General features: G+C 49.0%; 63 protein-coding genes and 1 other annotated feature (1 of these 64 running past the window's edge). Of the genes, 55 read left to right on the top strand and 8 right to left on the bottom strand.

Going from position 1 to position 56,792, the window contains the following annotated elements:
- Positions 1-144: the beginning of a pyridoxamine 5'-phosphate oxidase family protein gene (locus BM101_RS06545; RefSeq protein WP_177194417.1), read on the bottom strand. It extends 282 nt beyond the left edge of the window; only the first 144 of its 426 coding nucleotides appear in the window; it begins with the start codon at positions 142-144; its stop codon lies beyond the left edge, outside the window.
- Between the two features lie 211 nt (positions 145-355).
- On the opposite strand from BM101_RS06545, the gene heR reads away from it, so the two are divergent.
- The 5 genes from heR to BM101_RS06520 all read left to right on the top strand — a co-directional run bounded on the left by heR (position 356) and on the right by BM101_RS06520 (position 3,250).
- Positions 356-1,147, top strand: coding sequence for a heliorhodopsin HeR (heR, locus tag BM101_RS06540; protein WP_177194416.1), 792 nt, complete (start codon positions 356-358; stop codon positions 1,145-1,147).
- A gap of 50 nt (positions 1,148-1,197) precedes the next feature.
- On the top strand, positions 1,198-1,806 hold the full coding sequence (locus BM101_RS06535; protein WP_087033930.1) for a DUF6448 family protein: 609 nt from the start codon (positions 1,198-1,200) through the stop codon (positions 1,804-1,806).
- 95 nt (positions 1,807-1,901) lie between these two features.
- Positions 1,902-2,399, top strand: a complete 498-nt coding sequence (gene lepB / locus BM101_RS06530) for a signal peptidase I (RefSeq protein ID WP_087033931.1) — start codon at positions 1,902-1,904, stop codon at positions 2,397-2,399.
- Between the two features lie 27 nt (positions 2,400-2,426).
- Positions 2,427-2,930, top strand: coding sequence for a hypothetical protein (locus BM101_RS06525; RefSeq protein ID WP_087033932.1), 504 nt, complete (start codon positions 2,427-2,429; stop codon positions 2,928-2,930).
- A gap of 14 nt (positions 2,931-2,944) precedes the next feature.
- Positions 2,945-3,250: a helix-hairpin-helix domain-containing protein gene (locus BM101_RS06520; protein ID WP_087033933.1), complete on the top strand. Its 306-nt coding sequence runs from the start codon at positions 2,945-2,947 to the stop codon at positions 3,248-3,250.
- Between the two features lie 67 nt (positions 3,251-3,317).
- Here BM101_RS06520 and BM101_RS14360 read toward each other — a convergent pair whose 3' ends face one another.
- Positions 3,318-3,446: a hypothetical protein gene (locus BM101_RS14360; protein ID WP_256212149.1), complete on the bottom strand. Its 129-nt coding sequence runs from the start codon at positions 3,444-3,446 to the stop codon at positions 3,318-3,320.
- Positions 3,447-3,500: 54 nt separating this feature from the next.
- On the opposite strand from BM101_RS14360, the gene BM101_RS06515 reads away from it, so the two are divergent.
- The 17 genes from BM101_RS06515 (at position 3,501) to BM101_RS06435 (ending at position 18,611) form a co-directional block, all read left to right on the top strand.
- Positions 3,501-4,310 carry a lantibiotic ABC transporter permease gene (locus BM101_RS06515; protein WP_087033934.1) on the top strand — a complete coding sequence of 270 codons (810 nt, stop codon included), beginning with the start codon at positions 3,501-3,503 and terminating at the stop codon, positions 4,308-4,310.
- A 73-nt stretch (positions 4,311-4,383) separates the two neighbouring features.
- Positions 4,384-6,234, top strand: coding sequence for an FAD-dependent oxidoreductase (locus tag BM101_RS06510; protein WP_087033935.1), 1,851 nt, complete (start codon positions 4,384-4,386; stop codon positions 6,232-6,234).
- A gap of 10 nt (positions 6,235-6,244) precedes the next feature.
- Complete coding sequence (locus BM101_RS06505) at positions 6,245-7,873, top strand: phytoene desaturase family protein (protein ID WP_087034007.1); 1,629 nt, start codon at positions 6,245-6,247, stop codon at positions 7,871-7,873.
- A 240-nt stretch (positions 7,874-8,113) separates the two neighbouring features.
- Complete coding sequence (locus BM101_RS06500; protein ID WP_087033936.1) at positions 8,114-8,572, top strand: GyrI-like domain-containing protein; 459 nt, start codon at positions 8,114-8,116, stop codon at positions 8,570-8,572.
- A gap of 45 nt (positions 8,573-8,617) precedes the next feature.
- A complete protein-coding gene (locus tag BM101_RS06495) occupies positions 8,618-9,013 on the top strand; it encodes a DUF5655 domain-containing protein (protein WP_087033937.1) in 396 nt (131 codons plus the stop codon).
- Positions 9,014-9,071: 58 nt separating this feature from the next.
- Complete coding sequence (locus BM101_RS06490; RefSeq protein ID WP_087033938.1) at positions 9,072-10,457, top strand: uridine kinase family protein; 1,386 nt, start codon at positions 9,072-9,074, stop codon at positions 10,455-10,457.
- A gap of 502 nt (positions 10,458-10,959) precedes the next feature.
- Complete coding sequence (locus BM101_RS06485) at positions 10,960-11,892, top strand: prenyltransferase/squalene oxidase repeat-containing protein (RefSeq protein WP_087033939.1); 933 nt, start codon at positions 10,960-10,962, stop codon at positions 11,890-11,892.
- A gap of 27 nt (positions 11,893-11,919) precedes the next feature.
- Positions 11,920-12,582, top strand: a complete 663-nt coding sequence (locus BM101_RS06480) for a hypothetical protein (RefSeq protein ID WP_087033940.1) — start codon at positions 11,920-11,922, stop codon at positions 12,580-12,582.
- Positions 12,583-12,613: 31 nt separating this feature from the next.
- Positions 12,614-13,198 carry a YdeI/OmpD-associated family protein gene (locus tag BM101_RS06475; protein ID WP_087033941.1) on the top strand — a complete coding sequence of 195 codons (585 nt, stop codon included), beginning with the start codon at positions 12,614-12,616 and terminating at the stop codon, positions 13,196-13,198.
- A gap of 56 nt (positions 13,199-13,254) precedes the next feature.
- Positions 13,255-13,755 (top strand): alpha/beta fold hydrolase, encoded by a 501-nt coding sequence (locus BM101_RS06470; protein WP_087033942.1) that lies wholly within the window; start codon positions 13,255-13,257, stop codon positions 13,753-13,755.
- A 15-nt stretch (positions 13,756-13,770) separates the two neighbouring features.
- Positions 13,771-14,067 (top strand): hypothetical protein, encoded by a 297-nt coding sequence (locus tag BM101_RS06465; protein ID WP_087033943.1) that lies wholly within the window; start codon positions 13,771-13,773, stop codon positions 14,065-14,067.
- A gap of 18 nt (positions 14,068-14,085) precedes the next feature.
- The gene (locus BM101_RS06460; RefSeq protein ID WP_087033944.1) at positions 14,086-14,475 is read left to right on the top strand and encodes a hypothetical protein; all 390 of its coding nucleotides are present in this window, start codon (positions 14,086-14,088) and stop codon (positions 14,473-14,475) included.
- Between the two features lie 43 nt (positions 14,476-14,518).
- On the top strand, positions 14,519-15,091 hold the full coding sequence (locus BM101_RS06455) for a DNA-3-methyladenine glycosylase I (protein ID WP_087033945.1): 573 nt from the start codon (positions 14,519-14,521) through the stop codon (positions 15,089-15,091).
- 103 nt (positions 15,092-15,194) lie between these two features.
- Positions 15,195-15,683 carry a flavodoxin family protein gene (locus BM101_RS06450; RefSeq protein WP_087033946.1) on the top strand — a complete coding sequence of 163 codons (489 nt, stop codon included), beginning with the start codon at positions 15,195-15,197 and terminating at the stop codon, positions 15,681-15,683.
- A 177-nt stretch (positions 15,684-15,860) separates the two neighbouring features.
- Complete coding sequence (locus BM101_RS06445) at positions 15,861-17,108, top strand: RtcB family protein (protein WP_087033947.1); 1,248 nt, start codon at positions 15,861-15,863, stop codon at positions 17,106-17,108.
- A 20-nt stretch (positions 17,109-17,128) separates the two neighbouring features.
- Positions 17,129-18,109: a hypothetical protein gene (locus BM101_RS06440; RefSeq protein ID WP_087033948.1), complete on the top strand. Its 981-nt coding sequence runs from the start codon at positions 17,129-17,131 to the stop codon at positions 18,107-18,109.
- Between the two features lie 73 nt (positions 18,110-18,182).
- The gene (locus BM101_RS06435; protein ID WP_143596847.1) at positions 18,183-18,611 is read left to right on the top strand and encodes a hypothetical protein; all 429 of its coding nucleotides are present in this window, start codon (positions 18,183-18,185) and stop codon (positions 18,609-18,611) included.
- Positions 18,612-18,852: 241 nt separating this feature from the next.
- Here the strand turns inward: BM101_RS06435 and BM101_RS06430 are convergent, their stop codons facing one another.
- Positions 18,853-19,452, bottom strand: a complete 600-nt coding sequence (locus tag BM101_RS06430; RefSeq protein WP_087033950.1) for an acetate uptake transporter — start codon at positions 19,450-19,452, stop codon at positions 18,853-18,855.
- A 731-nt stretch (positions 19,453-20,183) separates the two neighbouring features.
- On the opposite strand from BM101_RS06430, the gene BM101_RS06425 reads away from it, so the two are divergent.
- From BM101_RS06425 to BM101_RS06410, 5 genes are all read left to right on the top strand, one after another.
- Positions 20,184-20,708: an SOUL family heme-binding protein gene (locus tag BM101_RS06425; RefSeq protein ID WP_177194414.1), complete on the top strand. Its 525-nt coding sequence runs from the start codon at positions 20,184-20,186 to the stop codon at positions 20,706-20,708.
- Positions 20,709-20,768: 60 nt separating this feature from the next.
- Positions 20,769-21,170, top strand: coding sequence for a hypothetical protein (locus BM101_RS06420; RefSeq protein ID WP_087033952.1), 402 nt, complete (start codon positions 20,769-20,771; stop codon positions 21,168-21,170).
- A 90-nt stretch (positions 21,171-21,260) separates the two neighbouring features.
- Positions 21,261-21,404 carry a lmo0937 family membrane protein gene (locus BM101_RS13895; RefSeq protein WP_143084437.1) on the top strand — a complete coding sequence of 48 codons (144 nt, stop codon included), beginning with the start codon at positions 21,261-21,263 and terminating at the stop codon, positions 21,402-21,404.
- A 151-nt stretch (positions 21,405-21,555) separates the two neighbouring features.
- Positions 21,556-21,939 carry a helix-turn-helix domain-containing protein gene (locus BM101_RS06415; protein WP_087033953.1) on the top strand — a complete coding sequence of 128 codons (384 nt, stop codon included), beginning with the start codon at positions 21,556-21,558 and terminating at the stop codon, positions 21,937-21,939.
- A 431-nt stretch (positions 21,940-22,370) separates the two neighbouring features.
- Positions 22,371-22,940, top strand: a complete 570-nt coding sequence (locus BM101_RS06410; protein ID WP_087033954.1) for a dihydrofolate reductase family protein — start codon at positions 22,371-22,373, stop codon at positions 22,938-22,940.
- Here BM101_RS06410 and BM101_RS06405 read toward each other — a convergent pair.
- Positions 22,924-23,577: a DNA alkylation repair protein gene (locus BM101_RS06405; RefSeq protein ID WP_087033955.1), complete on the bottom strand. Its 654-nt coding sequence runs from the start codon at positions 23,575-23,577 to the stop codon at positions 22,924-22,926. The genes BM101_RS06410 and BM101_RS06405 overlap by 17 nt on opposite strands.
- Before the next feature lie 92 nt (positions 23,578-23,669).
- Here BM101_RS06405 and BM101_RS06400 point away from each other — a divergent pair, with 92 nt between their 5' ends.
- From BM101_RS06400 to BM101_RS06370, 6 genes are all read left to right on the top strand, one after another.
- Positions 23,670-24,434, top strand: a complete 765-nt coding sequence (locus tag BM101_RS06400; protein ID WP_087033956.1) for an alpha/beta fold hydrolase — start codon at positions 23,670-23,672, stop codon at positions 24,432-24,434.
- A gap of 250 nt (positions 24,435-24,684) precedes the next feature.
- Complete coding sequence (locus tag BM101_RS06390) at positions 24,685-25,281, top strand: GNAT family N-acetyltransferase (RefSeq protein ID WP_087033957.1); 597 nt, start codon at positions 24,685-24,687, stop codon at positions 25,279-25,281.
- A 178-nt stretch (positions 25,282-25,459) separates the two neighbouring features.
- Positions 25,460-25,725: a binding site (T-box leader), on the top strand.
- Between the two features lie 77 nt (positions 25,726-25,802).
- Positions 25,803-27,494 (top strand): arginine--tRNA ligase, encoded by a 1,692-nt coding sequence (gene argS / locus BM101_RS06385; RefSeq protein ID WP_087033958.1) that lies wholly within the window; start codon positions 25,803-25,805, stop codon positions 27,492-27,494.
- Between the two features lie 549 nt (positions 27,495-28,043).
- Positions 28,044-29,585 carry a ClC family H(+)/Cl(-) exchange transporter gene (locus tag BM101_RS06380; RefSeq protein ID WP_087034008.1) on the top strand — a complete coding sequence of 514 codons (1,542 nt, stop codon included), beginning with the start codon at positions 28,044-28,046 and terminating at the stop codon, positions 29,583-29,585.
- 15 nt (positions 29,586-29,600) lie between these two features.
- A complete protein-coding gene (locus BM101_RS06375) occupies positions 29,601-30,179 on the top strand; it encodes a GyrI-like domain-containing protein (protein ID WP_087033959.1) in 579 nt (192 codons plus the stop codon).
- Between the two features lie 64 nt (positions 30,180-30,243).
- Positions 30,244-31,641: an MATE family efflux transporter gene (locus tag BM101_RS06370; RefSeq protein WP_087033960.1), complete on the top strand. Its 1,398-nt coding sequence runs from the start codon at positions 30,244-30,246 to the stop codon at positions 31,639-31,641.
- 204 nt (positions 31,642-31,845) lie between these two features.
- On the opposite strand, the gene tnpB is transcribed toward BM101_RS06370, so the two are convergent.
- Positions 31,846-33,012, bottom strand: a complete 1,167-nt coding sequence (gene tnpB, locus BM101_RS06365; RefSeq protein WP_093399842.1) for an IS200/IS605 family element RNA-guided endonuclease TnpB — start codon at positions 33,010-33,012, stop codon at positions 31,846-31,848.
- Positions 33,013-33,250: 238 nt separating this feature from the next.
- Here tnpB and BM101_RS06360 point away from each other — a divergent pair, with 238 nt between their 5' ends.
- The 8 genes from BM101_RS06360 to BM101_RS06330 all read left to right on the top strand — a co-directional run bounded on the left by BM101_RS06360 (position 33,251) and on the right by BM101_RS06330 (position 42,810).
- Positions 33,251-33,889: an NAD(P)-dependent oxidoreductase gene (locus BM101_RS06360; protein WP_087033961.1), complete on the top strand. Its 639-nt coding sequence runs from the start codon at positions 33,251-33,253 to the stop codon at positions 33,887-33,889.
- A gap of 101 nt (positions 33,890-33,990) precedes the next feature.
- The gene (locus BM101_RS06355; protein WP_177194413.1) at positions 33,991-34,737 is read left to right on the top strand and encodes a class I SAM-dependent methyltransferase; all 747 of its coding nucleotides are present in this window, start codon (positions 33,991-33,993) and stop codon (positions 34,735-34,737) included.
- Between the two features lie 196 nt (positions 34,738-34,933).
- Positions 34,934-35,032: a potassium-transporting ATPase subunit F gene (locus BM101_RS14560; RefSeq protein WP_409373495.1), complete on the top strand. Its 99-nt coding sequence runs from the start codon at positions 34,934-34,936 to the stop codon at positions 35,030-35,032.
- A complete protein-coding gene (kdpA, locus tag BM101_RS06350; RefSeq protein WP_087033963.1) occupies positions 35,029-36,714 on the top strand; it encodes a potassium-transporting ATPase subunit KdpA in 1,686 nt (561 codons plus the stop codon). The genes BM101_RS14560 and kdpA overlap by 4 nt, the downstream gene beginning before the upstream one ends.
- Before the next feature lie 16 nt (positions 36,715-36,730).
- On the top strand, positions 36,731-38,788 hold the full coding sequence (kdpB, locus tag BM101_RS06345) for a potassium-transporting ATPase subunit KdpB (protein WP_087033964.1): 2,058 nt from the start codon (positions 36,731-36,733) through the stop codon (positions 38,786-38,788).
- 9 nt (positions 38,789-38,797) lie between these two features.
- A complete protein-coding gene (kdpC, locus tag BM101_RS06340) occupies positions 38,798-39,352 on the top strand; it encodes a K(+)-transporting ATPase subunit C (protein WP_087033965.1) in 555 nt (184 codons plus the stop codon).
- 26 nt (positions 39,353-39,378) lie between these two features.
- On the top strand, positions 39,379-42,093 hold the full coding sequence (locus tag BM101_RS06335) for a sensor histidine kinase (protein WP_087033966.1): 2,715 nt from the start codon (positions 39,379-39,381) through the stop codon (positions 42,091-42,093).
- Between the two features lie 6 nt (positions 42,094-42,099).
- Positions 42,100-42,810, top strand: coding sequence for a response regulator transcription factor (locus BM101_RS06330; RefSeq protein ID WP_087033967.1), 711 nt, complete (start codon positions 42,100-42,102; stop codon positions 42,808-42,810).
- Positions 42,811-42,863: 53 nt separating this feature from the next.
- Here BM101_RS06330 and BM101_RS06325 read toward each other — a convergent pair whose 3' ends face one another.
- Positions 42,864-44,060, bottom strand: coding sequence for a cation:proton antiporter domain-containing protein (locus BM101_RS06325; RefSeq protein ID WP_245825820.1), 1,197 nt, complete (start codon positions 44,058-44,060; stop codon positions 42,864-42,866).
- Positions 44,061-44,454: 394 nt separating this feature from the next.
- On the opposite strand from BM101_RS06325, the gene BM101_RS06320 reads away from it, so the two are divergent.
- The 8 genes from BM101_RS06320 to BM101_RS06285 all read left to right on the top strand — a co-directional run bounded on the left by BM101_RS06320 (position 44,455) and on the right by BM101_RS06285 (position 50,067).
- Entirely contained in the window at positions 44,455-45,309 is an 855-nt protein-coding gene (locus BM101_RS06320) for a nucleotidyltransferase domain-containing protein (protein WP_177194412.1), read from the top strand.
- Between the two features lies 1 nt (position 45,310).
- The gene (locus BM101_RS06315) at positions 45,311-45,943 is read left to right on the top strand and encodes a GyrI-like domain-containing protein (RefSeq protein WP_087033970.1); all 633 of its coding nucleotides are present in this window, start codon (positions 45,311-45,313) and stop codon (positions 45,941-45,943) included.
- Between the two features lie 182 nt (positions 45,944-46,125).
- Positions 46,126-46,791 (top strand): SIMPL domain-containing protein, encoded by a 666-nt coding sequence (locus BM101_RS06310; RefSeq protein WP_087033971.1) that lies wholly within the window; start codon positions 46,126-46,128, stop codon positions 46,789-46,791.
- 131 nt (positions 46,792-46,922) lie between these two features.
- Positions 46,923-47,765: a substrate-binding periplasmic protein gene (locus BM101_RS06305; RefSeq protein WP_087033972.1), complete on the top strand. Its 843-nt coding sequence runs from the start codon at positions 46,923-46,925 to the stop codon at positions 47,763-47,765.
- Between the two features lie 29 nt (positions 47,766-47,794).
- A complete protein-coding gene (locus tag BM101_RS06300) occupies positions 47,795-48,439 on the top strand; it encodes an amino acid ABC transporter permease (protein WP_087033973.1) in 645 nt (214 codons plus the stop codon).
- A gap of 15 nt (positions 48,440-48,454) precedes the next feature.
- Entirely contained in the window at positions 48,455-49,213 is a 759-nt protein-coding gene (locus BM101_RS06295) for an amino acid ABC transporter ATP-binding protein (RefSeq protein ID WP_087033974.1), read from the top strand.
- Between the two features lie 15 nt (positions 49,214-49,228).
- Positions 49,229-49,651 carry an OsmC family protein gene (locus BM101_RS06290; RefSeq protein ID WP_087033975.1) on the top strand — a complete coding sequence of 141 codons (423 nt, stop codon included), beginning with the start codon at positions 49,229-49,231 and terminating at the stop codon, positions 49,649-49,651.
- Between the two features lie 203 nt (positions 49,652-49,854).
- Positions 49,855-50,067, top strand: a complete 213-nt coding sequence (locus BM101_RS06285; protein ID WP_087033976.1) for a YdbC family protein — start codon at positions 49,855-49,857, stop codon at positions 50,065-50,067.
- Between the two features lie 111 nt (positions 50,068-50,178).
- Here BM101_RS06285 and BM101_RS06280 read toward each other — a convergent pair whose 3' ends face one another.
- Entirely contained in the window at positions 50,179-51,378 is a 1,200-nt protein-coding gene (locus BM101_RS06280) for an MFS transporter (RefSeq protein ID WP_087033977.1), read from the bottom strand.
- Positions 51,379-51,599: 221 nt separating this feature from the next.
- Between BM101_RS06280 and BM101_RS06275 the strand changes: the two genes are divergently transcribed.
- From BM101_RS06275 to BM101_RS06260, 4 genes are all read left to right on the top strand, one after another.
- Entirely contained in the window at positions 51,600-52,151 is a 552-nt protein-coding gene (locus BM101_RS06275; RefSeq protein WP_087033978.1) for an O-acetyl-ADP-ribose deacetylase, read from the top strand.
- Complete coding sequence (locus tag BM101_RS06270) at positions 52,151-52,522, top strand: zinc ribbon domain-containing protein (RefSeq protein WP_177194411.1); 372 nt, start codon at positions 52,151-52,153, stop codon at positions 52,520-52,522. Before BM101_RS06275 ends, BM101_RS06270 begins: the two co-directional genes overlap by 1 nt.
- A gap of 144 nt (positions 52,523-52,666) precedes the next feature.
- Positions 52,667-53,485 carry a DUF975 family protein gene (locus tag BM101_RS06265; protein WP_087033980.1) on the top strand — a complete coding sequence of 273 codons (819 nt, stop codon included), beginning with the start codon at positions 52,667-52,669 and terminating at the stop codon, positions 53,483-53,485.
- 151 nt (positions 53,486-53,636) lie between these two features.
- Positions 53,637-54,386, top strand: coding sequence for a beta/alpha barrel domain-containing protein (locus BM101_RS06260; RefSeq protein WP_087033981.1), 750 nt, complete (start codon positions 53,637-53,639; stop codon positions 54,384-54,386).
- Positions 54,387-54,765: 379 nt separating this feature from the next.
- Here the strand turns inward: BM101_RS06260 and BM101_RS06255 are convergent, their stop codons facing one another.
- Positions 54,766-55,509, bottom strand: a complete 744-nt coding sequence (locus BM101_RS06255) for a glucose 1-dehydrogenase (protein WP_087033982.1) — start codon at positions 55,507-55,509, stop codon at positions 54,766-54,768.
- Positions 55,510-55,890: 381 nt separating this feature from the next.
- Between BM101_RS06255 and BM101_RS06250 the strand changes: the two genes are divergently transcribed.
- Both BM101_RS06250 and BM101_RS06245 read left to right on the top strand, forming a co-directional pair.
- Entirely contained in the window at positions 55,891-56,427 is a 537-nt protein-coding gene (locus BM101_RS06250; protein WP_087033983.1) for a neutral zinc metallopeptidase, read from the top strand.
- Positions 56,428-56,544: 117 nt separating this feature from the next.
- On the top strand, positions 56,545-56,792 hold a 248-nt coding region (locus BM101_RS06245; RefSeq protein WP_218149892.1), incomplete at its 3' end, for a helix-turn-helix domain-containing protein.

Genomic DNA, 56,792 nt, shown 5'->3' with positions numbered 1-56,792 from the left:
GCCTTTGAGGGTCAGCATAAATAACTGGGTGCAACTTTCGTCGCATATGTACTGCATCAGGGAGCTGTTGGGCAGATAATTGCTGCAGGTGGCGAGCACACAAAAATTATTTTCTGCAATCATTTTTTTCTCAATCGTCGGCATGGGAAGATCACCATCCATTTCTTATGATGATCTCATTATAACAAACCAACCGGGCGGTGGATATCGATTGCACTTAACGGTCAGGAGCTCCGGTTGGCTTTCACCAGCCCGTTGGAATATAATAAAATTGAGCAGCAGATTAGGGGCTCAAGCTTCGAGTAGAGGCCGGTTCACGTTGCAAAAGATGGCAAAGAAAGGGAGCGTGAAAAAAATGAGAGAGATTACATATGCCAAGCTACGGAAATTCAACCTGATTATGGGAGGTCTACATCTGTTGCAGGGGATTGCGATGCTTTTCCTGGCCACGAACGTCATCCAAAAAATCGGCGAATTTGCGCCGCAGATCACTCAAAATTATTTGGCTTTCAACCAAGAGACAAGGTCGCTCGAATTGTCATCGAAAGTACTGTTCGAGTTGCCGTTCGGTGTTTTGGTGGCTTCATTTTTATTCATATCCGCCTGTGCGCATGCGCTCATTTCAATACCGAAGAAGCTGAATGACATCTACAATGCCGATTTGGATCGAGGCATCAACAAATTCCGTTGGTTCGAATACGCGCTTAGTTCCTCCATCATGATCGTTTTGATTGCCACTTTGTTCGGCATCTATGATATCGCATCACTTGTATTGATATTCATCGTCAATGCGTCGATGAACTTGTTCGGTTTGGTCATGGAACAATTGAATGCCGGGAAAGCGAAAGAGGACATCAATTGGGGGCCGTTCATCTGGGGGGCTCTTGCCGGAATCGCACCTTGGATAGCCATCCTGTTGTACATGTTCGGCAACGGCAATTTTGATCAGGTTCCTTGGTTTGTTTGGGCTATCGTCGGGACGTATTTTGTAGCATTCAACACTTTCCCTGTCAACATGGTTCTGCAGTACAAGAAGATCGGAAAATGGCAAGACTATATCTATGGCGAAAGAGTTTACATCATCTTAAGTCTGGTCGCCAAATCCATCTTGGCCTGGTTGGTCCTTTTCGGAGCGATGCAACCGTAACCGTATCCTATCTAATGACGACTGAATTATAAAAAAGGAGCGAGAAGAAAATGGAAATGCTGCTGATGATGGGAATGATCGCCACTTTTGTCATGGTCCTGTTGATTCCGGTAAAAGCACGCGCCCATTGCGATACCATGGATGGCCCCACCGCCGCCGACGGAAAGAAGGCACTCGAAACAAACAACATCAACTATGCCCTGAAGTGGATATTGCCGGAACATGAAGAAGAGCTAAAAGAAATATTCGCGTTGAGCATGAAAGTCAGGGGATTGAGCCCTGAAGCGCAGAAATTAGCGGATAAATATTTCCTTGAGAATCTGGTCAGAATCCACCGGGCGGGGGAAGGAGCTCCGTACGAAGGGCTGAAACCAGCGGGAACGCCCATCGATGAAAAGATTTTGGCGGCGGATAGAGCCATAGCAGCGGGGAACCTATCGCCGCTGGAAGGCTTGGTCACACAAGAAGAAATACATGAATTGGAGGAGAAGTTCAGCAAAGCCATGGCCCTGAAGGATTTTGCCGTCGATGATGTCGAAGCGGGACGGGCGTACATCGAAGCCTACGTCAGCTTCTTTAAACTGGCGGAAGGCGAAAGCCAGGAGCATGGCCATGAACACCATCATCATGAAGATGGGCACACGGCGCATCCCCACTAAGCGGAGCATGCACAATCGGTTTTCGAGCGCATACCTTCTCCGCATCAGCGGGGAAGGTATGCGTTTAAATTTTTTGTTGAAAGGTTTGCCTTACTATGGAACAGACTCTTATCTATCAATACGTTCTTTTCATCGGCATCGCCATCGGGACGGCCTCCTTGATCAGGAAGCACATTTTCTTTTTGACGAGGGTGTCTTCCTATTCTATGGTCCCGACCCTGCAGCCGAAGGATTTGCTCTTCACGCTGCGCATCCATGATTTCCAAACCATCAGAAGAGGGGATATCCTCGTCTTCTATTCCGACGAACTCCAGGATACTTTGGTGAAACGGGTCATCGGACTGCCGGAGGATGTCGTCTCAATCGATGACGACGGCGCCGTGTCTGTCAACCAAACAGAACTGGATGAACCGTATGTGGACTATCCGAGCAGATCAGACGGCCGTTTCGAGGTGCCGCCGAACAACTATCTGTTTCTGGGGGACAACCGCGCAGCCTCGCATGACAGCCGCTCTTTTGCCGACCCGTTCATCCATGAGGGAAAGATCCGCGGCAAGGTGCTTTTTTCTATTTTTCCGTTCCATTTGCTGTGAGAATGCCTGTTAAGGGAGGGAATGAGGATGAACGTTACGCAAGCCCTCATCGACGGTCTGGTCTGGTCGGTCCTTTGGGTGATCGTCATCGCTGTTGCGGCCTGGAAATTCCCGCAACAACTGGTGCACGATTATCCGGAAGAACTTCAAAAAGTGGTCCACTTGCCGCCGGTGGACAAGGAAAAGTATAGGCTGTTCATCGTTCCGGCCATCGTCGTCATCATCGGTTTCCTGTTTTTCAGTGTCTTGCGCACCTATTCCACAGCCGAGGTGGCCATTTGGGTTTTGATCCTGCATGCCTTCATCTTGGGCATGGTATGGAATGTGTTTGATCTGCTCATCATGGACTGGCTGCTGTTCTGCACCATCCAGCCAAAATTCATGGTTCTGCCCGGCAGCGAAGGGCATCCTGCATACAAGGACTACCGCTTCCATTTCATCGGTTTTTTGAAAGGATGCGCCTACTCCGCAGTCGGTGCCGCTATCTGTGGCGGCATCTGTTTCGGGATACTGAAATTTTTTGTCTGGTGAAGGGGTGACTGTAAATGAACGACCTGCAAAAAATACCTGGGGTGGGTCCGAAGATGGCCGCAGATCTGCAGTTTCTCGGCATCAACCGGATCGAGGATCTGCGCGATAAAGACCCCATGGAACTCTATGAAAGGTTGTGCCGCATGACCGGGCACAGGCAGGATCCTTGCGTCCTGTACGTTTTCCGCTGCGCCGTCTATTATGCGACGGAAAAAAATCCCGAACCCGATAAACTGAAATGGTGGAACTGGAAAACGGAAGCCGAACCGGTCCTTTCCTGTCAAAAGAAAGGCGATGACGGGAACCCAAAAAAGGGATGACATAAGAATCCGATGCCCGTTCAGGAGACGTCGGATTCTTTGCGTAAAGTGGTTTTTTTATGTAATATTATGATAATGATACCGCTAACATCATTTGTTCATCGCCTTCTGTTTTTAATCGATCAAAACCAAAAGAGACAATATTTTTTCCTGGAAGGGAGAAGCGCATCGCATTAAATAGTAAAAAAGGTTCCATTCAGAACTCATTCATTTTTCTATCGTGTTTAACATCAACAAGGGGGAAATTAAAATGGACAGCAAACAAAACGGAATCGCGCTAAAAATCATCACGGCAGTCACGTATGCGGCGATGATCGCGGTCAATGCCATGGCGAATGCGCTACCGATCAACGGCATAAATACCGGGGCGGTGTCGGACGCCTATCCGAATCTTTTCGCGCCGGCCGGCCTCACTTTTGCGATTTGGGGATTGATCTATTTGCTTTTGGCGGGCTACACACTCTATCAGTTCGGCCTTTTCCAAGGGGATAAAAGCACCGTCAAAACGGAGCTGTTGCGCAAGGTAAACATCGTCTTTTCCATTTCCTCGCTTGCGAATTTCTGTTGGATTTTTTCCTGGCATTACCGCATCATCCCGCTATCGATGCTGCTCATGCTCGTCATTTTAGCCTGCCTGATCTACATCAATGGCATCATCAAGAAAGAGCAGCTCAGCAACAAGGAGAAACTGTTCATCAAACTGCCGTTCAGCATCTATTTCGGCTGGATCACAGTGGCGACCATCGCCAACATGACGACGCTGTTGGTCGCTGTCGGTTGGAACGGATTCGGCATTTCGGAACCTATCTGGACAGTCGCCATCCTCATTACCGGCTTGCTGATCGGGTCGGTGACGATGATCCTCAACAGGGACGTCGCCTACGGATTTGTCCTCGTCTGGGCCTATGCGGGCATCCTGCTCAAGCACATGTCCCAAGCTGGTTTCGGGGGGCAATATCCGAGTGTAATCACGACGGTTATCGCCTGCATCGTCCTCTTTGGTGTCGCTTTGGGCTATGTCCTTTTTGCAAAGAAACCAACGGCCGGGACAGTGAAGTAGACTTTGGGCAGGCCGCGGATTTCCGATCACGAAATCAGCGACCTGTTTTTTTTCTTTCTGAGGAGGAATATGTATGCACTATGATGTGATTGTGATCGGCGGGGGCCTGTCCGGGTTGACCGCCGCAAGCCTGTTGGCGAAAAGGGGTGTCCGGGTGGCTGTGGTGGATAAAGGCCATAACCCCGGCGGCTCCTGCGGTATTTTCAAAAGGAACGGCGTCACCTATGATCAGGGCGCGGCCATGCTTTTCGGTTTCGGTGAGAAGGGCTTCAATGCGCACCGGTTCGTCTTCAATTGTCTGGAGGAGCCGATCGATGTCATCCGGCATGATCTGCTCTATTGCGTCAATTACAAAGGGCACCGCATCAAATTCTGGCCGGATGTCGACAAGTTCGCGGAGGAACTGGCGCTCGTTTTTCCTGGGGAACGGGACAACATCAAGCGTTTTTACCATGACCTTGCCATCTTGCACCGCCATGTCATTGTTGAGAGGCCGAACTACACCACCCCCGACGAGACGGATCCCAAGCAAGGGCTGAAGGCCATGCTCCGCCATCCCATCTCCTATGCCCGTTTCCTGGGGTATTTGAACAAAAGCGCCAAAACGTTGCTGGAAAAGTATTTTTCCGATCCGGAAATCTTCAAGTTCTTCGACAAATTGACGTCGACCTATTGCTACACAACCGTTGAAGAATCGCCGGCTATCCTCGCCGCGATCATGTTTGTCGAGAACCACGTCGGCGGCAGTTATTATCCGGCCGGTTCCACGCTGTTTCTGCCCGGGAAACTGGAGAAGGTGATCGAGGAGAACGACGGTGAGATGCTGTACGGGAAGGAAGTCGTCAAGATCCTTTTCGACGGGGATAAGCCTGTCGGAGTGGAGCTGCAGAGCGGCGAGGAGCTGGCGGCGGACAACCTTATCTATTCCGGCACGGTCTGGAATCTTTACGGGAAATTGATCGCCAAGGAACATTCGAAACCGGAAAGGGTCGTGTGGGCGGCCAAACAGGTGCCCACCTATCCGAGCGTGGTGTTGTATACACTGGTGGATAAGCGGGTCATCCCCGAAGACACGGCGGCCATCGAAATGCTGATCGGCAATCCGGACCGGTTGGATGAGAGCGAAGTGACCGTCTATATCCTCAGCATCGACGATCACACACTGTGCCCGGAAGACAGCCATGTCGTCATCGCCATCGGTCCGACCTTCGAAACGTGGATTGCCGATGATGCAGCCGGATACGCCCAACAAAAACGGAAAGAACAAGCGCGGCTGACGGCAGTGCTGGAGAAACGGTTCCCTGGTTTTGCGGAGGGCGTGCGCTATGCCGAAGTGGCCACCCCGCGGACGCTGGAGCGCTACCTCATGAAGAACGGCGGCGCGGTCGCGGGGCCGAAGCAGATGCTGGGACAGCACCTGTTCCACCGCCTGCATACGAAAAGCGAGTGGGATAATCTCTATTGCTGCGGCGAATCGACCGTGATGGGGACGGGCACGCCTACCGTGACCACTTCCGGCTTGAGCGCAGCCAATGCGGTGTTGAAGAAATTGGGGCTGGAGCCGTTCGTCCATCAGGAGGGCAGGGCCAATCAGGTCCGTCTGGTGGCCAAGCCTTTTGGTGCGGAGAGTCTTTACGCTGGCTGCCCCGAAGACCAAAAGGCCGTCATGCTGAAAGCCTCCCGCTGCCAGTTCTGCGAGAACCCCAGCTGCGCGATGAACAAGGAGATGGATATCCCGGGCATCATGCGGCGGGTGACGGTCGGCAATTTTAGCGGAGCGAAAAAAATCGCCACACGGTTGCTGTCCGGCGAAGAGGGTGAAAAGATAGCCTTCGCCACCTGCGAAGCGCATTGCATCTTGAATCGGCAGAACGACACCCCGGTGGAAATCCAGCAAGTCATCGATTATATTATGAAGGAATGAGGTGTGGCCATTGGAAAAGGAGACTGTTTATGATGTGATTGTGGTCGGAGCCGGCATGGCGGGATTGACGAGTGCCGCCTACCTCTGCAGTCAGGGCTATCGTGTCCTGTTGTGCGAAAAAGGGGAAAAGGCGGGCGGCCTTGTGAGCTCATTTGAATATGAGGGATTCGTTTTCGACGGCGGCATCCGTGCGTTCGAAAACTCAGGCGTCCTCTTGCCGATGCTGAAGGAATTGGGCATCGCGCTGGAGATGGTCAGCAATCCGGTGTCCATCGGCATCGCCGGCGAATGGGTCAGGCTCGTTTCCAAGGACAGCCTGTCCGACTATAGGAAGATGCTGGAGAAATTGTTCCCGGAAAATGTTGCGGACATCGCCGCCATCACCGCGGAAATAGAAAAGGTCATGGGCTATATGGATGTGCTCTATGGCATCGACAATCCGCTTTTTGTCGACTATGCCAACGACAAAGAATACTTGGTGAAGACGCTCCTGCCGTGGCTTTTGAAATATCAGCTGAATATCCGCAAAGCGAGCAAATTGGACAAGCCCATCAACGAGCATCTAAAACGTTTCACCGACAATCAGGCACTCATCGACATGATCACGCAACATTTCTTCAAGGATACGCCTGCCTTCTTCGCCCTGAGCTATTTCGGGCTCTATCTCGATTACAACTATCCCATCGGCGGAACCGGCGTCCTTGCCGAAAAGATGTTGGGGCGGATACGGCAAGACGGCGGCAGCATCCTGTTGGATACGCAAATAGGCAAGATCGATATCTCCAACAGGACCGTTACGACAGCCGATAAGCGTTCCTTCGGCTACAAAAAACTGGTCTGGTGCGCCGATATGAAGGCACTCTATGCTGCCGCTGAACTGGGGGGCAGCTCCAACCGCAGACAGCGGACCCGAATCGAAGAACAGCAAGAGAGGATCCGGGCGAATCACGGTGGCGATTCCATTTTCACGGTTTATATGACGGTCGAGCTGGACAAAAGCTTTTTCGAAGGCATTTGCGGGGCGCATGCCTTCTATACGCCGAACAAGTCCGGACTGTCCAGCAGGAAGCTTCCGGATTGGCAGGACCGCCTATCCGAACGCATAGGGGATGAAAAGGCGGCGTTGAAAACCTGGCTGGCCGAGTACCTGGTTTTGAACACCTACGAAATATCCTGCCCGGTGCTGAGGGACAATTCGCTTGCCCCGGAAGGCCGGACCGGCATCATCGTCAGCACTCTGATGGACTACCAACTGGTGAAGCGGGTCAAGGACAGGGGCTGGTACGGGGAATTCAAGGATTACGGAACCCAACAGCTCATTGCGCTGCTGGATGCGACGCTGTTTCCGGGATTCGCCGGTAAAGTCAGTGCTGCCTTTTGCTCCACGCCGCTGACAATAGAGAGCCGGAGCGGAAATGCGGAAGGCGCCATCACCGGATGGGCTTTTGCGCAAGGGGAGCTCCCAAGCGAGAGTCGGTTCCCAAAAATCAAGCAAGCCGTAATGACGCCGATTCCGGATGTCTACCAGGCAGGGCAGTGGACCTTCAGCCCATCCGGCCTACCGATAGCGATCCTGACCGGGAAGTTGGCGGCGGATGCCGTAAGCGATGCACTCCGCAAGGACAAGCCGGAAAAATGAACCACAAAAAGCAATGTGTTTCAAGACAAATTCAAAATACCGTAATGCCGCATGATAAGAAACGGTATTGCGGTATTTTTCGCATACAAAAGCATACAAAAATGAGGTGGAAAACTGGATCATGCACAAAGCGAAGCGCCCAACGTAGGACGTTTTCCGAATAGTCGAATTAATAGCTGTTCAACAGGGTAAGTGATAAAATGAGACTGACAAAGTATATAGAATGGGGAGTGGATCAAGATGGGTTATGTTATCGAAATGATTGAAACAGAGGAACAGCCGACGTTAATTATGAAAGCGATTACCCCTGTCGGTGATTTGCCGAAAATACTGGGAAAGGCGTTTGGCGACATCATCGGCTATATAATGGAATTGGGGGAACAGCCGATAGGTCCGGCGTTCGTGGGCTATTTCAACATGGATATGGAAAAGCTTGAGGTCGAAATCGGCTTCCCCGTTTCTAAAGAGCTGCCCGGAAAGGGAGAAATCCTGGCCGGCCATATCCCGGCAGGCAAGCAGGTCACCTGCATGTACAAAGGACCCTATATGGAAATGCCGCCCGCCTATGAAGCCATCACAGATTGGATGAAGGAAAACGGGCATACCCCGAAAGGTGTGGTCTATGAATTCTACTACAACTCACCAGAAGAGGTTCCCGAAAGCGAACTGCTGACGAAGATCGTTTTCCTGGTAGCTTAAAAAATTGGCAGACCCAATAAACAACAAGATAAATGAGGCGATAGCATGACGGATGTTATGAGCAACAAAGAAGTAAATTCTTTCTTTTCCGGGCAGCCGGAGCGTTTGGCGCTGTTCCAGAAGATCGAACGGATGATCCAATCCATCGGCCCGGCAATCATCACGGTGGGCAAGACACAGATTTCCTTCCGTACAAAGACGCAGTTTGCGTGGATTTGGATGCCGCTGCCGGCGTCCAAGAAGCGTCCGTTGCATAGCCTTGTCCTGAGCTTCGGATGCGGACGCCACATCGAGGATGAGCAGATTGTCGAAGCAATCGAACCCTATCCCGGCAGATGGACGCACCATGTCATCATCGCGGAGGAAGCCGACTTGACCGAATCGGTCCGGGACTGGCTGCGGGAAGCGTACCAATTCTCGCAAAACGAGGGGAAACGCTGATATAAGGTGAAATATTCCGGGCGATCGGAAAAGGAAACGATAGAAATGAGGCGAAGATATGAGTGAAACGCATTTGCACGAAGGGCGCCAAACCGTCAAGCTGGGCTTGATCAAGGTGGTGCATGATCTGTTCCCGGAAGAGACGCTGAAAACCTCCTACTCCATACTGGAGGGGGTTTTCTGCAATTTGTACGGATCGATCCTGTCGAAAAGGGAAGTCAAGCAGATTGAACTGAGATTGAGGGAGTGGGTCGAACAGGACAGCAAAATCGAGTTGCTCTACAAAGAAGGCGGCTATTATCACTATCAGGTGGGGGACATCATCGTCAAAGCCGTCTATCCTGCCTTTACCGAGACATCCCGGGTCGAACCCTTCACGATTCTCCCGTTTTCCTACGGTTTCATCGTCGATTTCGGCGACATCGAAAAAGGCACCGACATCAAGCTGATTCCGCCCGTACAGCTGTCGGCCGCGTTCGAAAAAAACCAACGGTGGATGGACAACATCGATATCGAACTGGTCAAGGATGTCAACGGCTACATCCAATCCGGCCGTACCATGAAATTGGTCAGCATCGCCGAGGCCTTGCATGAGAAGGAGATTTCCATCATCGCGGACGCCATCCTCCAGCATAGGCGGGCTCTGCGCCTGTTGCTGGTATCAGGTCCGTCGTCATCTGGGAAAACTTCCTTTGCCCAACGGCTTTCGACACAGCTGGAAGTGAACGGGCTCAAACCGATTGCGCTATCGTTGGACCATTATTTTGTGGACAGGGAGCATACCCCCCGTGACGCTGACGGAAAATATGACTTCGACAGCATGGAAGCGCTCGACCTGCCGTTGCTGAAAAAGCAGATTGCCCAGCTCATCAATGGGGAGCGTGTGGAAGTGCCCCAATTCGACTTTGTCACGGGCAATCGCTTGGCGGAATACAAACCAATGAACGTCGGGCCTTCGGAAATCCTCATCATCGAAGGCATCCATGCGCTGAACCCGGACTTAGTGACGGAAATCAACCGCAATCTCACCTACAAAATTTACATCAGTGCGCTCGGCGGGCTCAACATCGATCTGATGAGCCGGGTTCCGACCTCCGAAATCCGTTTGCTCCGGAGATTGGTCAGGGACGACAAATACAGGGGCGTCTCTCCCGAAAATACGATCCATCAATGGGAGAGCGTGCGCCGCGGCGAGTACCAGAACATCTTCAAGTTCCAGGAAGAAGCCGATGTCATGTTCAATTCCAGCATGCTGTACGAGATGAATGCGCTGCGCCCGTTTGCGGAAGCAGCCCTGCAGAAAATACCTGTCGACAGCCCTTATTTCGATACAAGGGAAAGGCTCATGAACTTGCTGACGTTCTTTGAACCGTTGGACGTATCCAAAGTTCCGTTCAATTCGATCCTGAGGGAATTCATCGGCGGCAGCATCTACTATGACTGATGTTTCCAAGAAAAGCGGGACAAGCCCGCCCTGCCTCGATTGAGGAAACACTGTGACCTAATCGGTCAAGTGTATCATGCCTCTAAGCGATTGAAATCGCAAGAGTCATGACAATTTAGGAAATCTGGCCCTGCAACTTTCCCTACGGTCACCTTATACTGGGTCTCTAAGGGATAAATCCCTAAGAGACCCATGCAAATGAACATACTGCGCAATTGCTGAGAGACTTCCAAAAATAAAGGAATCAACGTGACCGTACCGGTCAGTTGTATCATGTTTCTAAGTCATTAAAGATGACAAGAACCATGACAAGTCAAACAGTATGTCTTGGCTCGCAGAGTCAAGAGGACCCTTCATCTTCCTTCCGAGAGGAAGGCTTGGACCGCTAGACATCATGTGATGGCGTGAAACAATTAAAGGACCTGTGAAACACACATGGTGATGCGCTTTTACAATTAAAAAAATTTATTCTTTTCTTAACTACAAGGAAGGAGGGAATGCCATGGAACGGAGCGAAATCATCGCCTGGCTGCTTGAGGGTGATGTGGCGATCCAGTACCAGACAAGGCGCGACCTGCTGAAGGAGGACCCCGATGCGTTGAGTCCTTTGAAGGCAAGGATCGCAACGGAAGGCTGGGGGCGTGCCTTCCTGGACCGGCAACATCCCGACGGACACTGGGGCCGCGCGTTCTATCAACCGAAATGGACAAGCACCCACTACACCATGCTGGATTTACGGAACCTATGCATCCCGGCGACACCGGAAATACAAAAAGCGCTGGGGATCATCATCGCAACCTGCAAAGGGCCTGATGGCGGCATCAATCCGTCCAAAGAAATCAAGCAGAGCGATGTCTGCATCAACGGGATGTTCTTGAACTATGCCTCCTATTTCGGCATCGCTGAGGCTGACATCGTTTCGGTGGTCGACTTCCTCATCAGCCAGCAGCTTCCGGATGGCGGCTTCAATTGCCGGCTGAACCGCTCCGGCGCCCGCCACAGTTCCATGCATTCCACCATCAGCACCCTTGAGGGGATCCGGAGCTATGCCGAAGCGGGTTACCGCTACCGCAAGACTGAACTGCTCGAGATAGAACGGGACGCGCAAGCGTTCCTGCTGGAGCACCGGTTGTACAAATCCGACCATACCGGGGAAACCATCCACCCGGGCATGATGAAATTGGTGTACCCTCCGCGTTGGCGCTACGACATTCTGCGCGCGCTCGACTACTTCTACAGCGCCGGTTTCCCTTATGACGAAAGGCTACAGGACGCACTTGATCTGATCAAGGAAAAACGGCTGCCGGATGGACGCTGGAAAAACCAGGCCCATCATCCCGGCGAAGTGCATTTCGAGATGGATCCGGCGGGCTTCGCCAGCCGCTGGAATACGCTCAGATGTACGCGCATTCTGGAATTTTATGATCAATTGTAAATAAGCGAAAGGGCGGAGGCGTTTTGGATGGAACAAAGGGTACGCGACGAACTGGTCGGAAAAATCAAAGGCAAACCTGAGCTGGAATCCTTCATAAAGGAAGTGACGCAGAACCCTGCACTCATACCGGAACTTTTCGCGATCATCAAGGCCGATCCAGGCAGCGTGAAATTCTACTGCGAAAAGGTCCTCCGGATGGTGAGCGAGAGGCAACCCGAGCTCATTTATCCGTACTTCGATGAAATCACGGCGTTGATCGACAGCCCGAACAGCTTCATCAAATGGGGCGCCATCATCACTCTGTCTAATCTGATCGCCGTTGACGAAGGGAATAAATTCGCATCCATCTATGAAAAATATTTTGGTTTGATCGATGCGGAAGTAATGGTGACGGCAGGAAATGTCATCGGAAACGCCTGGAAAACCATCCTGAAAAAGCCGGAATACGAACCGGACATCACGAAACGGATTTTGGGGATTTCCGACAATACCTATTTGTACAAGGGGGAACCCTCTCCGGAATGCAAGAATATCCTTTGTGGGCATGCGATTGCTTGTTTCGACAAATACTTTGAGTTATCCCATAGCAAGGAAGCGATACTTGATTTTGTAGCTGACCAAACGAACAATCCCCGAAAACAAACCGCAAAAAAAGCGGCGGCATTTTTGAAAAAGCACAAGCAATCATAAGCAGAATGACTGCGTGAGGAGGCCTCTGTCCATGGTTCATTCAAAATTACCCGAACGCTGGATCTGCTGCCGCAGCCTTCAGGAATGGCATGATTGGCTGGCTGAAAATCATGATTGGGCGGAGCAGGTCTGGCTGGAAATAAAAAAAGTGAACGCTGGGGAAAAAGGGATTCTTTTGGCGGAGGCGGTAAGCGAAGCCCTTTGCTTCGGCTGGATCGATGGCAAAATGTACAGCCTCGATGCGGACAGCTACATTCTGCGCTTCACACCCCGCAAGCCGGACAGTCTGTGGTCAAAGACAAACCGCCAACGCGCCGAAAGATTGATGGCGGAAGGAAGGATGACAGAAGCGGGACTGGCTGTCATCCGTCAGGCACAGGCAAACGGCCATTGGCAGGCCGCCTATACGGCAAAGGAGAAACCGGCAATGCCGGCTGATCTGGAAGCGGCACTGCAGAGCGATCCGGTCGCCAGCAGTAACTTCAACGATTGGCCAAACAGCGAGCAGCTGCAGGCGGTCGTCTGGATCGGACAGGCCAAAAGGGCGCTGACCCGGCAAAAACGGATCCTCGAAACGGTGGAGCGCGCCCGCACCAAAAAAGGAATGACAGAATGAGCGCTATTTTTCTGAACAGTTAGCGTCAGAACGCATAAATTAGGGGAGTGTCCGCAATGTATTCAAAGGAAGAGGCGCTGGGCTTTGAACGGAAATATGGGAAAAAGTTAAAAATCGGAAGCATTGTGTGGCAGTACTATAAGTTGGGGAATGCCGGAACGGTCCTTTTATTTTTAACCGGGGGATTGCGCCGGGCCCGCTTCGGTTATGCCATCTTGGAAAAACTTTCCGCGGAACATACGGTGTTGGCGTTGGATTACCCGCCCGTCGAAAGCATCGGCGATTTCATCGATGCCATCGATGGCTTATTGGCATCCGAAAACATAAAAAAGGTCATTCTGATTGGACAGTCCTATGGCGGCATCATAGCCCAGGCCTATATGCTTTACAGGCCGGAAAAGCTAAGCAGACTCATACTGAGCAACAGCGGTCCCCTTCAATTCAGCTTCGTTTCCCGCTTCGAATTGAATTTGGCGTTGAAAGTAGTGGACATCCTCTCCGAAAAGAACGCAAAGAAGCTGTTCTGCAAAATGATCCTGCTGGTTTTTCCGAAATAGGATAGGTCGAAACCTATGGCAGGTGCCGTGAAGGAAATCATTTTGGATGAATTCAAGAAGGCCGATGTGCGTTCGCATTTTTCGGTTGTCCAAAGTTTGATGCCGGTGCTGAAGGATAAAGTCTATAAGGGGACCACGGCTATTTTTGTGCTCCAATCCGAGGATGACAGGACGCAAAGCAAACGGGACATCGAAAAGTACGCAGCTCTATATGGAGAAAAGGTGCAGTTCGTGAGCCACGGGAACAGCGGGCACGTTGCCATGGTCATCGATGAAGAGGCCTATTTCAATGCAATCAGCAAAATACTCTAGCATAAGGGGTGGATTTCGGTGAAAGCAATCAGTAAAGATATTCTATTGGGATTCGGCATCTTTGTCATCATTATGATTTTGGAGTTCCTGGTCACCTTGCCGTTCGGGGAGCCAGCCAACCTGGAAGTAGGGGAATTGGGCAAGTTCCTCAACCGGGAATTTCTGTTGACGGTCGTACCCGCGGCGATCGTCACATACTTGTTCGCACGCTTTTCCGAGGCGCCGACCATCGTCAGTGCGTACCGCAAGAGCATCATCTGGACACTGATGACACTGGCCTTCTATGCGATCATTGCAGTCGGCAACGACAATGTCGGCCCGGTATTCGGCTCCTACGGCTTCTATGTCCTCTTGGCCGGCATCTTCGCGGGGCCGATACTATACGCGAAAATGGAACGGCTGGAATGATAGGTTACATCGGGAAATAGTAAAAAGAGAAGGGACGGAGTCAATGGACAATATCAAACGTTGCCCCTGGGCGATGACCGATAAAATGATCGACTATCACGATAAGGAATGGGGCGTGCCGGTCCATGACGACAGGGCGCTATTCGAAATGCTGGTGCTCGAATCGATGCAAGCCGGCTTGAGCTGGAATACTGTATTGAACAAAAGGGAGCATTTCCGGCAGGCCTTCGACAATTTCGATCCCGAGCTGGTCGCACAGTACAATCAAAAGAAATACGATCAATTGATGGGGGATGCGGGCATCATCCGCAACAAGTTGAAAATCAACGCAGCGATCAACAATGCAAGTTGCGTCTTGGAAATCCAGAAAGAATACGGCTCCTTTGATCGTTTCATCTGGTCCTATGTGGATTTCAGCCCGATCGTAAACGACCGGAAGGAGCTGACGGACATCCCGGTCAAGACGGAACTATCCGACAGGATCAGCAAAGATCTGAAGAAGAGAGGGTTCAAGTTCATCGGCACGACCATCATCTACGCCTTTATGCAGGCGGTCGGCATGGTGGATGACCATCTACAGGACTGTTTCAGGAAAACGAAGACCGACATGCGCTGAAATTCAGCATTGCTGGATTGAAAAATAATTTGAAAAAAATGAGGTTATCCACAGGTCGTGTGGATAACCCATCAAAGGGAACGAATAGGAAGGGGAAGCTTTTATGAAAATAGGGATAATTGTCCATTCGCTGAGCGGAAACACGATGGGGGTAGCGGAGCGTTTGAAGGAAAGACTGCAGTCGGACGGACATGCGGTGCAGCTCGAACGGCTTGAAACGGTCGGGGAGGAAAGTATAAAAGAAGTGAATAGCCAAAACATAACCTTGAAGGCCTATCCGGATCCGACTGCGTATGACCTGGTCATTTTTGCCGGACCGGTCAGGGGAGCATCCACATCCCCACTGTTGCAGCATTATTTTTCGCGGATGGGACAGCTGGCCAACAAACGGGTCCTGTTGTTCGTGACCGAATTCTTTCCGTTCCCTTGGATGGGGGGCAAGCGTGCCATTAAACAATTGACCAGGATGTGCGAGGAACATGGGGCGACGGTCCTGACCACGGGCGTCATCAACTGGAAAAATCCGCATCGGGAAGGGCAGATAACGGAATTATTGCAGTCATTCAGCGAAACAATCGCAAAGCAAGTATAAACCGGCCTGAGTACCTTGGCAGGCGAAGTCATACAATGGCATCCGGTAAGCCAATATTCGAAGCTTGATTTGAAAAGGGTTTTTCGATGCTTTCAGTTGAATTTTTATAGGGAGAATGCGGATGGGGAAATCCTTTCCTGAGCTCCATGCAGCGGGTCGTAGGAAAGGAGTACGCACATGTTTACCATCTTCAATCCCGAGGAACAAAAATGGCCGATCAAGGTATGGCTGGAAAAGGAGGAGCAGATCGGCGAAGAGTGTCTACAGCAAGCGAAAAATCTGGCCAATCTGCCGTTCCTGCATCAATGGGTCGTGCTGATGCCGGATACGCATTCCGGCTATGGCATGCCAATCGGCGGAGTCATCGCCACGGAAAAGATCATCATACCCAATGCGGTCGGTGTGGACATCGGCTGCGGCATGAATTTTATCCAGACGAACATCCCGGTGGAACGGCTCCTCACCATCGATACGCCCAACGGTAAGCTGGCGCAGGCGATTGCAGGGGATATCCTGCGGAATGTCCCGTCAGGTTTCGAACACCACAAAAAGAAACAGACATGCGAATCGGTCACCAATTTCCTGATGAACCTGACGCCTGAGGAGAAGGCGGCCATGCCGCAGGCGCTGATGGCGGAGCTGGAGGACGCCTACTACCAAGTGGGGACGCTCGGCAGCGGGAACCATTTCATTGAACTGCAGACGGACGACCGGGGCTTTCTGGGCATCATGATCCATTCCGGTTCCCGCAATCTGGGGTTCAAAATCTGCCATTACTTCAACGATTTGGCCAAGGAAATAAACAAACAAGAACAGTCGCCCATCCCACCCGAATGGGACCTGGCCTATCTGTCCACGGAAAGCGACATCGGGAAGGAATATATCCGCTGGATGAACGTGGCCATGGCCTTCGCCGCGGAGAACCGGGAACGGATGATGCAGGTGGTCATCAATGAGATTCGCCTCTGGGTAGCCAAGCATGCCGGCATCAACCACATCACTTTTTCGGATGCGGTCCATTGCCATCATAATTACGCATCGCTGGAGGAACACTACGGGAAAACGGTCTGGATCCACCGAAAAGGCGCAATCAGCGCCAAAGAAGGAGAAATGGGCATCGTCCCGGGAGCGATGGGCACATACTCCTATTTGGTAAGGGGAAAAGGCGATCTGGAGAGCTTCCACTCCTGTTCACACGGGGCGGGGCGCCGGATGAGCCGTTTGGATGCGCGGGAACAATTCAGCGTGCAGGACACCATTCTCGACCTGAAAGCCTTGGGCGTCTTCCTGGCGAAGGCGAAGAGGACTGACGTCGGAACGGAATCCCGTTTCGCCTATAAAGCCATTGACTTTGTGCTCTCCCAGGAATTGGATCTCGTCGAACCCATGCGACGCCTAAAAACCATTGCTGTAATCAAAGGGTAGCAGAAGAGGGGTTGGAAGAGATGGAATTAAAGGAACGCTATGTAGCAGCGGCGCTGAAGCATATCCCTGATCCGCAGAAAAAAGATGTGGAGCAGAAGGTGCGCAAGCTCATTGATGAAAAAATGAAGGAAAAGGGCGGCGATACTCCGGAAACAGAGGAACAAGTCCTCAAAGAACTGGGTAATCCAAGGCTACTTGGGGAAAGACAACTGAAGGAGCCGAATTTCCTCATCGGTCCGGAAATCTTCGGCACCTATCTCATCATCCTGAAGATTGTGGTGACAGTCGCCATTGCGGGTACACTCATCGGAAATACGGTCGATTTCATCGTCAATGGCGGCTCGCCATTAAGCTATTTTGGCAGAAGTCTGTTGACAGCCTTAAATGCAGCGATGGGGGCCTTCGGGTGGGTCACTGTCGTATTCGCCATCCTCGAAAAGACATCCAAAAAGGAAATACTGGAGGAAATCCAGGATGACTGGACATTGGCTGATTTGCCTGAGGAAGAGAAACCGCAGAAACCGTTCAATAGAATCGGCGTCATCGCAGGGATCATCTTCACGGTTCTTGTCATCGTTCTGGTCAACCAGTACAGCCACTTGCTGGGCGTTTATTACACCGTGGACGGAGGAGGTGGCATGCAGTTCATGCCGCTATTGAATGCAGCAACATTCAATAGCTATCTCCCTTACATAAATGTGATGTTGGCGCTGCAGCTTATTTTTACCGCCAGCAAACTGGTTTTCACCAGATGGACCTATCCGGTTGCGACCGCCAACCTGATCCTTAATGCGCTCTCCTTCGCTCTGATATGGTTCATCCTCAAGGATACGGCCATCCTCGATCCAAAACTGGTCTCCAATATAGCCGCAGTGATGGGTGAAAAGTTGGCGATACCGACGCTCTTCAATGCCGTGAAGGGGATATTCCTGTTCATCTTTTTGTTGGACTCCTTCGAGGGGTTCCACGATGCCTATAACAATAGCAATCGCAGCAATTGAGGGAAGGAACCAGTCCACACGAACAAATTATTAAATGGAAAACACAAAGGAATAAGCTATAATGGGGATGCAAATGAGAGGTTGGGTCCAGGTCAGCGGCCCCAAAATAACGGAGGGAACAAACGGGAAAATGGAACAGACAGCAGCGAAAGAATACATCCTTTACAATGAAATAACCAATGAATATCTTACCAGTGTCACTTTCATGGGAAGCACGGTCTACAAGACGACGACCCTGGATTTGGCGCTGCGATTCTCCGAACAGGACAAAACGAACCTCGAGGCGATGGCTATCGGTAATCCGGATAAGGTGTTGGACAATATCGAGGCGACGGCGTTCGGCAATGACAGCCAGGTGAAGGAAACCTACAAACTTTCCAATCTGGGTTTCCTTTCCATCAATGACCTGTCTGCGGAAGAACGGGAAGCCTTCGATCAAGAAATAGAAGAGGGCAAAAAGAAAGCCGCCCGGATCCATTGTTGCCGGATCGTCAGCAGATAAATCACCCACATCAATCGTCGTTAATGGACCGAAGCAATGTTTCAGAAGCGAGAAAACAGTGCACGGCCGTTCCAACAACCAAAGCTTTCTTAATCAGGTTGCAGAAGCCTATCCGCATGAAAAGGTATCTCGGTTGTCTTTCAGAACGGAACCTTGCGTAAAAGACGATGCGATTATCAGAAACGACAAAAAAGCGGGCGCTATGCAACTTGATTGCATAGCGCCCGCTTTTTTTTATCCATTATTTTACGTTGCCGACCGGCATGATTTCTTTGCCGTAAAGCTCATTCAATATTTGCGCGATAGCAGTATAGATGGCGGAAAAGCCACAAATGATGCCTTCGTATCCGGCGATTTTCGAAATCATTTCATTGCCCGTGAAATCACCCAAGGCAAGAAGCATGAACAAAATGGTCAATGTACCAAAAACGATTTGTAACGTTTTGCTGATTTTCAGCGTTCCGACGAACATGCCCAATGTGAACACTCCCCACATAAACAGGTATGCAGCCATAGCTTGCGCTGAAGCTGCTTCGCCCATACCCAGACCAGGCATCACAATCAAGCCGACAAGGGATAGCCAGAAGAAACCGTAGGAAGTGAAGGCAGTTGCTCCGAAAGTGTTATTCTTCTTGAATTCCATCACGCCAGCGATGACCTGCGCCATTCCGCCGAAGAAAATGCCCATTGCCAAAATCATTGTGTTCATCGGGAAAAAGCCCGCATTATGGAAATTCAGTAACACAGTAGTCATCCCAAAGCCCATCAATCCAAGCGGTGCCGGGTTGGCGGTAAATTCCTTCAAGCTGACAATCGTGTTCGTTTGATTCTCTTTATTCATTAGTAGTCCAAACTCCTTTAAAATGTGATCATGAAATAAATACAATTTCGATTATACCTATGTTGATCTGATTAAGTCAATCTGTTTCGGGAAAAATACAGTAAATGAACAATAAAGTTGTTCACATAAATTAGCAGCAATGAAAGCTTGTATGAGCAATCCTTTCTTGCTGTCAACAAACGCGAATGGAAACGAATGCTAGTATTTTGGCATTATTGATATGAAAGCGTCAGAAAGACAGGATAGACGGAAATGAGAGCGATTTCGATAAGATTCTTCAAGGCGATCGGATATCCTAATGAAGAAAAAGTCATTTGTTTCGAATGGAAAGGTGTTGAGAATTTATCTCCAAATGGTAGAAACAACAGAACAGACCCAGTTGGATGGACTCTCGACGGTAGAAGTCACAGAACGGCGCAGCCGTTGTCTTTGCGCTGACATTACCAATATTGCCGTGGACCGCCGCCTTTTTTGAATTCAAAATGCCGACGCTGGTACATTTGGGTCTCATCTTGAGGATCGTGATCTCTTACTTGATCGTCACCGAACTCGTGAAACGGCCGCTGATGCGTTTCTTGAATAAAAAATGAGAAGCGTATAGCGAAGGTTTGCTGCAAGTGGTTATGCATATATGGAAAAAGACTTTTGTGGTAAAATGATGCTGAGTAATGGAAGCGTTTTCTATCAGTGGGTTAACATGACGCAAAAGACATGGTTGGGAGATGAAAAAAATGTCCAAGTATGAACGTCCGGAGTATGAGGTGGTACTATCGGAAGAACCATTTGAACTGAGGAAGTATAAGGATTTCTATATCGTGGAATACGACAACGAGAATGATCCGGACATCGATAGCGGCTTCGGAACACTGTTTCGCTATATATCAAAAGGAAACAAACAGCAGAAGAAAATCAGCATGACTGTCCCGGTGATTCAGGAACTGGCGGGCGAGCAGATGAAGATGGCATTCGTGGTCCCGAAAGAGCAGTGGGAGAATATACCCGAACCCACCAGTCCATGGCTGTCCGTCAAGAAATTCGACAGCGGACTCTTCGCAGTCATCCAGTACGGCGGGACTTCGAACGACAGCAAGGAGCACGAAATGATTGAGAAGCTTGCCCAATGGTTGGATGCCAAACACTACAAGCCGGTCTCAAACTATATGCTGGCCTTTTTCAATGCGCCGTTCACGCTGCCGCTGTTGCGCCATAATGAAATCATGGTTCGCATCGATAATGACCTATCAGAAGAGGACTAATGCCAGATGTTTTGTTGCCACGTTTATTTCTTTGGATGGAACAGAAAGGAAGCGTAAAAAATGAAAAAGAATAAAGTCTTCACGTACCTGCTTGTGCTATTCGGCCTCATTTTGCTGGGAGGCTGCACCGCAACCGTCGAGAGGAAAACAGAAACAGTCAAGGAAGCATTGGTTGGGCATTGGGTAAACACCATGGGATCCCCGGATTATTACTTCACTGAAACCAAACTGATCAAAATGGAAGACAACGGTACGAAAACCGAGATGACCTATGTGGTTGTAGAATCCAATGATAAGGACAACACGATGACCATACGGACAACGGATTCCAAGGGCGGAGAAGAAGATAAAAAAATAGAATTCGCTACTGATAAAAAAACAATGAAAGAGACTAGTTACATCTTAGGTGTCGAATCCGGCACACAGGACTATACCTACGTCGACAGCAAAACAAAACCGTAGACTAGCCACCACAGAGGCTTGAATTGTCTGGAGATCAAAATTTCAGCAAGGACTGGCTTTAAAAAAATAAAAAGGAACAGGGTGATCCGCATGTTATGGACAATTGCAATTGCTTTATTGGTTTTATGGGCACTCGGATTTATTGCGGCTATTGGCGGGGCGTTGATACACGTCCTCTTGGTCATCGGGCTCATTTTGATTATCGTGCAGTTGGTTACGGGTAAAAAAGGATAAGAGCGATCGAGTTTTATAGCAGGGAACAACTTTCTGAATAATTGGGCGAAAAACTCGGCATTTCAATACCGAGATGAAAGCCCCCTTTTTTGATTATATCTTTTGGTTATCACGCCCGACATCAGTATAATATGGTTGAGGGGGTGTAACCATGAAAAATAAAGGTGTTAAACTTAAAGACATCAAAATCAAATTGCTCCCGAACCAAGCCCAAAAGGACCAAATCGACATCAACATCCAGCTTCGTCGGTTCGTCAAAAACCAGATGCTGAACATGCAGCAGGCACGCTACGAAAACGGCGGCAAATACGTCAACAAGTTCGGCATGAATTACCTCATCAAAATGATGAAACTCGAATATCCGTTCCAGAAGCTCTGGCACTTTAGTGCCGAGCAGTCCCCCCGGGAAAATGATTGTCCTCAAGAACCCGCAGGCAATCCCAGCCAACTTGGGCGGATACGGGGAATCGTTGCTGCAGCTTTTCCAGGAGGTAGCCGAAAAGAACCACAGCATCCATCTCATCTATGCCTATGAATTCAATAAAAAATAGAACCAAAAAAGGCGTTTCCCAAGCGGAGACGCCTTTTTTGGACATCTAAGAATTATAAATTTCTAGATTTAAGAAGCGCATCATTGCAAGTGTTTCACAGATTACTAATCTATTTCACGCCATCACATCATGTCCAGCGATCCAAGTCTGCCTCTCGGAAATTAGATAAATCTGACCCATTGCGCGGGATGCTCATTTGCATGGTAGTCTTAGGAATTCATTACTTAGACTACCAGTACAAGGCGACTGCAAGGAGCGTTGCTCCTTTCCAGTTTCTTAAATTTCTGTCGAGGCAGGGCGGGCTTGTATCGCTTTTCTTATCTTTTTTTCAAGGGCTTTTGCTTCCTTTGTGCGGAAACTGACGGTATAGTGGAATCAGAATATCCAGACAAATCAGCGGAGGAGGGGTGACAGGATGGCAAGAAAAGTAAGAGTCTATATTGCGGCCAGTCTGGACGGATACATCGCCCGCGAAGATGGGGATATCAGCTGGCTCGACAGCGTCAGCCGTCCGGGGGAAGATTATGGCTATGAGGACTTCATCGATACAATCGGCGCCGTCATCATGGGGCGGAAAACGTACGACAAGGTCCTGTCCTTCGGCGGGGAATTCCCCCACGAAGGCAGGGACTGCTATGTTCTGTCCCGCACACGGACCGGCAAAGATGAGCATGTCACCTACTTCAATGGCGCCATCGAAGAGCTGATAGAACGACTGAAGCAGGAATCCGGGAAAGATATCTTTGTGGATGGCGGGGCCGAGGCCATCCATCTGCTGCGCGAAAAAGGTCTGATCGACAGTTACACGATTTCCATCATCCCCATCCTGCTCGGCAAGGGCATCCATCTGTTCAACGAGACAGAACCGGAAATCCCTTTGACCTTGACCGGTTCAAAGACGTTTGCATCCGGATTGGTGCAGTTGAATTATGTTCCCACAGCCAAAAAAAGCAATGGGAAAAGGGCGCCTAAATATATTTGCTAGCTTCCCTGACACTCAGATTCGCTAGCCCGTCCTTATGGTCCGCGATGAAGGCACGCACCCAGGCGGGATTCGTTTTGCTGTATTCGCGCAGGCTCCAGCCGATTGCCTTATTGATGAAAAATTCTTTTTGGTTCAGGTTGTTTTCGATGATTTCCGTCAGCAAAGCCGTGTCTGTTTCGGCTTTGAAGCCCTGATGGAGGATGGCGACACGGCGAAGCCAGAAATTTTCGGCGGTGCTCCACTCCAACATGACGGGCTTCAGTTCCGGATGACGATACAGGATGGAGCCGACAACCGTCACAAGGGCATCGACCGAGTCCCACCAGGAATGGGTCAGGATGAGTTGCTTCACTTTCGGCAAATCGGCCGGGCCCAACAGCGCTTTGATCGCCGACAGGTAATCGATCGCCACGGTGTGGAATTCGCGTTCCTTTTTGGCGAAGCAGATATCCACAAATTCAAAATCGATAATTTTTTCTTTTTTTGCTTTTGAAAAATAAGGTTTGCAGACGGCCCTTCTCGGGACGGCCGAAATCCCAAGGAAGGGAAACTGGTTGCGCATATAGGCCGCCATCCGGACTGCATAATCCTCATCCCGCAAAACCTCGAGTTCCTCGAATAATCCTTCATACCACATAACGGGTGACCACCTTTCAAATTTTTTACGGTAAATGGAATGATACCTACAGTATAGATTATACAGCACAGTCACATGGAGGAGGAAATGGGATGGACAGGGAAAAAAGAAAAACAGGTAAGCGGAAATGGCTAAAGGTCAGTCTACTCGGCATAGCAGGACTCTTGCTGGTGCTGATCCTTGGCTTTCTATGGTATGTGAATGATTATTCCAAGGCGACGGATGCGGCCGTTCAAGCGATGACGTCCGATAGCGCTGTTGCCGTCACAGCGGAGGATGGGACGACCCTATTCAAACCGGTTGATGAAGACCCCACTACGGGAATCATCTTTTATCCGGGCGGAAAAGTGGACGAAAAAGCCTACGCCCCGCTGCTTAAGCGATTGGCAGCGCAAGGCTATGCCGTATTTTTGGTTAGTATGCCCTTCCATCTGGCCGTCTTCGACAGTGATGCCGCAGAACCGATCATCGCGGAACAGGGCCAACAAATAGAAAAGTGGTATCTTTCCGGACATTCGTTGGGCGGCGTGATGGCAGCCCAGTTCGCTGCGCAGCAGCCGGATGAGATCGCCGGGTTGATTTTTCTGGCTGCCTATCCCGCTGTGGATCTGTCGGGAACCTCTCTGGCTGTGTTGTCCCTCTACGGCAGCGACGATGGCGTGTTGGACCTAGCAGCCTACAACGATGCAAAAAAATATATGCCCGATGATTACAAGCAATTCGTCATCATGGGAGGGAACCATGCCCAGTTCGGCGACTACGGTAGACAAGCAGGGGACGGCGTCGCGGCAATAACGGCTGCCGAACAACAGCAAGCGGCGGTCGACGAAATCGTATCATTTATCGGAAAGCAGTGAGGAAAACGATAAAGGCCCTAAAAACAGCCACTTTTGGCCGGATAAATTCCGCAAAAGCTTTCGCTGATAGCCAGATTGCAATTCCCAACTGGTATAGACATGGTATAATAGACAAGTGTCACCTACCCATGACTGAAGTCACTGGTCTCCGAGAACTAAAAACAATGAAATCGCTTGATGACAATCCCTACGGCTTGTCAGAAACAATTCAAATAACAAGTGCGAAAAATGCCGCAAAAGGAGAAAATCCATGCCAAAGATTACCGTAGTCACGATGGACACCTTGACAGATGACCAAAAAGACAAGGTGAAAGAAATATTTGTAGATAGCTACTATAAAGAGATGAAAGCTTTATCCCCAAAAAAGGAAAATTTATTGAGGGGCTTTACCCATGTTTTGAGGGAAGAGGCTATCCATGTGGCCATGCTCGACGACAAACCTGTTGCGATGGCCGGCTGTTCGACCAATAAGCGACGTTCGATGCAAGCCCACAAAACAGATTTCTTGGCCAATTTCGGCATGCTGATGGGACCTTTCGGCACAGCTTGCTTCAAAAAAGAATTTGAAACTCCCCTGCAGATAAACGATGACACCCTCTATTTCGAATGTGTTGCCACAGACGAAGCCCACCGCCGGAAAGGCATCGCGACCGAAATGCTGAGCGAATTGATCCGGACATTGCCCTACCAAACTTTTTCCTTGGATGTCTACAACACCAATGATTGTGCAAAACGCATCTATGAACGGATCGGTTTCAAGGAAACCGGGCGCAAAAAATCGCTTATCGGCAAAATCTTTTTAGGCTACCAGGAAAACATCTGGATGAGCCGCCCAAAATCCCTCTGATAGAAAACGGAAGGATGAACCGCTTGAAAAGAAAGCATCGAACCACAAGAGAACCCTCCAAAACCGCATAAACCCTACGAAGCTTTTCCTTTCGAATGCACCCAATCAAAAAAAATATGAAAACATAAAAATCCATTAGACAAACCGAAACAGCTTTGATATAGTAGAACAGATATAAACACATTCTATGATGAAGAGAGTACTTTTAACGATGTTCCTAGCGAGTGAGGCCGGTGTAAGCTCACAACAAAGTGAAGAAGGAAACGCACTTCAGAGAAAATGGTTTGAAAGTAACAGTCACTGTTTTTTGCAAAGGCTTAAAGCAAACTGTTATGAGTACAATGATTCGGTTCGGCCCCGTTACAGGTCCATAAGGATAAATGAATCAGCAGTTCGGGTTTGCTTTATCGAATTAGAGTGGTACCACGGATATTCGTCTCTATTTTGCCAAGGCAGAATAGGGACTTTTTTAGTTCAATGGGGAAGTTCAGGAAGAGCGAAAACAAAAAGGAGATTGAAATATGGATTACAAAAAAATTGTTGCTGAAGAGATTCAAAAGTTAGTAGCAGAGCATTTAACTTATGATCAAGTTTATCAACTGTTGGAAGTGCCTAAATACACGGAACATGGGGATGTTGCTTTCCCGGCCTTCGCGTTGGCAAAAGCGTTGCGCAAAGCGCCGCAAGCCATTGCAGGCGAATTGGCGGAGCAACTGGCTCATGCCTACATCGAAAAAGTGGAACCGATCGGACCGTACGTCAATGTATTCTTGAACAAAAAAGCCGTGACCGACACAGTGTTGCATGAAATCGCCGCTGAACAAGGCGAATTCGGTACCGCCAATATCGGACTGGGCGGCAATGTGCCGATCGACATGTCTTCCCCTAACATCGCAAAACCCATTTCAATGGGACACCTGCGTTCGACCGTCATCGGAAACGCCTTGGCGAACATCATGAAAAAAGTCGGCTACAATCCGATTAAAATCAACCATCTGGGCGATTGGGGCACACAATTCGGTAAATTGATCGTTGCCTACAAATTATGGGGCAGCGAAGAAAAAGTCAAAGCGGAACCGATCAATGAATTATTGACACTATATGTCCGTTTCCATGCAGAAGCCGAAGAAAACGATGAATTAAACGATGAAGCACGCGCTTGGTTCAAAAAATTGGAAGACGGCGACGAAGAAGCTTTGCATCTATGGACTTGGTTCCGTTCCGAATCCCTGCAAGAATTCATGAAAATATACGATATGCTGGGCATCACTTTCGATTCATTCAACGGCGAAGCCTTCTACAACGACAAGATGGATGAAGTCGTGGAACTGTTGGACAATGCGGGCATCCTGACCCAGGATCGCGGCGCAACCATTGTCGACCTTGAAAAATATAACTTGAACCCGGCTTTGATCAAAAAATCGGATGGTGCAACCTTATACATCACCCGCGACTTGGCTGCAGCGATCTACCGCAAACGGACCTACGATTTTTCCATGTCCTTATACGTAGTCGGCAACGAACAAAGCAACCACTTCAAGCAATTGAAGGCCGTATTGAAAGAACTGGGCTACGATTGGGCAGAAGATATGCACCACGTCCCATTCGGTCTGATTACGCAAGGCGGCAAGAAATTATCCACTCGCCAAGGGAAAGTCATTCTGCTGGAAGAAGTGTTGAACGAAGCTACCGACTTGTCATTGAAACAAATCAACGAGAAGAACCCTACTTTGGAAAACAAAGAAGAAGTCGCGAAAGCGGTCGGCGTCGGCGCCGTCGTCTTCCATGACCTGAAAAACGATCGTTTGAACAACTTCGACTTCGACTTGGAAGAAGTTGTGCAGTTCGAAGGCGAAACAGGCCCTTACGTACAATATACAAACGCACGCGGCTTGAGCATCCTGCGCAAAGCCGATGCAGAACTGGAAACAGCTTATGACCTAGGATTGGATGACGCTTACGCATGGGAAGTCGTGAAATTATTGAACAATTTCCCGGAAATCATCCTACAGGCCTACGAAAAATTCGAACCATCCGTTGTTGCGAAATACACGATCCAATTATCACAAGCGTTCAACAAATACTACGGCAACACAAAAGTCTTGGTCGAAGACGACCAACGCAATGCCCGCCTCGTACTTGTTAAAGCCGTAACCACCATCCTACAAGAAGGACTAAGACTACTAGGAGTCCAATCCCCAGAAAAAATGTAGGATGAGATGAATCCCGCGGTAGAAATTGAGCACTAAGAAGACATTACGAGAACGGCCGCTCTTTGGCCGCGACGTAATGTCAGCTTAGGCACTCAAACGTCACAGTGCGACGTTTGAGGTCTTTCGCAATTATGGTACCAAGACAAATGATGCAAATTTTACTGGTGATTCAGAACTCGACTGAGTAGGATACGATGAATTGCGGAACCCCCTGCAATTCAGAGTTCAACTAGTAGGATGAGATGCACTGTGACCATACCGGTCAAGTGTATCATGTCTCTAAGCGATTAAAATCGTAAGAGCCATGACAATTCGCGTTTAGATACCCGTACGTTGGAGCGAACCACGAAGGGAACCTCTTTTGTTCCCTACGCGATTCGTGAAACGAACCTCCTGCGCCCCGATCAATAAGCAGCACCCTGTAATAACCCAAAACAGTTGGTAATCGTTTTGGGTTATTTTTCAACCCTTCAGCAATTAAAAAAATGACAGTGAGGCAACAGATGCTGTACGATAGAGGAAAGAACGAAAGGAAGGACGCTGGTGCAGATGAATCTGTATAAAAAGCTGATGGCTGATGAACGGGTTGTTTACCTCTACAAAGGTATCCTTGTCGGCCTGTTTTCCGGAATTATCGTCAGCTTGTTCAGGTTGGGTATTGAAATGATGTTGGGGAAGGTCAGCGAAGCCTATCAATTGTTCAAATCTGAACCCATCTGGCTCTTGGCTTGGATTCCCCTGACTGTTGCGGTGGCAGGTGTGATCGGATGGTTGGTCAAAAGAGAACCGAATATAAAGGGAAGCGGCATCCCGCAATTGGAAGGGCAAGTGCAAGGCATCATGACCCTCAAGTGGTGGCCGATATTGTGGAAAAAATTTATCGGTGGTACATTGGCAATTGGGTCGGGGCTGTTTCTGGGCAGAGAAGGCCCTGCCATTCAGATGGGTTCTGCCATCGGGCAAGGGGTCAGTCAACTGACGAAGGGCGACGATGTTGAAGAGCGTATCCTTTTATCGAGCGGCGCCGGCGCCGGTTTGGCGGCAGTTTTCAATGCTCCGCTGGCCGGATTGATGTTCGTTTTTGAAGAAATTCATCATAATTTTTCGCCTTTGGTAGGCATAACTACTTTATCGTCGGCCCTCGTAGCAAATTTTGTTTCCTTGAACATTTTCGGATTGACACCTGTATTGAACATCGGAGCGATGACCACCTTGCCGATAACCTATTACGGTTTGATTGTCCTTTTGGGCATCTTTTTGGGCTTCTGTGGTTGTCTATACAATAAGCTTTTGCTTTCCATGCCAAAAATATACGGGAAAATAAAATTCATCCCCAGCAACTTCAACGGCATCATCCCTTTACTTTTGGTGATACCGATCGGTTATTTCCTGCCGCAAATCAGTGGAAGCGGCAGTGACTTGGTCATGCAGCTGGATAATTGGAAACTGTCCATCGGCATGCTGATTTGGTTGTTCGTTTTCCGTTTCCTTTTTTCAGCGATTTCCTACGGCGCCAATGTTCCTGGCGGAATCTTGCTGCCGATGTTGTCTCAGGGTGCCATCTTGGGGGCGTTATATGGGCAAGCCGCAATCGGCATCCTTGATTTAGAACCGAAATATTTGCCGCATTTCATCATCGTCGCAATGGCCGGTTATTTTACGGCAATCGGGAAAACGCCTCTGACGGCCATCCTTTTGGTTACGGAAATGGTAGGTGGGTTGAATCAGCTGACGGCACTCTCCATCTGTTCTTTGGCGGCGTATTTCACGTCTGATTTGTTGGGAGTGAAGCCGATCAACGAAAGTCTATTGGATAGACTGATAGCTTCCCATGACAGCAAACGAGTCGGCAAAAGTTACTTGTTCAACCTGCCCGTCACCGCCGACAGCTATTTCGCAGGGAAAACTGTCCATGAGGTATCCTGGCCGGAAGATGTCTTGGTCACGTCCATCCGCAGGGGACAAGGAAATTTTGTCGCAAATGGGAAAACGTTGATGCAGACCGGCGATGTCCTGATTGTATTGACCGATCTGGGGCTGGCAAAGACGGTCCAGGAGGAATTGAAGGTCCTCGAAAAAAGGAAAAAATGATCAGATGGTAGGACGATGACCAGGCATTTTGTCGGGAAATATGCTATCCTTAAAGATATGCAGACGCTATTCGACTATAAGGACGCAGACGATTTGAAAAGGGGAGTTTTGAAAATGGGGAGAATATCAGCGATCACATTGACGGATCAGCCGGAGCAACGGGTCTTATCCATAAAAACAGAAACAACCATGAAAGCGATGCAGACCGAAATCGAAGCATGCCGGGAAAAAATACTGACGTACCTCATTTTGTTGGGGGAATTGCCGGCAGGACCGAGCTTTACCGTCTATTATTCGTTCACGAAACAGAATGTTGAATTAGAGGTGGGCTATCCCGTCGCAAAAATATTGCCGCCTCGCGATGAAATCAGCATGTCCGCGATTCCTGGAGGGAAAAAGGTTTCCTGCCTGCATATCGGGCCATACAATGAGATACCGAAAATCTACCAGGAACTGGATACGTGGTTGGAAGCGAATGATTACGAAACGGATGGGACATCTGTCGAAACCTATTATAATGGGGAAGGCTATTCCCCTGAAGAATATCTGACAAAAATAGAATTACCCATCCAAGAGAAGGATGAACCAGCATAACAAAAAATCAAAGAAAGAAACAGGCCGTCATCGAGACGGCCTGTTTTAATGGAAAGGACACATAATGGAAGAGAATAAACAACAACCTGTAAAAAAAGAGAATAAAATGGGGGTCATGCCGATCAACAAACTGCTTGTCTCCATGTCGGTACCCATGATGATTTCCATGATTGTGCAGGCTTTGTACAATGTCGTCGACAGCATCTTTGTGGCGCAGATCAGCGAAAAGGCTTTGACAGCCGTTTCCTTGGCGTTCCCGATCCAGAACTTGATGATTGCCTTGGCGGTCGGGACCGGCGTCGGGATCAACGCGTTGGTGTCAAGGCGTTTGGGTGAAAAGAATTATCCGGCCGCTAACCATACGGCGGATAACGGCATTTTTTTGAATGCCATGCATTATCTCCTTTTCCTCCTGTTTGGATTGTTTTTTTTGCCATTATTCTTCTCGTTCCAAACAACGGATGCAGAAATCATCGCATATGGAATCGATTATTTGAACATCATCACCCTGTTTTCGGTAGGAATATTCATGCAGGTATCCATGGAGCGTCTGCTGCAGTCGACCGGTAACACGATGTACGCGATGGTGACGCAGGGAATGGGTGCCATCCTGAACATCATTTTGAACCCCATCTTCATTTTCGGTTGGTTCGGTGTGCCGGCGATGGGAATAAAAGGATCAGCCATCGCGACCGTGGTTGGTCAAATATCGGCGGCCTCGCTCGCTTTTTATTTCAATGTCCGCTTCAATAAGGAAATCAGCCTGTCCTTCGGCGGGTTCCGCCCCGATCTGAAGACGATCAAAAAGATCTATTCCATCGGGGGACCTTCGATTGTGATGCAAGCGGTAGGCTCCTTCCTGAACTTGAGCATGAACAATATCCTGATCCGTTTCACACCGACCGCAACGGCCGTCTTCGGTGTCTACTTCAAGCTGCAAAGCTTTGTGTTCATGCCGGTATTCGGCTTGAACAACGGGATGGTGCCTATCATCGCCTACAACTATGGAGCGGATGCAAAAGACCGCATCAAAGAAACGATCAAATTATCAAAGGTCTATGCCATGGCTATCATGTTGATCGGACTGGTTATTTTCCAATTGATCCCTGAACAGTTATTGCAGCTGTTCAATGCTTCCGATGAAATGCTGAAGATCGGCATTCCGGCTCTGCGCATCTTCAGCCTATGCTATGTGTTTGCCGGCTACAACATCGTGTCCGGATCCGTCTATCAAGCTTTCGGCAGGGGCGGGTTAAGCCTTTGGGTTTCCCTCATCCGTCAAATTGTGGTCCTGCTTCCGGCGGCGTTTCTGCTGTCCCTGTTGGGTGACGTGTCCTTTGTCTGGTGGGCATACCCAATCGCGGAACTATTCGCCATCGTATTGAGCCTGTATTTCAACAAGAAGATAGACGAGGAAGTCATCAAGCAGATCTATCCGCATACGATTGCGGATGTCATCTGATGACTGAACGACAAAAAATGGCCGGCAGGGCGCAATACTGCCGGCCATTTTTGTTGCATTCGTAAACGGCTCTAATCAAGGAAAGCCTTTCTCGCGCTTGCCGGAGCTCCGGCTTTACATTCTGAACGGACACTCTTGAACTACCCCCACCTACGCATTCGCTTAGAGATGGAGGATTCCTACGAACACCGAAGTATCCCCCGGTTAATTGAGTAGGCTACCCCCGCAGATTCCTGCGGTTAGAAGCCTTAAGGCCTCATTCTTGATATTGATGCTTGCGTTCAGATCGCGGTCATGGTGGGTGTGGCATTCCGGGCAATCCCATTCACGGACGGCAAGATTCTTCACGGCTTTATTTTGGTATCCGCAGCCGGAACACAGTTGGCTGGACGGAAAGTTTCGGGTTACTGCAACAACCTGCTTGCCGTACCAGCACGCTTTGTATTCCAGCATGGCCCGGAATTGGGACCAACTGGAGTCGCTGATGGCTTTTGCAAGCTTGTGGTTTTTGACCAGGTTGGAAACCTGTAGATCCTCGATGCCGATGATGTCGTGGTTTTTAACGATCTCGGTCGATATTTTCTGCAGGTAATCGGTTCTGGCATTACTGATTTGTTCATGGATTCTGGCGACTTTGACGCGTTGCTTCTGGTAGTTTTTCGATTCGGACAGTTTGCGCCCGTCCTTTTTGGCTTGCTCCCGCCGTCTGGAAAGTACTTTTTGTTCCTTGGCGAGTTTCCGTTCCAGTTTGCGGAAAGGCCGTAGGTTCTTGTAGACGGTTTCATCGGAAAGGACGGCAAAATTTTTCAAGCCCACATCGATGCCGCAAATGGAACCCGTCTTGGGCAGTTCCTGAACCTCGGTTTCGACCAATATGGAAATATAATACTTACCCGACGGATTCCGCCTTATGGTGGCGCTCAGTATTCTTCCGCCCACTTCCTTGGACTTGGCAAACGGGACCAACCCCAATTTGGGTAGCTTCAGTTTGTTTCCCACGATGGCAATATTCCCGTTCGTCTGTTTGGTGGTGTAGGACTGGACGGGGTTCCGTTTGCTTTTGAAGCGTGGCGCGCTGTTCTGCTTTTTGAAAAAACGGTCGAAGGAATCGCTGAGATTCCGCAAAGAGGACTGCAATGCGATACTATCCACTTCCTGCAGCCAGAGGGTGTCTGCTTCCTTCTTAAGCGCTGTCAGACTGGCCGAGCATGTGCCATAGCTCAGTCCTGCTCCTGTATCCTCATAGGTTTGATTCCATTCGGACAGAAAGTGATTGAACACGAAACGGGAGCAGCCAATGGTCTTCCCAATCAAAATCTGTTGGTCCTCCGAGGGATAGAGTCGAAACTTGTACGCTTTATGGATAATCATGGCTGCTCACCTCCTTATATCATACATTATACACGAACGCGTGTTCGTAACCAAGTGCGAAGGTGCAGGGAGGGAAAAGATTTTTCGACAAACAAATAGGCTGACGCCTACCGACATTCATCTCCCGCCTACTCATTGGGCTATGCCTCTATCATTCCTTTAGACGGGAGTCTTCTGTCGGAGTGTGATAAAATTAGTGTGAGCAATAGTTTTTTTACTAGTGAACGGAGGGCTTCAATTGAAAATCGGGATTATCGGCGCAACGGGGAAACAAGGAAAGCTTATTTTGGAAGAGGCACATGCGAGAGGGCATGACGTGACGGCAATCGTCAGGAATCCTGATAAGGTGATGAACGGCAACGTAAATGTGTTGCAGCGTGATATTTTTGCTGTCCAAGTGGAAGATTTGAAAGGCTTCGATGTGATTGTGGATGCCTTCAACGCACCTGTAGGCGAGGAAGAGGAACATGTGACGTCCCTGCAGTCGTTGATCGATGAATTGGAGCATCTGCCCGGAACGCGCTTGATTGTGGTCGGCGGAGCCGGCAGCCTGTACGCGGATCCCGGCAAGACCATCCGGGTGATGGAAACAGAGGGATTTCCGGAAGCGTACAAACCGACGGCGACCAATATGGCTAAGGCATTGGGCATACTCAAGGACAGCAAGGTGAATTGGACCTACATTTCACCTTCGGCATTCTTCGATCCGAACGGGAACCGCACCGGGAAATACACGGAAGGGGAAGAGACGCTCTTGCTGAACAGCGAAGGCGAAAGCTACATCAGCTATGCCGATTATGCGATTGCCTTGGTCGATGAAATCGAACAACAAAAACATCTGCGGGAAAGATATACGTTAGTCGGCGAAAGGATATGACGGGTCCCACGATCGCAAGCAGCTTTCGATAGAATGGAAGGGAATTCAGAGCGCGACCAGGAAGAAATGGAATGCACAACAGAATAGTGAGGAGAATCATAATGGAGACACTGGAATTGATTATTGATTTCCACAAGCACAATCCTCGGCAAGGTCCGGGGAGCCCGCAAAGCACAATCAGGGCCCTGCAATTTCTACCGCAATTGACACCGCAAGCGAAATTGCTGGATATCGGTTGCGGGACCGGGGCCCAAACCATGGTTTTGAGCGAACAGACGCCGGCCCACATCACCGCGATCGACAACAGTCCCGAGTTTCTGGAACTGTTGCGGCAGAAAGTGATGGAGATTGGCATCGGCAGTCGGGTGGATGTGCGGGAAATGGATATGGAACAATTGGATTTTGAACCCGATTCTTTGGATGTCATTTGGGGAGAGGGAGCCATCTACAATATCGGCTTTTCCCGCGGCCTGCAGGAATGGCATCCGTTGCTGAAGGAGCAAGGCTACCTGGTCGTTTCGGAAATCTCCTGGTTGACGACGGAGCGGCCGACAGAAGTGGACCGCTATTGGACGGAAGTCTATCCGGAAATGGGAACCATATCCCAGAAAATCAGCCAAATAGAAGAAGCCGGCTATGTACCGCTGGCGCATTTCGTTTTGCCGGAATCCGACTGGACCACGCATTATTACCACTACTACGAAACCGGCGCAGCCGCCTTTCTTGAGAGAAACGATAACAGCCAGGAAGCCTGGGACCTCATGGCGGAGAACAGGAAAGAAATCGCACATTTCGAGAAATATAAAGACTACTACAACTACGTCTTCTACATCATGCAGAAAAACTGACTTCTTAATCAAAATGATAAAGAGTGCCTGACATAAATCATGAAAAATGATTGTGTCAGGCACTCTTTTGCTTCGTTCAAAAAAGAAAGCGGAACCTATGCACAATCTTAACACCCTACAGCTTTCCTTAACACTATCTTAACGGGTGTTGGCGTTATGATTAACAAGTAGAAAAACAAATAACAAGAAGTTGGGAGTGGGAACGGTGCAAATTGTATCCATCTTTGCGGGTTTATTGGGGTTGGGCTTATTACTATATTTATTTTATGTCTTATTTAGAGGTGAAGAGCTATGAGTTTTATTATTGTGCAATATGCCGTTTTCTTCGGCATCCTGGTGATTCTGGCATCGTTTTTTGGGAAATACATTTATAAGGTGATGACAAATCAAAATGTATGGCTGTCCAAAGTGATGGCGCCGATAGAAAAAGGAGTATACCGTCTCATTGGGATAAAGGAAGAGGAAGAGATGACTGCGAAGTCGTATGCTCTGGCCGTCATCCAATTTTCGATTGCCGGATTAATAGGGTTGTGGATTCTTTTAATGGGGCAAGCGTACCTCCCCTTAAACCCTGAAGGGAAAGTTGGCCTGTCTTGGGATTTGGCTTTCAATACTGCAGCTAGCTTCGTCACAAACACGAACTGGCAAGCTTATGCTGGTGAGGATAGCTTGTCTTATTTATCTCAAATGCTGGGATTGACGGTGCAAAACTTTGTATCGGCAGCGGTTGGCATGGCCGTGCTGTTTGCGGTCATCCGCGGATTGGCACTAAAGGAAAGCAAGACGATTGGGAACTTTTGGGTAGATGTAACGCGGGTCATCCTATATGTCCTGATGCCTTTAGCTATGATCGTCGCACTTTTATTGGCATCACAAGGGGTCGTTCAAACCTTTCAAGGGGTGCAACAAGCAAATGGCTTGGAGACAGGTGAACTTTTCAGTGTTTCACTAGGGCCGGTAGCCAGTCAAGCCGCCATCAAAATGCTCGGCACAAACGGGGGAGGATTCTTCGGTGTGAATGCGGCCTATCCATTTGAGAACCCGACTGCCTTTTCAAATGTACTGCAAATTTTTTCCATGTTACTGATTCCGGTGTCATTGCTTTTCACTTTTGGTAAAGCGGTGAACGACAAGAAGCATGCAAGAGCGCTCTTTACAACCATGGCGGTTCTCTTCGTTGGGATGCTGGCACTCGTGACGTTCAGTGAACTTACGATGGGTCCGGTATACGCGGGTGTTCAAACGAGCGGAAATATGGAAGGGAAAGAAGTGGTTCATGGTATCGCCGGTTCTACCTTATGGGCAGCGGCAACGACAGCAACATCAACCGGCGCAACCAATTCCAGCCTATCCAGCTATACCTCATTAGGAAGCATCGCGCCATTATTCTTGATGCAGTTAGGCGAAATCGTCTTCGGCGGTATCGGATCAGGCATCTATGGGATGTTGGCCTTTGTGCTGCTGGCGGTTTTTATTGCCGGACTGATGGTGGGGCGTACGCCAGAATATCTAGGTAAAAAAGTTGATCCTTTCGACATGAAAATGGCGAGTGTGATGATTTTAATACCGTCTCTATTAAGCTTAATCGGTACTTCCGCAGCCATCATGATGCCTATGATAGGGAACTGGATCCATACCGACGGAGCGCATGGCTTTACGGAGGTGCTTTATAATTTCACTTCCATGTCCAATAACAACGGGAGCAGCTTTGCGGGATTCGAATCCAACACCGTCTTTACAAATCTCGTTGGGGGCATCACGATGACGGTTGGCCGTTTTGTTCCGATGATTGCAGCCCTTTATTTGGGGGGCAATTTTGCGAAGAAGAAACAAGTGGCTGTGACGGAAGGGACACTTTCTACGAGCGATGGCTTGTTTACGGCATTCCTGTTGGGGGTCATCATCATTATTGGCGCGTTGAGCTACTTGCCATCCTTAACGCTAGGGCCGATTGCAGATTTTTTTACAACAATATAAATTGAGGTGAATAAGCATGAATAATAATGCGATATCAAAGGATATTCTGATGGATGCGGTAAAACAATCCTTTAAAAAATTGACACCAAAAGTGCAAGTACGCAACCCAGTCATGTTGGTCGTTTACCTGGGAGCACTTTTCACGACCATTTTGTATTTTATATCCTTAGGCGGTTTAAAAGATGAGTCTTCCCTATATACCTTTACCATAGCCTTGATATTATGGTTTACTGTGCTCTTCGCCAACTTTGCAGAAGCGATTGCGGAGGGACGGGGTCGTGCCCAAGCCGATACCCTACGCAGTGCACGTTCCGATGTGGAAGCAAAAAAATTGAGAACGAAAGAAGACCATGGCACTTATGAGATGGTCATTTCCAGCGCACTGAAGAAAGGCGACCTTGTTTTCGTCGAAGCCGGAAATCAAATCCCGATGGACGGTGACGTCGTCGAAGGTGCGGCATCCGTTGACGAGAGTGCCATCACAGGCGAATCGGCGCCGGTCATACGCGAATCAGGCGGAGACAGGAGTGCCGTAACAGGCGGGACAACGGTTCTATCGGACTGGTTAGTCATCAAAGTGACGGCAGAAGCCGGCGAAAGCTTCTTGGACAAAATGATTGCTATGGTTGAAGGGTCTTCCCGCAAGAAGACTCCGAATGAAATAGCCTTGCAAATCATTTTGGTGACATTGACCATCATCTTCTTGGTTGTTAGTGCCAGTCTGTTCCCATTCACAAATTTTTCGGCCGAGCAAACAGGTCAAGGTACCGCTGTTTCCATCACAAACATCATTGCTCTGCTCGTCTGCCTGGCTCCCACCACAATTGGTGCTTTGCTCTCCTCCATTGGGATCGCCGGAATGAGCCGATTGAACCAAGCGAACGTTTTGGCTATGAGCGGGCGTGCCATTGAAGCGGCAGGGGACGTGGATGTCCTGTTATTGGACAAGACCGGAACAATCACATTAGGCAATCGCCAAGCGGCTGAATTTTATCCGCTTGAAGGCGTGACTGCCGAGGCATTGGCGGACGCAGCACAATTGTCTTCTTTGGCGGATGAAACGGCGGAAGGAAGGTCGATTGTCGTTCTGGCAAAAGAGAAATTCAACATCCGCGAACGCAATATGGGGGCATTGCATGCGGAGTTTATCGAATTCACCGCGAGAACAAGAATGAGCGGCATCAACTACCAGGACAACGAAATCCGTAAGGGCGCAGCCGACACGGTCAAGGCCTATGTCTTGGAACACGGCGAAAAATATCCGGAAGCGTGTGACGAAATTGTAAGGGATATTGCTGAAAAAGGCGGCACACCGCTTGTAGTTGCGAAAAATTTCAAGGCGATGGGCGTCATCTATTTGAAAGATATCGTGAAAAACGGAGTGAAGGAAGAATTCCAAAATTTGCGAAACATGGGAATCAAGACAATCATGATTACCGGGGATAACCCCATGACGGCAGCAGCCATCGCCGCTGAAGCGGGTGTGGATGACTTCCTGGCAGAAGCGACTCCGGAAGACAAAATGAACCTGATCCGTGAATATCAAGCAAACGGGCATTTGGTCGCCATGACCGGAGACGGTACCAATGACGCCCCCGCATTGGCGCAAGCAGATGTGGCGGTGGCGATGAACTCCGGAACGCAAGCAGCAAAAGAGGCTGGGAACATGATCGACTTGGATTCCAGCCCAACAAAACTGATTGAAATCGTCCGGATCGGGAAACAGTTGTTGATGACGCGCGGTGCCTTGTTCACGTTCAGCATCGCCAACGATGTGGCGAAGTATTTCGCGATCATCCCGGTATTGTTCTTAAGCATCTATCCGGATTTAGCTGTGTTGAACTTCATGAACATCACAAGCACGAACAGCGCCATCCTATCGGCGATCATCTATAATGCCTTGATCATCATTTTCTTGATTCCATTGTCTTTAAAAGGGGTTGCCTATAAAGAAATCCCGGCAGGGAAGCTGTTAAAACGCAATATTTTGATTTACGGTTTGGGCGGTTTAGTGGCGCCCTTTATTGCAATTAAACTGATCGATATCATCATCACCTTTTTGGGATTAGTGTAGGAGGGAACCATGAAAAAATTAGGAACAAGTATACGTGCACTGATGGTTTTCACCGTCATCTGCGGGATTGTCTATCCCGTCGCCATAACGGGCTTTTCACAGTTATTCTTTCAAGATAAAGCGAATGGTAGTATGATTACTATAGAAAACAAGGAAGGGACCGCAGAAGTGGTAGGGTCGAAATTATTGGGGCAAACCTTTACGGATCCTAAGTATTTAATCGGACGGCCGCAAGAAGTCAGCAACCTGTCCCCTTCCAGCGATGAACAGGCGGCCGCGGTTGCCGGGAGGGTAGCCTTTTGGGAAGACTTGGATCCGTTGAATAAGGAAGCTGTCCCGGCTGAATTGGTGACAGCACCAGCGAGCGGAGTCGATCCCAATCTTTCACAGGCAGCAGCTGCCTATCAGGTGAATCGGATCGCACGCGAACGCAACTTGGAGCCAGCGACGGTTCAGGCAATCATCGACGAACAGACAAGCGGACGGGCATTCTCCCTTTTCGGGGAACCGGTCGTGAATGTCCTGGAAGTGAATTTAGCATTGGATGAATTGTCCAACGGATAGGAAAAGATAGAAAAGGAGGGTGAGGGATGGGAATGCAGGAGGACAAGCGTCCGGATCCGCTTGAGTTGCTGAAAAAGATCAAAGAAACAGAGGAACGTCAAAAAGAGGATTTCGGCAAGCTGAAAATATTTTTTGGATATTCGGCCGGAGTGGGGAAAACCTTCGCGATGCTGGAAGCGGCTCATGATCAAATGGAAGCGGGTGTGGATGTCGTCGTCGGCTATGTCGAACCGCATACCCGTCCCGAAACGAATTTTTTATTGCACGGACTTTCTTTTATTAAGCCAAAACAAGTGACTTATAAAAATATCCAACTGCAGGAATTTGACTTGGATGCTGCCCTGAAACGGAAACCGAAATTGATTTTGGTGGATGAACTGGCGCATACGAATGCGTTTGGTGTACGCAATAAAAAAAGGTACCAGGATATAGAAGAACTCCTGCGGTCCGGCATCGATGTATACACAACGGTGAATGTGCAACACATCGAAAGCCTGAACGATATCGTTGCGAAAATCACAAATGTTAGCGTGAATGAAACCATACCGGACTATATCTTTGATCGGGCTGACAGCATTGAACTGGTCGATATAGACTCAGAAGAATTGATCAGCCGGCTGAAGGAAGGCAAAATATACCGGGAAGACAAAGTGAAATTGGCCCAACAAAACTTCTTCACGAAAGAGAATTTGCGCTTGCTGCGCGAAATAGCCATGCGGAGATTGGCCGACAGAATCAGCGCCGAACAACAGTCACAAAGCGGTTCAACCGATAAATTCGCCAATGAGAACATTTTGGCATGCATCAGCCCCTCGCCATTCGCAGCGAAAAGTATCCGTTGGGCTGCTCGGACTGCGGAAGCTTTCCATTGCAATTGGACAGTAATATACGTGGAGACGGGCGATGAGGACAGATTATCCATCAAAGAAAAGGAAATTTTAGAGGGGAATATGGCACTGGCCGATAAATTAGGCGCCAAAACGCTTGTTCTGCACGGAAATGATGTAGCTGAAACCATAGCGGAATTTGCAAATATATCTGGGATCACAAACATCGTAATCGGGAAAAGTCGAAAGCAGGAAGGGTTCCATTATTTTGGGAGAATAGATTTTGAAGATAAATTGATTTCCTTACTGGATAAGAGTGAAATCCATATTCTTTCCAACAACGAGTCTAGCAGGGAGTGGGAGCAGGCATCCAAAAAAATAGCATTCAAAAAATGGATGCAACATTGGTCCCTATCATGGACGGACACAAGCAAGATGGCCAGCATTTTGCTGTCGGCAACCCTTGTATCTTACGGACTGCAAATGTTAGGGGTGGAACAGTATAACCTATCAATGGTCTATTTACTGGGGGTAATCGTAACAGCGAGAATGACTAACGGATATGTCTACGGCGCATGTTCTTCACTGATAAGCGTCATCTTATTTGATGTCATGTTTGTTTCGCCTGTTTTTGATTTGAAAATATATGATTCCAACTATATAGTCACATTCATTATCCTGCTCCTGATTGCATTGATTACCTCAAGCATGATCACAAAATCAAAAATCCAGTCCTATCTGATAGTGGAAAGAGAACAACGCCTACATGTCTTGTATGACATCAACCGGCAACTTTTAAAAACACGCGGATTGACTAATATTACTGCCATCGTGAACGAGTATATCGGCCGTTTGTTTAATCGCTCTGTTGTTTTTTACACTAAAAATGATAAAGGCGGCATCCAGAGCGATTTGCTGGATATGACCAGTGAGGATGATGCGGATTACCTCATCTCGCGGGATGAGCAGGCGGTTGCCAACTGGGTATTTTTAAATAATAAAATCGCCGGTTCGGGGACAGATACGCTCAGCGGGGCAGATGGATTTTATCTTCCAATCGCCTCAGAAGGGGAAGTACGGGGCGTATTGGGGATTGATTGCAAAAAGGAGCCCTTCAACCATGAGAATCGCGCTACCCTACAGATGATCTCTTCTTTGATTTCCCTCGCTATGGAACGTCAGGAATTATCGGATAAGCAAAGAGAAACAACTGTCGAGAACGAAAGGGAAAAAATGAGGAGCAATTTGCTCCGTTCAATCTCACACGATTTGCGGACACCGTTAACCGGCATTTTGGGAGCCAGTTCCGCTATATTGGAAAATGAGGATACCTTGGACAAAGAAACGCAGCGCAGATTATTGCATTCCATTCAAAGCGAAGCGCAATGGCTCATTCGCCTGGTAGAAAATTTGCTTTCGGTTACGCGCATCCAAGACGGTTCTGTTTCGATCATTAAAACCGATGAAATCGCCGAGGAAGTCATTGCGGGTGCAATCAGCCGTATTAAAAAGAGGTTCCCCAATCGCAAGTTTCGGGTCAGCGTTCCGGATGATGCCTTGTTTGTGCCGATGGATGCGACTTTAATTATGCAAGTGCTGATCAACCTGATGGAGAATGCAGTAAAATTTTCACCGGAGGATTCCACGATAGATGTCTTTCTGCATGAGAAGAACAAACAGGCCGTCTTTGCGGTGGTCGATTATGGAGAAGGAATTGCAGACGAAGAGTTTCCGTTTTTATTCGAACCTTATAAGGCAAATAACCGCAAGAATTCCGATTCATCCAGAGGCATGGGAATCGGTTTATCCATCTGTATGACCATTGTGCAGGCGCACGGTGGGAAAATGAAAGGCGTCAACCGCATTGATGGTGGTGCTGTTTTTGAATTTACATTACCGTTGGATGAGGAGTGAAAAAGGATGGAAAATAAATTCAGTATTCTTTTGATCGAGGATGAAGAAAATATTACGGATTTTTTAACAGCTATCTTACTGTCAAATGATTATCATGTAATCAAAGCTAAAAATGGAAAAGAGGGATTGTCGATGATGACTTCCTATAATCCCGACTTAATCCTATTGGATCTAGGATTGCCCGATATGGATGGGGTAGATGTACTGAAGCAAACGCGCAAATTGTCAGATGTTCCGATAATGGTTGTATCGGCAAGGGACAACGAACGGGAGAAGGTGGAGGCGCTGGATCTGGGAGCAGATGACTACATCACAAAACCGTTCAGCACATCAGAGCTGCTGGCACGCATCCGCACAGCGTTAAGGCATAGTCTTCATAAAAAAAAGGCTTCTGAAATGCCGGACGCTATCTTTACGGTAGGGGAACTGGCGATTGACTATGAAAAAAGGAAGGTTTCAGTCGGGAAAACGGATGTGCATTTGACTCCGAATGAATACAAAATAGTAGTTCTGTTGTCCCAATATGCCGGCAAGGTTTTGACGCATGATTTTATTACCAAAGCCATATGGGGGCCATACACCGATGAGAACAGGACATTACGGGTAAATATGGCGAATATCCGCAGAAAGATCGAAAAAAACCGAGCTGAGCCTGAATACATATTGACCGAAGTCGGAGTAGGTTACCGCATGGTAGAAGAGCTCCAGGGAAAATGAAACACACACATATCTTCTTGCGCAACAGAAGATATGTGTGTGTTTTCGCAAATCTAAGTGATGGCATCCTTCGTCAGCAATTTCCGATAGCTGCGGTCGATGAAGGTAGCCCCAATCGGTGCGGTCAAAATGATCGCCAGCACAGCGACCATCAAAATGATGCCGCCCGCATCCACCCCTGCCGCCAAAGGGATGGAGCCGATGGCAGCCTGAACGGCAGCCTTCGGTGTGTAGGCAAAAGCGGTGAAGACGCGCTCCTTCGCATTCAGATTCGTGCCGGATATGGCCAAGAATACGGCAATTATCCGGAACAGCAAGGCGCCGAAAATCAACAAGACAGCTGCAAAACCGGCATCACCCAGAGCGGTGATATCGACCGTCGCCCCGACCAAGACAAAAAGAAAAATTTCGGCTCCTGCCCAAATTTTGGCGAATTTTCCGTTCAGCCGTTTGGATAAAACGGGCCGCTGCCTGAATAAAGTAGCCCCAACGGCCACGACAGCCAACAGGCCGGAGAAGGGGATATATTTGGCAAAGGAATCCTCCGAAGATGCCAACAGAAAACAGGCACTCAGAATCAGCAAAACTTTCATGGTATCACGAATATGAAAATACTGGAAAAGGCTTATCAATGCCAAACCGACGAGCAGGCCCCCGAGCAAGCCCAGCGCAATCGATACGGGCATGGAAAGAAGCGTAATCGCTTGGAAGCCGCTGCCCGTGTAGATGCCCATGAAGGCTGTGAACAGCACAACTACGTAGACGTCATCCATCGAGACGCCAGCCAAAATTATTTGTGGGATGCCCTTTGCTTTTCCATAACCATTTTCGATCAACAGGATCATCCGTTGGCCCACAATGGCAGGGGAGACCGAAGCCAAAACAGCGCCCAGAATGGCGGCTTCCAAAAACGTGATGCCAAGCAGCTTCGGTGCCAAAAACAGCACAGCCAAAATTTCAAAAGTCGCCGGCAAAAAGGTCATCAGGAAAGCCGGACGGCCGTTTTTTTTCAGATTCCGCAGATCCAATGTCAAGCCGGCGCGCACCAAAATGATGATCAGAGCCATTTTGCGGATATCTGCCGAAATAGCCAATAAATCGGGCGACAGCAGATTTAATGCGTATGGGCCCAATAAAATCCCGGTCAGGATAAGGCCAAGCAAGCCCGGTAACTGGAAACGGGCAAAAAGGGAGCTCAACAGAAATCCGACGATCAATAGAAGAGCAAGACTAAAAATCAAAACGCACACCTCCAGGTTTTCCTGTGAAAAAACTGACGACACTGCGTCTACTGCACAGAAGTCAGCCATCCAGAAAAAGATTGTAGCAAATTCATTCGGCAGAGTAAATCGCCGTTATTTGTAGGATATCATTCTTTTAATGTGTAGACAATAACAAAGAAAAACGGTTTCAAAAAAACGGTCGGTTGCCGTTTGCAGGAAAGTTATTTCGATTTTCAAATACTATCAAAATATCTGCGTTTGCATTACAATGATAATATAGATAATTTCTCATCAAGTCATTTTCCCGGCCTGAGTGAGGGTAATTCAAAGCGTTCAATAATGTTCACAAATGAAACGGCTTACAGGATATTTGTGGTGGCACTGGGATAATTGACAGAAGAAAAGCGAAGAGGTGGATTGTGTGAAGGTCGAGAAAATAGTGAAAGAATTAGATTCTTTAAAAGGAGTGGAAGGCATCGTATTGGGTGGATCCCTATGCAGAGGAGAAGCGGATGATTTGTCCGACACGGATATAGGCATTTATTATGATCCGGAGCACATCGAATTTCGACAATTGGAAGGAGCCATCCAACGCTTGGATGACACCGGCGAGGCTTCTTTATTTTTACCGGGCAGTTGGGGGCCGTGGGTTAATGGCGGAGCATGGACAACAATGGAAGGTAAGCCGGTGGACTTCATTCTTCGGGAAACGAAGCGCGTAGAACAAACAATCAAGGACTGTCTGAACGGGCACATCACCATCAGCGACCAGAGCGGACATCCATTTGGTTTCGTCAACAGCATCTACGCGGCTGAGGTCAATGATTGCCAAATCGTCTGGGAAAGTCCCGAAAAGCCTGTTTCGGCATTGAAGGGAAAACTGATTTCCCGGGGAGCCTATCCGCCGGAAATGCGGCAAGCGACCATCGACAAATTCCTTTTCGAGGCTGACTTCTCCATCCATTCTTCGCGGAAGGCACTGCTGAAGGGAGATTTGAACTATGCGAGCGGCGCTTTCTTCAAGGCGGCCTGTGCTTGGGTTCAGGTCATCTTCGCACTGAATGAAAAATTCCTGATGAACGAAAAAGGCGGCGTGCATCAAGCGAATAAGCTGGCGGTCAAACCTACCCATTTCAAGGTACGCGTGAATCAGGTATACCATTTTTTGGCGGAGCACAATCCCGGATTGGCGTGCCTGGAAATCGAATCGCTGCAACGCGAAATCGGCGAGCTGGCCGAACCGTACCGGAAAGACTTTGTGAAAGCGGGGGAATAATATGGCTGAACAAAAGAAAGTCGACTACAAAAAGGATTTCAAGGAGCTCTACCTGCCGAAACAGACGCCGGCGCTGGTGGCTGTTCCGGCAATGCCCTTTGTTACGCTGGCAGGGGAAGGCGATCCGAACGGACCGGGCTTTGCAGCGGACGTCGAGGCGCTCTATGCCTTCTCTTATGCGGTCAAGATGTCCTACAAGAAAGAGGATGTGCCGGTGGGCTACTATCCCTATGTCGTTTTCCCTTTGGAAGGAGTCTGGGACCTGATCGATAAGAGCATCCCGGCGACCGTGAAAAGCAATCTGAAATACGCCTTGATGATCCGCCAACCCGATTTTTTGGATGAGGACTTGTTTGCAAGATTCCTGGCGGAGACGAAGGCCAAGAAAAATTTACCGTCTCTGGCTAAGCTGACCTTCGAAACGATAGAGGAAGGGGCCTGTTGCCAGCTGATGCACGTCGGACCCTACGAGACGGAACCGGAATCATTCAGGAAGATGGAAGCCTTTTGCACGGAAAACGGCTATGTCCGCAAAGCGATGGCCCACCGTGAAATATACATCTCCGATCCGAGAAAAACGGCCCCGGAAAAAATGAAAACCGTCCTCCGGTTTACCTGCGAAAAAATAGGATGAGAGCTGTGCCCCCCGGCGCCTGATTTTCCTGCGCAAAAGGTACAGAAACGAAATACGTTTATCACCCGCAGCTCCTCGTGAGCTGTTTTTTTTCGGAACAGATCATCATTTTTGTATAAAAGCCGCTGACATGATACCGTTAGGGTAACGAAAATGAACAGTCCAGGAAAGAAGGAAAAAACATGGAAACAGCAAGGATGACCGTAAAGGGAAAAGGGTTTGCCAGCGCACCACCGGATGCGATTGCCATCACGATGAATCTGGAAAATACCAAGGACACCTACGAATTAGCCATGAAGAGCGCCGCCGTTGCCTTGGAACAACTGCGGGAAACATTGGCGCCGCTCGGATTCCCGAAAAAGGAAATCAAATCCTCGCACTTTTCGATCGACAGCGCCTATGAGTACAAAAATGATTATCGCGGGGAAAACAAACGCTACTTTGTCGGCTATGTCTACCGCAACGATTTGCGGATAACTTTTGCGAACGACACGGAACGCCTCGGCCGGATCCTGTTCGCCCTTGCCGGTTGTCCCGCCAAACCGGAATTTTCTGTCCGCTTTTTCCTGAAGGACAAGTCCGATGTGGAAGCAGCCCTGCTGGAAAATGCCGTCCGCGATGCCAAAAAGAAGGCGCAGATCTTGGCAGCCGCAGGAGGGGTCATGCTGGGGAAAATTTTGGCGATCGACTATGACTGGGGTGAAATCACTATCCATTCCAGGGTCTATGAAGCCTCCTCGAAGATGCTGTTCGACAGTGAACCCATGATCGACCTGGAGCCGGAAGACATCGAAAACAGCGATACCGTCACCGTCGTATGGGAAATATTGAACGGTGAGAAGATCTGACTTTACGCTTATTCGCATGAAATCGGGGGAAGCCCTAAATGTTGCAGACGAAAAAACTTTCGTGTAACATTTAGTTTGTGATAGGCGCTCAGAAGGAACGGCAAAAATAAGAGATAAGGGACGGGGAAAAGATGAAGAAGAAAACAGGTTTTTTAGCGATGGTCGCAACAGCAGTATTCCTTTTGGCGGCATGCGGCGGGACAGGGACGACAACCGGCTCCAGCGCCGAAAGCTCCTCGAAAGCGGAAACAAGCGATCTGCTGCAGCAAGTGAAGGATGCAGGTGTCGTGAAAGTGGGTGTGATGGGAACCTACCAACCCTATAATTTCCTGAATGCAAACAAGGAAATGGACGGTTTTGACGTCGATATCGCCAAAGAAGTCGCAAAGGGCTTGGGCGTAAAGGTGGAATTCGTTTCGCAAGAATTTTCGGGCATGATTGCCGGATTGAAGGCGCATAAATTTGATATGGTCGTCAGCCAAATGACGATCACTGACGAGCGCAAAAAAGAGATGCTTTTCTCTGACCCGTACATCACAAACCAAGTGAGAGTCATCGTCAGCGAAGCGAATACAGACATCCAATCGGTCAAAGATTTTCCCGGCAAACGCATCGGAGTTGGTCTGGGCACAAACGATGAAACGTATTTGCGCACGGTTTTGATGCCGGAAGTCGGCGATTTTGAAATCCGCACCTATGACGATGTCATCACTTCCTTGAAGGATCTGGACGCTGGCAGAATCGATGCCACCATCAACAATATGTATGCCTTGAAACCAGTCATTGAAGCAAATGGCTTCAAAATCAAGGCAGTCGGTGATGCCATTAAATCAGACCAAGCCGGTATCGCCGTAAACAAGGGCAATGAAACGTTCATCGCCGAAGTAAATACCATATTAGCTAAAATGAAAGCAGACGGCACCTACCGCGACATCTTTGTGAAATGGTTCGGGGAAGAACCACCGGCAGAGTAAGGAAAGAATGGAAAGGAGCCTGAAACGGCATGGAAATAGTCACGCAAAATCTCCCATTCCTATTGAAGGGCGCCTACTACACACTGCTGATCACGTTGGTCTCGATGTTTTTTGGTTCGCTCATCGGAGTGGTTGTAGCCATCGCCCGTCTGAAAGGGAATAAAGTGATTCAAGCGATCGCTCGTTTTTATGTATCCATCATCCGCGGAACGCCGACGCTCGTGCAGATCATCATCATCTATTACGGGCTGGTAGATTTCGGCATCAGTCTGCAGCCATTACCGGCTGCATTCATCGCGCTCAGCATCAACAACGGCGCCTATCTGTCCGAATCGATGCGCGGGGCTCTGCAATCCATCCCGAAAGGACAGACGGAAGCGGCCTATGCCACCGGCATGACGCCTTGGCAAGCGATGCGGCGGATCATCCTGCCGCAAGCCATCCGCGTCGCGATTCCGCCGGTCGGGAATACGTTCATCGGCATGCTGAAGGAGACTTCCTTGGTGTCCGTCATCAGTGTGACGGAGCTGTTGCGCTCCGCCCAACTGTTGATTGCCCAATACTATGTCTATTTGCCGTTTTATTTGGGGATTGCATTGATTTATTGGCTATTGAGCACCTTGTTCTCCTTCCTGTTGAACAAGCTGGAAGCACGGCTGTCGATCTATGAATAGGGCGGGTGAGAGTGAATGATAACCATCAAGGGCTTAGCAAAATCCTTCGGCAAGCTGGAGGTGCTGAAAGATATCAATATTGAAATCCAGGCCGGGGAAGTGGTCGCCATTCTGGGGCCGAGCGGATCCGGAAAAAGCACGTTGCTGCGCTGCATCAACGGCCTCGAGGAGCTGACGAAGGGAAGCATCGAGGTGAACGGCATCGTCATCGATGCTTCGCACAGCAAGAAGGAACGGGTCAAAAAAGTACGTGAAGTGCGGGTGCATACCGGCATGGTTTTCCAACAGTTCAACCTGTATCCGCACAAGACGGCATTGGAAAATGTCATCGAAGCGTTGCTGACCGTCAAAAAGATGGACAAAACGCAAGCCGTCAAAATCGGCGAAGACCTCTTGAAGCGGGTCGGGCTATTCGAGAAAAGAGACGAATATCCTTCCCGGCTGTCCGGCGGGCAACAGCAACGAGTCGCCATTTCCAGGGCCTTGGCGATGGATCCGGACGTTATGCTGTTCGACGAACCGACCTCTTCCTTGGACCCTGAACTGGTGGACGAAGTACTGAATGTCATCCAGGAACTCGCGAAGGAAGGCATGACGATGGTCATCGTCACGCATGAAATGAATTTCGCCAGGGATGTGGCCGGAAGGGTCATCTTCATGGCGGACGGCGTCGTCGTCGAGGAAGGCAATCCAAAAGAATTCTTTGCCGGACCGAAGACCGAACGTGCAAGGAAATTCCTGAAGATGGAAGAAGAGCAGGACAAGATACTATAGAAATGAGGAAAGAGTATGATTGTTACAACAACTTGGACGGGCGGCCGGAAGTTCACCGCAAAAGGGGATTCCGGTTACGACATCAAAATGGATGCCACCCCGGCATATGGCGGCATGGGGGAAGGCGCAACGCCGACGGAAATGCTGCTGGCCTCTTTGGCGGGCTGCATCGGCATTGACGTCACCATGGTATTGAACCATTTTCTGGATAAAATCACGAAAATTGAGTTCATCACAGACGGCACACGCAAAGAGGAGGCGCCCAAAGGTTATACCGCCATCCACACCACGCTTGTTGTGGACGGGGACATCGATGCGAAAAAAGTTTGGCGCGCGATCGACCTGAGCGAAGAGAAATACTGCAGCGTCTCCGATTCCTTGAGCGCAAAGATAACCTATGATGTGGTCCTGAACGGGGAAAAGCTGACCAGGGGATAAGGGTGGTTTGGCTCGGAACGTCGGGCCCAAACCCGAAGATTGTCGTGGACCTGAAATACACATTCCAAACACGTTAAAAAAGGCTTGAAGTGGCAGAACGCTTTAGCCTTTTTTTGACCTTGGTGCTTTGGACTGGCATAATGGGAATGAAATGCCAAACGTTTTGCGTAGTTGATAGGCAGAGGGGAAAAGGAGGAAAACAGATGGCAGACATCACATTCGAGATAACAGAAGAAATCGGCGTGCTTTCCGAATCGGCGAAAGGCTGGACCAAGGAATTGAACCTGGTGAGTTGGAACGGCAGACCGCCGAAGTACGACATCCGGGAGTGGAGCCCGAACCACGAGAAGATGGGCAAAGGGATGACCTTCACCGAAGAAGAAATGGCCACATTGCACCGATTATTGAATAAATAAGAAAATCCCTGCCTGACAGGAAGGGCTATCCGCAAAGGAAGCCATTCGTTTCAGGCGGGGATTTTTCTGTTTTAGTGAGTAAAATCAGTTATTTTTCCAAGGAGCATCCCGTCATTTCGTTTCGGCACGTTTGCCGCTGCGGTAAAAGAGCAGCATCAGGATGGCCGAAAGGATGGCCGTCGCCGCACCAAAGTAGAAAGGGGCGCGGTTGTTGACATGATCATACAACAGTCCTGCAATGTAGCTGGCGGGGAGCAAGGTCATACCAAGGATGGCATTGTAGACGCCCAAGCCGGTTCCGCGCTTTTCCTTGCCGATGATATCGGATACCAAGGCTTTTTGGATGCCGTCCGTGGCGGCACTGTATAATCCGTAGCAAGCGAAAAGGATGGTTATCGCAAGCGGGGTGGTCGCTTTGCCGAAGCCGAAATAGATCAAGGCGAACATCACATAACCGGCGATGATGATGCGCTTCCTGCCGATTTTGTCGGACAGTTTTCCGAACGGAATAGCGAAAAGGACGGAAACACCATTGAAAATCATATAGATGATCGGAATGAACGTGTCCTTGATGCCGACATCGCTGGCCTTGAGCAGCAAGAGGGCATCCGTGGAATTACCCAACGTGAAAATGAAGACGATGAACAGGAAAATGTAGTAATCCTTCGAAAAATCGCTGAAGGCCAACTTGCCTAGTTTTTCAGTCTTGGCACGCTTCGCCTCTTTGACGAAAAAGATGATGGACAGCACGCCTAAGAAGGCAGGAACGGCCCCAAGCAGGAAGACCTTCCGGTAATCGCCGGGGAAGAACCACAGCACCGCAAAGGCCATCAACGGACCGATGATGGCTCCGCTATTGTCCATCGCCTTGTGGAACCCGAAGTTCAGGCCGGCGTTATTGTTCTCTTCAGAAGAGGCGGCTACCAAGCTATCCCGAGGCGCCGTCCGGATGCCTTTTCCGACCCGTTCCACAAAACGGATGGAAAGCACCTGGAAAGGGGTGCTCACGAAGGCGAATAGGGGCGAGAGGAGGGCGGTTATCCCATAACCGATGATCATAAACGGTTTGTTGCGGCCGATTTTATCGCTCCACCAGCCGGACAAGGATTGCAGGACGGAAGCCGTGCTCTCCGCTACCCCTTCAATCAAGGAAATCTCCGTCTTGGATGCGCCCAAGGTCGTCAAGAAGAGGGGCAAGATGCTGTAAACCATCTTCGTGGTCGTATCCGTCAAAAAACTGGTCAATCCGACAAAGAAAACGTTCCGATCCATACCGAAAAGTTGCTTCTTGTCTTTTTTGTTATCAGCCATATGCAAGACCTTCTTTACTTTGGATTATATAGAGGTTGATGATGACAATAAATGTTTCGCTCAGACTTATTAAAATCCTTTTTAAGGGGAATGTCCAGCGGAACACTTTGCGGCAGCACTACTGATTTTGGATGCCGACAAATAGAAAAAATGCTCTTTTTCTGGTAAAGTTGAATAGACCAAAAGATTCCGAGGCTATGCGATAGATGAGGAGGCAGGACATGGAAAAAGCAGTGATCAATCAAACGGAGTTGGCGATTTATCAAGGGGACATAACGGATTGCGCCGTGGATGCCATCGTGAATGCGGCGAACCGTTCCCTTTTGGGCGGAGGCGGTGTCGACGGCGCCATCCACCGGGCGGCAGGGCCGCAATTATTGGCGGAATGCCGGACGTTGGGAGGCTGCCAGACCGGTGAGGCGAAGCTTACAAAAGGCTATTGCTTGCCTGCAGCCCACGTCATCCACACGGTCGGACCGGTTTGGCAAGGCGGCAATCATCAGGAAGCGCAACTGTTGGCATCCTGTTACCGGAGAACGCTAGCAATCGCTGACGCCGAAAACTTCCGGACGCTTGCCTTTTCAGCCATCAGCACGGGTGTCTACGGCTATCCCATCGCGGAAGCCGCGCAGATTGCGGTCCGGACCGTGAAAGAATACCTGATCGCCCATCCGGATGTCCCGCTCAGGAAAATCTGGTTTGTCTGCTACGACAATACGGTAGCGGAAGCCTACAGCCAAGCTTTGGAAAATAAACAGCAAGGAGATAAATGATGTTCATATTTATTGATGTACGACCGTTCCGGCAACAGCTGGACTACAATCAAACGATGACCTGTTCGCGCTGCGGCCATTTTGGGCGCTACGAAGTCTACCTAGCCGGCAATCGCTTCCGTTTATTTTTTATCCCCATCATCACCTTCGGTAAAAAATATATCGTGCGCACGAGCTGTTGCGATACCTTATACTTGCTGGACGAACAGATAGGGAAGGCGATCCAGCGCGGAGAAGCCGTTGAAATCGATGAACGGAACCTGCAATTATACAGGGAAGGCGGGCCGGTCGAACGGTCCTGCAGGCATTGCGGAGCCGCCTACACGCAAGGTGCCCATTTCTGCCCGAACTGCGGCACAAAGCTGGATTGATCCCGCATAGGAATTCCGAATAGCGTTTCTTGCAGCAGGGGAAATATGGTTATCGTGAATTTTCATAAATTGAAATTTCAACTACAGTATATGTTATAATATAACCAGCGAGTTTGATCATAACGCATAGGGGATGGTTTTGGAATGATGACAAACGGAGAGATTAGAGCCAGCGGAAGAGAGTATTTACGCGGCAATTATAAAATGGCGGTAATCAATATGATTATGCTTGGGATAGCGAACAGCACACTGCAATCCATCGTGCGGTCATTGACCGGCGAAAGTTTGATGAATATCAACTTATCGGGGCAGAGTATCCCCACAATCGATACAATCCTTTCGATGAATTTTTCGGCGTTCCAGACGTTACTGAATATAGTCCTGTCCATAGCGGTTGGCTTGCTCATGGCTGCGATGCATATGGGGAATGAATGGGGTTATTTGGATATGCTGGACGGAGTTCCGCTTTCCGCATCTCATTTGATCAAACCGTTCGAAAGGAACGTTTGGAAGATGTTTGGCGTGCTGGCTTTACAGGCGATCTACATCTTCCTGTGGGCAATCTTATTGTTCATCCCGGGAATCATCAAATTCTATTCCTTGGCGTTGGCGAATTTCATTTATTTCGATAATCCTGACATGAAGACAACGGATATCCTGAAACAAAGCGAATCATTCATGAAGGGGAAAAAATTGAAATTATTCCAGTTGGATCTGTCATATATCTGGAGCTATTTCATTCCAGTCAGCCTGATTCTTTCATCTATTTTCACCGTATTATTCAACTACAACAGCACTAGGTCATCGTATGCTTCGCTGGCTCTCTTCGTCATCATGTTATTGGTGGCGTTTGCCGCATTCTTCATTCTGACCTTCATCGTCGAACCGAGACGGAAAGCCGCGCGAGCAGTCTTCTATACGGAAGTGCTGAGGGATGAGAACATCAGCACTTCCGGCGAATAATGCAGCGAGCCAGAGGTGGATGAAGAAGACTTTAAAATTAGCTTCAGCACGAGTAGCACAACGACCTTGTTATCCGTTGTGCTTGTTTTTTTCGAAAAATGCAAAAAATACCAACAATAGTTACCTATTCAAATAAAGGAAGGAATGGCTTATGGAAAAAAGAACCAAAAAAGAAGCGCCGAGCATCACGACCGATCTGCGTAGCGACACCATCCAGGTTCCGAGCGTCATCCGGAATTGCTCGGGCATCCGTATCTTCGGGAAACGGATCAAATCCTTGATCTTCACAACCGACATTGCCATCATCTTGAACAATGATGCGGACGCGGTCATTGCAGTCTATCCTTTCACACCGCATCCGGCAGTCATCCAAAGCATCGCCAATGTCTCGACCATCCCGATCCTGTCAGGAGTAGGAGGAGGGACGACCCAAGGCAAACGCAGCGCGAACATCGCTTTGTTTTCCGAGGCGCAAGGTTCCTTGGCGGTTGTCGTCAATGCACCGACGCCGCTCGAAACAATCAAACAGATAGAGGAAACGGTCGATATCCCGATTGTGTGCACCATCGTTTCCGAGTACATGGATATCCAGGCGCGTCTGGATGCCGGCGTCGATATCCTTAACGTCAGCGGCGGTTCGGACACCGCCTATATCGTCAGCCGCATCCGCGAAAAATTCCCCGATGTGCCGATCATCGCAACCGGGGGGCCGGACGACGAAGCCATCATGGAGACCATCAATGCCGGGGCGAATGCGATCAGCTGGACACCGCCTTCAAACGGCGAGCTGTTCCGCAGGAAAATGGACAAGTACCGGGAAAAGGAACGGGAAAAATACATGCAGTCCCACCAAGGTCTGACCATCGAAGAGGTCGAAGAACTGGAAGAGCACAAAGATTAGAAATAAGAAAAGCGGTCCAAGCCCGTCCTGCCTTGAATTAGGAAACACTGTGACCTATTCGGTCAAGTGTATCATGCCTCTAAGCGATTAAAATCGCAAGAGTCATGACAATTTAGGGAATCTGGCCCTGAATGAGCATCGTAGAGCGCAAGGGGTCAGATTTATCTAATTTCCGAGAGGCAGGCTTGGACCGTTAGACATCACGTGATGGCGTGAAACAGATCAGGAATCTGTGAAATACCTGTAGTGATGCGCTTCTTAGATCAAAAAGGAATACGTTATAGCCTGTTAAAAAAAGCAGCGACAGATTAGACACACCTCATGTGTCCGATCTGCCGCTGCTTTTTTATTGTCTGATGGATATGTATTGTCGAAAGGCTTACAGATCGGAAATCATCCCGCCATCAACGACGAATTGCGAACCGGTCGAATAGCTGGAATCATCGGAAGCGAGATAGATGACCAGATTGGATATCTCTTCCGGTTTTCCGGTTCTTCTCAAAGGAAGATCCTTTTCCAATTGTTTGATGTATTCATAGACATCGCCTTGTTCCGCCATCGGTGTTGCAACGATGCCGGGATGGACAGAATTGACGCGGATATTGAACTGCCCCAATTCAGCCGCAGCGCCTTTCGTCATGCCGGTGACCGCATGCTTCGATGCGCTGTAAGCGATAGCTGTCGGGGCGCTTACCAAACCATCGACCGAGGAAATATTCACGATGGAACCGATGCCGGCTACCTTCATGGATGGAACGACGGCCTTCATGCCCAAGAATACACCTAATTCATCGATTTCAAAGGTCAAACGGAAATCCGCTTCGGTCAAATCGTCCAAGGTTTTGAAGATTCCGACACCGGCATTGTTGACCAAAACCGTTATGGGTCCGAATGCTTTTTCCGTCACATCTACGACGGCTGCCCAATTATCAGCTTTGGAGACATCGAGTTTCATAAAAAGAGCATTTTCGCCGAGTTCTTCAGCCAAGGCTTGGCCGGCTTCTTCATTGATGTCCGTTATTACTACTTTGGCGCCTTCTTCTACGAACATGCGAGCATGCATGGCACCCATTCCTTGTGCTGCCCCTGTGATGATAGCTACTTTATTGTCTAATTTACTCATAAAACGACTCTCCTTTGGCACTGGCGTTTTTCCCATAAAAATATTTCGTTGAAATGTATAGGCTTACATCAATACTATACCTAGATCATTCCATAGTCAATATAACAACAACATAATATTCTTCTCACAAATGAGCCGCATCCAATTTCTGTCACAATTTCGAGGATGGTTGCGAATAAAGGGATCCTTATCGGCGAAAAACAAGCAATGATTTGGAAAAGAGCAGATATCAGGAAAAAACCAGCCGATAATATTTTGTGCAATAATGGACAATCTATCTTTCCAAAGTTTAGGGCTTCTTCCGGCTGAAATTTTTTTAAAGTCACGGGGTGAATAAGATATAATGAACACGATAGTAAATGCGGTTACTGAAGGGGCGATCTGCTCGGTGGAGGCGGAAGCAGTCCGACGGAAACGGCGCCGACGGGAGTCACGGAAACAGGCGACAAGACGGAATACCAAATGGCGGAATTTGTTTCGGTTGTATTGGGGTATACCGAGGATGCCTGGAACAAGATTTTTGCCGCCAATAATATGGAATATAAGGAACCGACTTTGGTCTTGTACACCGATCAAGTCCAATCAGCCTGCGGGGTGGCGGGTTCACAGGTAGGGCCATTCTATTGTCCGACCGACCAAAAATTGTACATCGATCTAAGTTTCTACAAACAGTTGTCGCAGGAATACGGCGCATCGGGGGACTTCGCGATGGTATATGTCGTGGCGCATGAAGTCGGACACCACGTCCAAAATCTGTTGGGCATCATGGATCAGGTGCAGGGACAGCGCAGCCAGTTGAGCGAAACGGAATTCAATGACCTGAATGTCCGCCTGGAGTTGCAGGCTGATTATCTAGTGGGTGTTTGGGTAAGCTACGTCCAGGATCAGGGTATCCTGGATGAGGGCGACTTTGAATAAGTGCTGCTGCACTCTCGTGACTTCAGTCATGAGTTAGGCGGCACGGTCTTTTCCCTTGCTTTATCTTTTGCGAACACCTGTTCGGAGGTGTATAATGAAGCCAAAGAGGTGAGTATCATGCTGAAAGCCTTTCAGTTCCGTTTGTACCCCAATCGGGAACAGAAAATCTATTTCGCCAATTGTTTTGGCTCCGCACGGTTCATCTTCAACCAGATGCTGGCTGACCGAAAGAAAATTTACGAAACATACAAAGACGACAAAGAACTGCTGAAATCCATCAAGCCGAGAACCTATACTTCCTTCAAAGAAGAATTTCCGTTCCTGAAAGAAGTGGACAACTTGGCCTTGGCGAATGCCAGCCAAAA

The sequence above is a fragment of the Trichococcus palustris genome (assembly GCF_900114465.1).
Lineage (GTDB): Bacteria > Bacillota > Bacilli > Lactobacillales > Aerococcaceae > Trichococcus > Trichococcus palustris.
The sequence above is the reverse complement of the archived record's forward strand: the minus strand, read 5'-3'. Positions and strand labels throughout refer to the sequence as shown.

Coding starts and splice junctions, on each gene's coding strand:
- BM101_RS06535 (WP_087033930.1), top strand. CDS start 1,198: ATGGAAATGCTGCTGATGATGGGAATGATCGCCACTTTTGTCATGGTC.
- BM101_RS06275 (WP_087033978.1), top strand. CDS start 51,600: ATGGAAAAAGCAGTGATCAATCAAACGGAGTTGGCGATTTATCAAGGG.
- BM101_RS06480 (WP_087033940.1), top strand. CDS start 11,920: ATGGAACAAAGGGTACGCGACGAACTGGTCGGAAAAATCAAAGGCAAA.
- BM101_RS06490 (WP_087033938.1), top strand. CDS start 9,072: ATGAGTGAAACGCATTTGCACGAAGGGCGCCAAACCGTCAAGCTGGGC.
- BM101_RS06305 (WP_087033972.1), top strand. CDS start 46,923: ATGAAGAAGAAAACAGGTTTTTTAGCGATGGTCGCAACAGCAGTATTC.
- BM101_RS06450 (WP_087033946.1), top strand. CDS start 15,195: ATGAAAATAGGGATAATTGTCCATTCGCTGAGCGGAAACACGATGGGG.
- BM101_RS06280 (WP_087033977.1), bottom strand. CDS start 51,378: ATGGCTGATAACAAAAAAGACAAGAAGCAACTTTTCGGTATGGATCGG.
- BM101_RS06520 (WP_087033933.1), top strand. CDS start 2,945: ATGAACGACCTGCAAAAAATACCTGGGGTGGGTCCGAAGATGGCCGCA.
- BM101_RS06405 (WP_087033955.1), bottom strand. CDS start 23,577: ATGTGGTATGAAGGATTATTCGAGGAACTCGAGGTTTTGCGGGATGAG.
- BM101_RS06425 (WP_177194414.1), top strand. CDS start 20,184: ATGTCCAAGTATGAACGTCCGGAGTATGAGGTGGTACTATCGGAAGAA.
- BM101_RS06445 (WP_087033947.1), top strand. CDS start 15,861: ATGTTTACCATCTTCAATCCCGAGGAACAAAAATGGCCGATCAAGGTA.
- BM101_RS06500 (WP_087033936.1), top strand. CDS start 8,114: ATGGGTTATGTTATCGAAATGATTGAAACAGAGGAACAGCCGACGTTA.
- BM101_RS06515 (WP_087033934.1), top strand. CDS start 3,501: ATGGACAGCAAACAAAACGGAATCGCGCTAAAAATCATCACGGCAGTC.
- BM101_RS06260 (WP_087033981.1), top strand. CDS start 53,637: ATGGAAAAAAGAACCAAAAAAGAAGCGCCGAGCATCACGACCGATCTG.
- BM101_RS14360 (WP_256212149.1), bottom strand. CDS start 3,446: ATGGAACCTTTTTTACTATTTAATGCGATGCGCTTCTCCCTTCCAGGA.
- BM101_RS06470 (WP_087033942.1), top strand. CDS start 13,255: ATGTATTCAAAGGAAGAGGCGCTGGGCTTTGAACGGAAATATGGGAAA.
- argS (WP_087033958.1), top strand. CDS start 25,803: ATGGATTACAAAAAAATTGTTGCTGAAGAGATTCAAAAGTTAGTAGCA.
- kdpC (WP_087033965.1), top strand. CDS start 38,798: ATGAAAAAATTAGGAACAAGTATACGTGCACTGATGGTTTTCACCGTC.
- BM101_RS06295 (WP_087033974.1), top strand. CDS start 48,455: ATGATAACCATCAAGGGCTTAGCAAAATCCTTCGGCAAGCTGGAGGTG.
- tnpB (WP_093399842.1), bottom strand. CDS start 33,012: ATGATTATCCATAAAGCGTACAAGTTTCGACTCTATCCCTCGGAGGAC.
- BM101_RS06510 (WP_087033935.1), top strand. CDS start 4,384: ATGCACTATGATGTGATTGTGATCGGCGGGGGCCTGTCCGGGTTGACC.
- BM101_RS06455 (WP_087033945.1), top strand. CDS start 14,519: ATGGACAATATCAAACGTTGCCCCTGGGCGATGACCGATAAAATGATC.
- BM101_RS06420 (WP_087033952.1), top strand. CDS start 20,769: ATGAAAAAGAATAAAGTCTTCACGTACCTGCTTGTGCTATTCGGCCTC.
- kdpA (WP_087033963.1), top strand. CDS start 35,029: ATGAGTTTTATTATTGTGCAATATGCCGTTTTCTTCGGCATCCTGGTG.
- BM101_RS06315 (WP_087033970.1), top strand. CDS start 45,311: ATGGCTGAACAAAAGAAAGTCGACTACAAAAAGGATTTCAAGGAGCTC.
- BM101_RS06255 (WP_087033982.1), bottom strand. CDS start 55,509: ATGAGTAAATTAGACAATAAAGTAGCTATCATCACAGGGGCAGCACAA.
- BM101_RS06485 (WP_087033939.1), top strand. CDS start 10,960: ATGGAACGGAGCGAAATCATCGCCTGGCTGCTTGAGGGTGATGTGGCG.
- BM101_RS06440 (WP_087033948.1), top strand. CDS start 17,129: ATGGAATTAAAGGAACGCTATGTAGCAGCGGCGCTGAAGCATATCCCT.
- BM101_RS06415 (WP_087033953.1), top strand. CDS start 21,556: ATGAAAAATAAAGGTGTTAAACTTAAAGACATCAAAATCAAATTGCTC.
- BM101_RS06430 (WP_087033950.1), bottom strand. CDS start 19,452: ATGAATAAAGAGAATCAAACGAACACGATTGTCAGCTTGAAGGAATTT.
- BM101_RS06300 (WP_087033973.1), top strand. CDS start 47,795: ATGGAAATAGTCACGCAAAATCTCCCATTCCTATTGAAGGGCGCCTAC.
- BM101_RS06265 (WP_087033980.1), top strand. CDS start 52,667: ATGATGACAAACGGAGAGATTAGAGCCAGCGGAAGAGAGTATTTACGC.
- BM101_RS06410 (WP_087033954.1), top strand. CDS start 22,371: ATGGCAAGAAAAGTAAGAGTCTATATTGCGGCCAGTCTGGACGGATAC.
- BM101_RS06270 (WP_177194411.1), top strand. CDS start 52,151: ATGTTCATATTTATTGATGTACGACCGTTCCGGCAACAGCTGGACTAC.
- BM101_RS06355 (WP_177194413.1), top strand. CDS start 33,991: ATGGAGACACTGGAATTGATTATTGATTTCCACAAGCACAATCCTCGG.
- BM101_RS06375 (WP_087033959.1), top strand. CDS start 29,601: ATGACCAGGCATTTTGTCGGGAAATATGCTATCCTTAAAGATATGCAG.
- BM101_RS06370 (WP_087033960.1), top strand. CDS start 30,244: ATGGAAGAGAATAAACAACAACCTGTAAAAAAAGAGAATAAAATGGGG.
- BM101_RS06475 (WP_087033941.1), top strand. CDS start 12,614: ATGGTTCATTCAAAATTACCCGAACGCTGGATCTGCTGCCGCAGCCTT.
- lepB (WP_087033931.1), top strand. CDS start 1,902: ATGGAACAGACTCTTATCTATCAATACGTTCTTTTCATCGGCATCGCC.
- BM101_RS06330 (WP_087033967.1), top strand. CDS start 42,100: ATGGAAAATAAATTCAGTATTCTTTTGATCGAGGATGAAGAAAATATT.
- BM101_RS06495 (WP_087033937.1), top strand. CDS start 8,618: ATGACGGATGTTATGAGCAACAAAGAAGTAAATTCTTTCTTTTCCGGG.
- BM101_RS06390 (WP_087033957.1), top strand. CDS start 24,685: ATGCCAAAGATTACCGTAGTCACGATGGACACCTTGACAGATGACCAA.
- BM101_RS06525 (WP_087033932.1), top strand. CDS start 2,427: ATGAACGTTACGCAAGCCCTCATCGACGGTCTGGTCTGGTCGGTCCTT.
- kdpB (WP_087033964.1), top strand. CDS start 36,731: ATGAATAATAATGCGATATCAAAGGATATTCTGATGGATGCGGTAAAA.
- BM101_RS06335 (WP_087033966.1), top strand. CDS start 39,379: ATGGGAATGCAGGAGGACAAGCGTCCGGATCCGCTTGAGTTGCTGAAA.
- BM101_RS06310 (WP_087033971.1), top strand. CDS start 46,126: ATGGAAACAGCAAGGATGACCGTAAAGGGAAAAGGGTTTGCCAGCGCA.
- BM101_RS06435 (WP_143596847.1), top strand. CDS start 18,183: ATGAGAGGTTGGGTCCAGGTCAGCGGCCCCAAAATAACGGAGGGAACA.
- BM101_RS06290 (WP_087033975.1), top strand. CDS start 49,229: ATGATTGTTACAACAACTTGGACGGGCGGCCGGAAGTTCACCGCAAAA.
- BM101_RS06380 (WP_087034008.1), top strand. CDS start 28,044: ATGAATCTGTATAAAAAGCTGATGGCTGATGAACGGGTTGTTTACCTC.
- BM101_RS06465 (WP_087033943.1), top strand. CDS start 13,771: ATGGCAGGTGCCGTGAAGGAAATCATTTTGGATGAATTCAAGAAGGCC.
- heR (WP_177194416.1), top strand. CDS start 356: ATGAGAGAGATTACATATGCCAAGCTACGGAAATTCAACCTGATTATG.
- BM101_RS13895 (WP_143084437.1), top strand. CDS start 21,261: ATGTTATGGACAATTGCAATTGCTTTATTGGTTTTATGGGCACTCGGA.
- BM101_RS06285 (WP_087033976.1), top strand. CDS start 49,855: ATGGCAGACATCACATTCGAGATAACAGAAGAAATCGGCGTGCTTTCC.
- BM101_RS06400 (WP_087033956.1), top strand. CDS start 23,670: ATGGACAGGGAAAAAAGAAAAACAGGTAAGCGGAAATGGCTAAAGGTC.